Here is a 57,671-nt window from a genome sequence, read left to right as displayed (position 1 = left end):
ATCGACTGCGCGACGATCTGGTCCCCCACGCGGTCGCGCTGCGTCGCGACGCTCTGCTGGCCCTGGACCAGCTCGGCCTCGGCCGCGTCGAGCTGCGCCTCGGCGACGGTGAGCCGCTGCTGCATCTCCGCGTCGTACGCCTGCGCCTCGCCGAGCTGGGCCCGGGCCGTGGTGAGACGGGCCTGGGCGCCGGCCAGCTGCGCCTGGGACTCGCGCAGCGCGGCCGTCGCGGTCGCGAGCTGTTGGCTCGACTCGGCGAGGTCGGCGTTGGCGCCGGAGATCTGCTGCTGGACCTCGCTCTGCTGGTCGCGCAGGTCGTCGTCATCGTCGTCGGCGTAGGCGAGCGGCGACATGGCGGCACCGACGCAGAGCAGCACGGCCGTCGTCGCGGCGGCGAGCCGACGACGCTGGAACGCGGGGAGGAGGCGCATGGGGAAGGGGCCTTCGCTCGTTCGGGGAAGTGAATCGCAGGCGACGCTAGACGACGCGGGTCAGACTTTGAGGTATTTCCGCGTGAGGAGGAGTGTCGGCAGCACGGTGAGCAGCGGACCGAGCAGCGCGATCACCAGCAACGCCACCGCGTAGTCGCTCCCGTCCACCCACGGCATGAACCGCAACGTGTCGGCCGCGCGGTCGTGCACGACGAAGCGCAGCAGCGCCGCGAGGGCGCCGCCGGCGAGCACGACGCCGATCAACGCGGTCACCAGCGCCTCCAGGAGGAACGGCAACGCGATGTAGAGCGTCGAGGCACCCACCAACCGCATGATGCCGATCTCCTTGCGCCGCGCGCGAACGCGGCCAACCGGATCGTGTTGCCGACCAGCAGCAGGGCCGCCAGCACGAGCACCACCGCGGTGCCGAGCGCCGCCCACTGGGCCGCGTCGAGCACGTCGAAGACCGGTTCGAGCAGCTCGCGCTGGTCGGAGATGCGCAGCACGCCGGGCAGGTTCGCCACCGCGCTCACCACGCCCTCGGACTTCTCCGGGTCGTTGAGCGAGATCCAGAGGGACTCGTTGAAGTCGTCCACGGTCACCGCCGCGTCCTCGCCCTCGAGCAGGCGGGTGTCGCCGTTGGACTCGGCCAGCGCCAGCGTCTTGTCGAAGGCGTCCTGCTTGCTCTCCTCGCGGAACCCGGAGGTCTCCGGGCTCTCGTCGACGGCCGCCTCGATCGCGGCCTTCTGCTCCGCCGTGACGGCACCGTCGCAGGGCGCGACGTCCGTCTCGTTGCAGAGGTAGACGGTGATCTCGACCTGGCTGCCGAACTGGCGGTCGGCGATGTCGGCCTGCTGCTTGAGCAGCACGCCGACACCGACGAGGGTCAGCGAGACGAAGAGGGTGAGCACGACGGCCAGGTGCATCGACACGTTGCGACGCAGACCCTGGCCGAGCTCGGTGAAGACGTAACGCAGCTGCATGGGGGAACTCGCTCCTGGTTCGAGGGGGCGCGGGAGGGCGGTCGGCTAGTTCTGGAAGCCGTAGGCGCCCTGCGCCTGGTCGCGCACGAGGTGGCCGTTCTCCAGCTCGATCACGCGCTTGCGCATCTGGTCGACGATGCTGTTGTCGTGGGTGGACATCAGCACCGTCGTGCCCGTGCGGTTGATGCGGTCGAGCAGCTTCATGATGCCGACCGACGTCGACGGGTCGAGGTTGCCGGTCGGCTCGTCCGCGATGAGGATCTGCGGCCGGTTGACGAACGCCCGCGCGATGGCGACGCGCTGCTGCTCACCGCCGGAGAGCTCGTCGGGCATCCGGTCGGCCTTGCCGTCGAGGCCGACGAGGTCGAGGGTCTGCGGGACCAGCTCGGCGATCTGGGCGCGGGGCTTGCCGATCACCTGCAGCGCGAAGGCCACGTTCTCCGCGACCGTCTTGTTCTGCAGCAGCCGGAAGTCCTGGAACACGGTGCCGATCTGGCGGCGGTGGCGGGGGATCTTCCACGAGGCGAGGCGGTTGACCTCGCGGCCCGCGACGTACACGCGGCCCTGGGTCGCGCGCAGCTCCCGCAGCACGAGGTAGAGGAACGTCGACTTGCCGGATCCGGAGGAGCCGACGAGGAAGACGAACTCGCCCTTCTCGATGTCGACGGAGATGTCGTCGAGCGCGGGGCGCCCCTGGCCGGGGTAGGTCACGGAGACCTTCTCGAAGCGGATCACTGGCGAGAGGGTAGTCGAGCACCCTGAGAGCCTCGGCGACCCCGCGGGCGCGTGTCCGTCACCCGGTAGGTTCTCCCGCGTGAGCCCCGAGCCGTCCTCCCGCCAGCGCCGCCGCCCTCGTGCGGGGGCGGCCGCGGCGGTCGCCGCAGCGGTGCTGCTGCTCGGTCTCGGCGCCTGCTCCGGCGACGACGAGCCGGAGGAGGCCGCGCCCACCGCCGCTCCCCCGCCGGTCCTCACCGACCTCGACACCACGGCGCTCGTCGTGGAGCGCGCCTCCTTCTGCGACGACGTGGACCCGGCCGCCGTGGCCGCGGCCCTCGGGACCGGCGAGGACAGCGAGGCGCAGGCCGCGCCGTACTCCTCCGGCGACGCCGTCGACCTCGGCACCGGCGAGGAACGGCTCGTGCACGAGCTCGGCTGCCGCTGGAGCGACGGCGCCGCGTCACCAGCGGGGGCCGCGGCCTGGGTCTTCGTGCCGCCGGTGCCGCCGGCGGACGCGGAGGAGTACGTCGCGGCGACGCCCACCGACGGCTGCAACGTGCTCGAGGGTCCGGCGTTCGGTGCGCCGACGCTCGCCCTGGCGTGCGCGCTGGACGGGGCGACCGAGGTGTCGTTCCGGGGCCTCTTCGGGGACGCGTGGCTGACCTGCACCCTCACGGCGCCGACGGCCACGACCTCCGCGGAGGAGCTCGTCGAGCGTGCCGGGGCGTGGTGCGCCGCGGTGGCGGTCGCCGCCTCCTGATCCGGGCGCGACCACAAGTTGGCTTGCGTCCGTTGATTGCAGAATCGTGAACAGTGGCTCGCACCACGTCAGGCTCGCTCGCGGCCCTGACCACCGCGAGAAACGAGACGCATGCATCCCCCCACGCTCCTGCTCGCCAGCGACGAGCTGCAGCTGTCCTACGACCTGGGGGCCGGCGCCCTGCTCGGCATCGCCGCCGTCGCCGTCGGCGCCCTGCTGGCGCTCATCATCGGCGCGAAGATGCACCCGCTGCTGGCCCTCGTCATCGTCAGCATCGGCACGGCCTTCGCCACCGGCGTCGAGGCCGCCGACGTGCTCGACGTGCTGCTCGACGGGTTCTCCGGGACGCTCGGCGAGGTCGCGCTCCTCATCGGCTTCGGCGCCATGCTGGCCCGGCTCGTCGAGACGAGCGGGGCGGCGGAGGCGCTGTCGGAGGGCCTCGTGCAGCGGCTCGGCGAGAAGCGGGCGCCGCTCGCGCTCGGCATCGCCTCGCTGATCTTCGGCTTCCCCATCTTCTTCGACGCCGCCTTCATGGTGATGCTGCCGATCATCTTCACCGTGGCGCGTCGCGTCGGGGGCGGCGTGCTGCTCTACGCGCTGCCCGCCGGCGCCGCCCTCACCACGATGCACGTGCTGCTGCCGCCCCACCCGGGCGCTGTCGCCGCCACCATCCTGCTCGGCGCCGACGTCGGCCTCGTGATCCTCGTCGGCCTCGTCGTCGCGATCCCCACGTGGTGGGTCGCCGGCTACCTGTACGGCACCTGGATCGGTCGCCGCATCGTGCTCCCCGTGCCCGACGTGCTGATGGGCGGGCCCCGGACCGACGCCGCCGATGCCACCGGCACGGCGCCGCCCCGGGTGCGGACGTTGTTGCTGCTCCTCCTGCTCCCCCTCGTGCTGATCTTCCTCAACACGGCAGTGACGACCGCGGCCCGCACGGGCGCGGTGTCCGAGGACGCCACCTGGGTGCACCTGCTGCAGCTCGTCGGATCGACGCCGATCGCGCTGCTGCTCACGGTGCTCGTCGCCTCCTGGGCACTCGGCACGCGGCGCGGCACCAGCCGTGTCGTCGTCGAGGACCTGCTCGACAACGCCCTCAAGCCCATCGCGCCGGTCCTCCTCATCACGGGCGCCGGCGGCATGTTCGGTGGCGTGCTCATCGCCAGCGGGATCGGCGACGCGCTCTCCGCGACCCTGCAGGACACGGGGCTGCCGCTGATCCTGGCCGTGTTCGTCATCTCGGCGATCATCCGCGTCGCGCTCGGCACGGCGACCGTCGCCATCACCACGGCGGCCGGCCTGCTCTCCAGCTCCGTCGTCGCCGCCGACCTCAACCCGGTGCAGGCCGCGGCCATGGTCATCGTGCTCGCCGGGGGCTCCTCCGTGCTGTCCCACGTGAACGACGCCAGCTTCTGGCTCATCGGCAAGCTGCTCGGCATGAGCGTCACCCAGACCGTCCAGACCTGGACGGTCGTGAAGACGCTCGTCGGCACCGTCGCCGCCTCCCTGGCGACCGTCATCTACGTGGTGGCGTCGTGAACGCCCCCGTGGTGGTGCTGCACGCACCCTCCGAGGCTGGTACGGCGGCGCTGCTCAGCGCCGCCCGCATCGCACGCGGCGCGGACGCACGCCTGGTGGTGGTCGCGACCACATCCGGCGTCGACGACGACCGCTCCGAGGAGGTGGAGCGCGAGGTCGCGGTCGGGCAGGTGACCGCCGTGATCGGCGTACCGGGCGGGGAGGTGCCGTGGACCCTCGACCTCGTGCGCCCCGGGTCCGACGCCGCGGCCATGCTGGTCGGTGCCGTCGAGGCGCACGACCCGCGCCTCCTCGTCCTCGGGTCCCGCCAGCGCAGCCCGCTCGGCAAGATGCTGCTCGGACGCACGCTGCAGCGGCTGCTGCTCGAGGTCAGTGTGCCGGTGCTGGTGGTGAAGGCCGGACGGCCGCTGGACGACGGAAATCCCTGAGACAAGGCCCGCCGACCCTGGCACCATGGGCGACAGACCGGAGGGCCGGGACGAGCGTGCTCGTCCCGGCCCTCACGGCTTGCTGCGTCAGTTCGACTCGGCCTTCTCGGCGCCGCGGCGCCAGCGGATGCCCGCCTCGAGGAAGCCGTCGATCTCGCCGTCGAAGACCGGCGTCGGGTTGCCCGTCTCGTAGCCCGTGCGCAGGTCCTTCACGATCTGGTACGGGTTGAGCACGTAGTTGCGCATCTGGTCGCCCCACGACGCGGCCACGTCGCCCTTCAGGTCCTTCTTGAGCGCGGCCTCCTCGGCCTTCTTCAGGGCGAGGAGCTTGGCCTTGAGGACGACCATGGCGGACGCCTTGTTCTGCAGCTGCGACTTCTCGTTCTGGCAGGACACGACGATGCCGGTCGGGATGTGGGTCAGGCGCACGGCGGAGTCCGTCGTGTTGACCGACTGGCCGCCGGGGCCGCCCGAGCGGAAGACGTCGGTGCGCACCTCGTTCTCGTCGATCTCGATCTCGTCGGTCTGCTCGAGCACCGGCACGACCTCGACCGCCGCGAACGACGTCTGGCGCCGCCCCTGGTTGTCGAACGGGCTGATCCGCACGAGGCGGTGCGTGCCGACCTCGACGGAGAGGGTGCCGTAGCCGTACGGCGCGTGGATCGCGAACTCGGCCGACTTGATGCCCGCCTCCTCCGCGTAGGACACGTCGTAGACCTCGACGGAGTACTTGTTCCGCTCCGCCCAGCGCGTGTACATCCGCATGAGCATCTCCGCGAAGTCCGCGGCGTCGACGCCACCGGCGCCGGCGCGGATCGTGACGATGGCCTCGCGCGCGTCGTACTCCCCGTTGAGGAGCGTGCGCACCTCCAGCGCCTCCGTCGACTTCCGGAGCCGCGCCAGCTCGGCCTCGGCCTCGGCCAGCGAGTCGGGGTCGCCCTCCTCCGTGGCCAGCTCGACGAGCACGCCGAGGTCCTCGACGCGGCCGCTCAGGCTCGTGAAGCGCTCGAGCTCGCCCTGCAGGGCGGAGAGGCGACCGGTGACGCGCTGGGCGTTCGCCTGGTCGTCCCAGAGGTCGGGAGCCGCGACCTGCTCCTGGAGGTCCGCGATCTCGGCCTTCATCTTGTCGACGTCGAGCACCTGCTCGATGGTGCGCAGCGTCGCGCCGAGCGCTTTGATCTCTTGGTCGAAGTCAGGTCCAGCCACGAGGAGCAAGACTACGGCAGGCGGCGGCATCCGCCGTGGTCGCGGCAGCGCAGGGGCGGTACGGCGCGGGGCCGGGCATGCTGCGCCGCCCGGCCACGGGGTGGGGGCGGGCGGCGGGTGGTGCTGGTCCTCAGGTCTCGTCGGGCGGTGTCCAGGGTCGGGTGCCGTCGGGGTCGACGAGGTAGCACAGGCCCATCGGGCTGGTCCAGATGACGGCGTTCGGTGGCTCGTTCTGGGTGGGGTCGGTGGGGCGGTAGGTCCACTTGTTGCCGGTGGTCATCTCGCGGTGGGTCTTCATGCGGTGGTGGCGGCGGCAGAGCGGGAACAGGTTGGCCGTCGAGGTCTGCCCGGGCGGGCCGGTCTCGTCGTAGGCGCGGCAGTGGTCGAGGTCAGCGGTGCGTGAGCTGCGGGTGCAGTACGGGAACACGCATCTGGGCCAGCGGACACGGACGTGGTCGGCGATCCGGTCCGGTGCGGTGTAGCCGTCGACAGCGTCGTGCTGGTTGAGGTCGATGACCGGCTTGATCGTGACGGTGGTGTCGGGGCTGGCGCACCACGCCTGGACCTGCTCGACCGTCACGGCCCCTCGGGGTGCGCCGGGGGTGTCGAGGCGGGCCAGGTCGATCCCGGTCGTTCCGGTGCAGGCGTCGATCCCCGGACCCATGCCGTTGAGCGTGCCAGTGATGGCGGCCTGGTCGAGGTGGACGAACAGCACGACCTCGCGCCGCGCCCGCTGCACCGGTCGGGGCTCGTCGCCAACAGGCCCACTGGCCGCGTCGTACTGGAGCGTCGTGACACCGTCGCAGCGCCGGGCGATCTCGCCCAGGGCGATGGAGCGTCGGACGTCGAGGTCCTGGTCGCAGCCCAGCTCGGTCAGTTGCCGGGCCACGTGCGCGACCGTGCGCTCGAGGTCGAGCGCGTCGGCGAGGTCGAGGGTCCCGTGGACGTCAACGGTCCCGCGTAGGGTCCCGGTCAACGGATCTGCGTAGCCCACGTCGCCCAGCTCGATCGTCAGGTGCCGGCCGCCGTCAGCCTCGGCCCGCTCGGCCTCGGTGGTCTCGGAGTCGAACCGAGCCGCCGCCTCCGCCACCAAACGGTCGACCTCGGGACCGGTGGCCTTGTGCGCGACGTACGCGATGTGGCGGTCCACGAACCCCGCCGCCTCGAAGGTCAACGTCCGTGTGGTCTGGGCGATCCGTCGTCCTCGCCAGACATCGACCTCACCGGCCACGACACGGGCGTGCACACGGGGCAGGCGGTAGCGCAGCTCGATCGCATCCCCCACCAACCGCCGGGCCGCATCGAACGAGCACCCTCGGGCGGCCGCCACCTCGCCGATGCAGAACTCCGCCACCACCGGCGCTCCCGGCCCGCCGAGCTCGAGGAAGTGGTCTCCAGCCAGTTTCTCGGCGTAGGACTCCTCGTGCCACTCGCCCAACGCCGTGATCGGATCCCCCACGACCTCCTCAGAGGTGTGCGCAGAAACCCAGTCACCCACCGCCACGAACGCAGCCGCCTCCGCGACGCGAGCAGCGTGTGTGCGCTCGCGGACCGCATCGATCAACGCAGTCGCTGTGGTGTGGGTCCCCCGATCCATGACCCCACTCTAATCGAACAAACATGCGATCACCACCTCTCGGTGGTGACCTGTGGATGACCGATCCGAGGCGTCGCCGAGTTGTCACGTACACAGCAACGAGCTCCCGCCTGCACCGCGGCGTACATGACAACTCGACGCTCCCGCCGCGCCGTACGACCCAACTCGACGCTCCCGCCGCGCCGCCCGACCCCTCTCGACGCGACCTACAGCAGCCCGCGCGCCCGGAACGCCCGCTCGAAGATGGCGCGCACGACGGGCTCCTTGCGAGCGTTGTAGTCCATGACCACGCCGCCCACGGCGTTCGTCTCCTCGGCGGCACCGACCTTCGCCGCGGCGTACCGCTCCACGTCCTCCGGGTGCTCCCGCAGCCAGTCGCGCAGGATGCGGTGGCGCTCGACCTCCGGGCAGTCCGGTCCCCAGACGTGCACGTTCGATCGCGGCTCGGCACCCCGGAACGCGCGGTGCTCGTGCCAGCGCGGCTCCCGCAGCTGCAGCACGAAGCCGGCGGCCTCGAGCGCCGGCACGTAGGCCGCCTCGTCCGTGGGGTCCGCCACCATCACGTCGACATCGATGACCGGCTTCGCCGCCAGCCCCGGCACCGACGTCGACCCCACGTGCTCCACCGCGACCGCGCCGGGCCCCAGCGCCGCCCCGATCCGCTCGGCGACGACGGCGTACGCCGCGGGCCAGCCCGCGTCGTACGGCACCACCGCGACGTGCTCCACCACCTCGGGCACCACACGGTCGACCTGCGCCGGGTCGTAGGCGTAGTGCTGCGTGATCTCCTCCCGCCGGATCACCGCGCGATCACCGCCGCTCCACCTTCCCGTCGACGACGTGCCAGTGCTGGTCGAGCGTCACGTTCGCCAGCAGCCGGCGGTCGTGGGAGACGAGCAGCAACGCACCCTCGTACGCCGCGAGCGCCGCCTCCAACTGCTCGATCGCGGGCAGGTCGAGGTGGTTGGTGGGCTCGTCGAGCACGAGCAGGTTGACGCCGCGCGCCTGCAGCAGCGCCATGGCGGCCCGGGTGCGCTCCCCCGGCGACAGCCGCCCGACGAGCGACCCCACCTGGTCGGCCTTGAGCCCGAACTTGGCGAGCAGGGTGCGCACGTCCGCGGGCGTCCAGTCCGGCACGGCGAGCTCGAACGCCTCACCGAGCGGCTGCTCCTCCGCCAGCCCGGTGCGCGCCTGGTCGATCTCGCCCACGGCGACGGAGACGCCCTGCGAGGCCCGGCCCGCGTCGGGCGCGATCCGCCCCAGCAGCAGGGCCAGCAACGTGGACTTCCCCGCGCCGTTGGGACCGGTGATGCCGACCCGCTGCCCCGCGTCGACCTGCACCGAGACCGGCCCGAGCGTGAACCCGGACCGCCGGACGACCGCCTCGTCCAACGTCGCCACCACCGACGAGGAGCGCGGCGCGGCGGCGATCGAGAACCGCAGCTCCCACTCCTTGCGCGGCTCCTCGACCTCCGTGAGCCGCGCGATCCGCGACTCCATCTGCCGCACCTTCTGGGCCTGCTTCTCCGACGACTCGCTCTGGGCCCGACGCCGGATCTTGTCGTTGTCGGGGCTCTTCTTCATCGCGTTCCGCACGCCCTGCGAGCTCCACTCGCGCATCGTGCGCGACCGGGAGACGAGGTCGGCGCGCTTCTCCGCGTATTCCTCGTAGGCCTCCCGCGCGTGCCGACGCGCGACGGCGCGGGCGTCGAGGTACGCGTCGTACCCACCGTCGTACACCGCCACCTGGTGCTGAGCGAGGTCGAGCTCGACGATGCGCGTGACGCAGCGCGCGAGGAACTCGCGGTCGTGGGAGACGAGCACGACGCCGGCGCGCAGCCCCCGCACGAAGGTCTCCAGCCGCTCGAGGCCCTCGAGGTCGAGGTCGTTGGTGGGCTCGTCGAGCAGCACGACGTCGAAGCGGCTGAGCAGCAGCGCGGCGAGCGCCGCCCGCGCAGCCTGCCCGCCGGACAGCGACGTCATCAGGGCGTCCGCGCCGACGTCGAGGCCGAGCTCGGCGAGCACGCCCGGCAGACGGTCCTCGAGGTCGGCCGCGCCGCTGGCCATCCACCGGTCGAACGCCACCGCGTAGGCGTCGTCGGCTCCGGGCACGTCCGAGCCCAGGGTCGGCGGCCGTGCGCTCCATCGCCTCCGTCGCGGCCGCGGCGCCGGTGCGGCGGGCGACGTACGCCCCCACCGTCTCCCCCGGCACCCGGTCGTGCTCCTGCGGCAGCCACCCGACGAACGCGTCGGACGGCGCGAGGTGGACCGTGCCGTCCATCGGCTCGTCGACCCCCGCGAGGAGCCGCAGCAGCGTGGACTTGCCGGCGCCGTTGGCGCCGACGACGCCCACGACGTCACCGGGGGCGACGGTGAGGTCGAGGGCGTCGAAGAGCACGCGATGGCCGTGGCCGCCGGCCAGGTCCTTCGCGACGAGGGTCGCGGTCACGGGCGAGAGCCTAGGCGCTCCCGCCGACGGCTCAGCCCGCGTACGCCCGCGCGATCGCCGCGCCCAGGCGCGCGTTCGCGCGCACCAGTGCGATGTTGGCGGTGAGGCTCGCGCCGCCGGTGATCTCGACGATGCGACCGAGCAGGTACGGCGTCGCGTCCTTGCCCGTGATGCCGAGGTCGTCCATGTCGGCGAGCGCCTGGGCGATGATCCCGTCGATCTCGGCCGCCGGGATCTCGTCCTCCACCGGGATGGGCTGCGCGACGACGACGCCACCGGCGATGCCGAGGTCCCACTTGGCCCGCATGACGGCGGCGACCTGCTCCGCGCCGTCGACGCGCATCGGGGCGGCGAACCCGCTGGAGCGCGAGAAGAAGGAGGGGAACTCGTCGCTGCCCTCGACCAGCACGGGCACGCCCAGGGTCTCGAGCTTCTCGAGGGTGAGGCCGATGTCGAGGATGCTCTTCACGCCGGCGCTGACGACGGTCACGTCGGTCTGGCTCAGCTCGGTGAGGTCGGCGCTCACGTCGAACGACTCCGGAGCACCGCGGTGAACGCCGCCGAGGCCGCCGGTGACGAAGACGCGAATCCCGGCGAGCGCGGCCAGTCGCATGGTCGCGGCGACCGTCGTGGCGCCGTGGACACCGCGCGCGACGACGTACGGCAGGTCGCGCACGCTGACCTTCGCCACGCCCCCGTGGCTGGCGAGCAGCTCGAGGTCGTCCGCGTCGAGGCCGATCCGCGGCACGCCGTCGAGCACGGCGATGGTGGCGGGCACAGCGCCGTGCTCGCGCACGATGCCCTCGACCTCCGTGGCCATCGCGACGTTCTGCGGGTAGGGCATCCCGTGGCTGATGATCGTGCTCTCGAGGGCGACGACCGGTCGGCCGTCGCGCAGCGCGGCGGCGACCTCGTCGGTGATCCGGAGCATCGGGTGGGGCGTGGTCATGCGTGTCTCCTGACGAGGCGGTCGGTGAGGTCGCGGCGGACGGTGCGGGTGCTGGCGATGGTGAGCGCGGCGGCGGCGTGGCCGTAGGCGGCCGCCCCCACCTCGTCGTCGCCGGAGAGCAGGGCGTGGCAGAAGGCGGCGAGCGAGGCGTCGCCGGCGCCGGTGACGTCGACGACCTCGTCGGTGCGCGCGGCGGGGAGCTCGTGGCGGCCGGTCGGGCCGCTCAGGAGCGAGCCCTCCGCGCCGAGGCGCACCCAGACCCAGGTCACGCCCCGCGCGTGGAGGGCGTCGACGTCGCCGCCGAGCACGGCGAGCTCGTCGCGGTTGGGGGTGATCGCGAAGACGGGCCGGGTGCCATCGAGCAGCGGGGCGAGCCGCTCCGCCTTCGCGACGCTCACCGGCTCGAGCACGACGCGCACGTCGGAGGCGGCCGCCAGGTCGAGCGCGAAGGCGAGGGTCTCGGTGGGGAGGTTGCCGTCGAGCACGACGAGGCTGGCCGCGGCCACGAGGTCGCGGGCGGCGTCGACGTCGGCCGGCGCGAGCGCGTCGCTCGCCCGCATGTCGGCGACCGCGACGACGAGCTCGCCGTCGGCGTCGAGGACGGCCGTGTAGGTGCCCGTCGCGTGCGGGCTGCGCCGCACGTGCTCGACGCGCACGCCGGCGTCCGAGGTCGCGGCGAGCACCTGGTCGCCGAGCGGGTCGGCGCCGACAGCGGCGACCAGGTGGGTCCGGGTGCCCAGGCGGGCGAGGTTCTCCGCCACGTTGCGGCCCACGCCGCCGGGGGCGAAGGTCGTCGTGCCGGGATTGCTGGTTCCGGCGGTGGCGGGCTGGCCGCTGCGGGCCTTCACGTCCATGTTGGCGCCGCCGACGACGACCACCGACGGGCCCTCGCCGAGCACGTAGCCGCGCCCCAGGATCACGCCCTTCTTGCCCAGGTTGGACAGGTGGACGTTGACGGCGGCCCGGGTCGTGCCCAGCGCGTCGGCGAGGGCCTCCGAGCCGAGCAGCGGGTCACGTCGCAGCATCGCGACGATCTCCCGCTCGCGCTCGGTCAGATTCATGCTTAGAACCCTAAGGCTCCTTTAGTGCAACAAACAACCCCCCGACCGAGAGTCCCCCAGGATCAGAGCCGCGCCGCCAGCCGGTGGTACGCCGCGTTCCACTGCAGCTCGCGCTGGAAGGCCCGCGGGGTGGTGGACGCGTCGATCGTGACCATCTCGACGCCGGTCATCTCGGCGAAGTCGGCGAGCGGCTCGACCCCGATCGCCTTCGACAGCACCGTGTGGTGCGGCGCCCCCGCCATCAGCCACGCCTCCGCCGACGTGGACAGCGACGGCCGGGGCTCCCACACGGCGCACGCGACGGGCAGCAGCGGCAGGTCCTCGTCGGGCTCGACGCAGTCGATCTCGTTCACCGTCAGCCGGAAGCGGTCGCCCAGGTCGGACAGGCCCGCCACCACCGCCGGGCCCGGGTCGGCCGTGAAGCGCAGGCGCACCGGGTCCTCCCGGCCGCCGATGCCGAGCGGGTGGATCTCCAGGCTCGGCTGCTGCGACGTGATGGTCGGGCAGACCTCGAGCATGTGGGCGCCGAGGATCTTCTCGTGGCCCGGCACCAGGTGGTAGGTGTAGTCCTCCATGAAGGACGTGCCGCCCGGCAGCGTGCCGGCCATCGCCTTCATCGCCCGCAGCAGCACCGAGGTCTTCCAGTCGCCCTCGCCGCCGAACCCGTAGCCGTCGGCCATCAACCGCTGCACCGCCAGACCCGGCAGCTGCCGCAGCCCGCCGAGGTCCTCGAAGTTCGTCGTGAACGCGCGGAAGCCCCCGTCCTCGAGGAACGTGCGGAGGCCGAGCTCGACGCGCGCGCCGTACCGCAGGGAGTCGTGGCGGTCGCCGCCGGGCAGCAGCGCCGGGTCGACGCGGTAGGTGTCGGCGTACTCCGTCACCAGCTTCGTGATCGCCTCGTCGTCGATCGCGTCGACGACGGCGACGAGGTCGTTCACGCCGTAGGTGTTGACCGAGACGCCGAAGCGCAGCTGCGCCTCGACCTTGTCGCCCTCCGTGACCGCGACGTCGCGCATGTTGTCGCCGAAGCGCGCCAGCTTGAGGTGGCGCACCTCGTCGCGGCCGACGGCCGCGCGGGCCCAGTCGGCCACGCGGGCGGCGACGCCGGGCGAGTCGACGTGCCCGGCGACGGTCTTGCGCGCCACCCCGAGGCGCGACTGGATGTAGCCGAACTCCCGGTCGCCGTGGGCGGCCTGGTTGAGGTTCATGAAGTCCATGTCGATCGTCGACCACGGCAGCTCCATGCCGGCCTGCGTGTGCAGGTGCAGCAGCGGCTTCTGCAGCGCGTCGAGCCCGGCGATCCACATCTTGGCCGGGGAGAACGTGTGCATCCACGTGATGACGCCGACGCACTCGCGGGCCAGGTTGGCCTCGAGCACCTGCCGGTGGATGGCGCCCGCGTCGAGCAGCACCGGCTTCCAGACCACGTCGACCGGCAGGTCGGCGACGGCGGCGAGCCGCGCGACGATCCCCTGCGACTGGGCCGCGACCTGGTCGAGCGTCTCCGGACCGTAGAGGGACTGGCTGCCGGTCAGGAACCACACCTCGGGCGTGGGGGCGGAGGACTGCTGGGTGGTCATGGGTCTCCTCGAGAGCGATGGGTGCCGGGCCGCGGGGGCTCAGCGCTGGCCGTAGACGTTCTGGTAGCGGTCGAAGAGCGCGTCGACCTGCGCGGGCGCGAGGGGCACGGGGTCGCCCAGCTGGCGGGAGATGTGCACGGTGCGCGCGACGTCCTCGCACATGACGGCCGCCTTGACCGCCGAGCGCGCGTCCTTGCCGATCGCGAACACCCCGTGGTTGCGCATCAGCACCGCCGGCGAGCGGCTGCCGCGGAGGGTCTCGACGATCCCGCGCCCGATGGAGTCGTCGCCGATGACGGCGAACGGCCCGACGGGGATCTCGCCGCCGAACTCGTCGGCCCCCATCGTCAGCACGCACGGCACCGGCTCGCCGCGCGCGGCCCACGCGGTGGCGTACGTCGAGTGCGTGTGCACGACGCCGCCGACGTGGGGCATCTCGCGGTAGACGTAGGCCTGCGCCTCCGTGTCGGAGGACGGCGCGTGCTCGCCCTCGACGACGCGGCCCTCCAGGTCGCAGACGACCATGTTCTCGGGCGTCAGGTCGTCGTAGGAGACCCCGCTCGGCTTGATGACGAGCAGGTCCTGCCCGGGCACCCGGGCCGAGACGTTGCCCGCGGTCCACACCACCAGCTGGTAGCGCGTCAGCTGCTCGTGCAGCGCGCACACCTCGCGGCGCAGCCCCTGGATGGTACTGCGCACGTCGTCGACGACGGTCATCGCTCTCCTCCGCTCTCGCGCGCCAGGCGTGCCGCGACGGCGGCGCGCCGACCGGCCTTGAGGCGCCGCATGACGGGCGCGCTCCGTCCGAAGTGGTCGTGCAGCGCGACGTACTCCGCGAAGAGCGCGTCGTAGCGCTGCGCCCGGGCCTCGTCGGGCACGAACACGTCGCGCCGCACCCGGCCCATGCTCTTGGCCGCCGACGGGACGTCGGCGTAGGCGCCGGCGGCGACCGCCGCGTGGATCGCGGAGCCGAGCGCCGGGCCCTGCTCCGAGTCGAGGACCGACAGCGGGAGGCGCGTGACGTCGGCGTACACCTGCATGAGGAGGTGGTTGCGCGCGAGGCCACCGGCGACGATCAGCTCGTGCACCGGTACGCCGCTGGTGCGGAAGGTCTCGACGATCACCCGGGTGCCGAACGCGGTCGCCTCGAGCAGCGCGCGGTAGACATCCTCCGGGCGGGTCGCCAGCGTCAGGCCCACGACGAGGCCGGACAGCTCGTGGTCGACCAGCACGGAGCGGTTGCCGCTGTGCCAGTCGAGCGCGACGAGGCCGTGCTCGCCCACCTCCTGCGCGGACGCGAGCCGGGTGAGGTGCTCGTGCACCGACTCCCCCGCGGCGGCCGCGGCCTCGGCGTACGCCGCGGGCACGCCCGTGCGGACGAACCAGCCGAAGATGTCGCCGACGCCGCTCTGGCCCGCCTCGTAGCCCCAGCTGCCCGCGACGATGCCGCCGTCGACGACGCCGCACATGCCGGGCACCTCGCGCAGCACGTCGGCGCTCATGACGTGGCACGTGGACGTGCCCATGATCGCGACCATCTGACCGGTGCCGGTGGCCTGCGCGGCCGGCGCGCTGACGTGCGCGTCGACGTTGCCGACCGCGACCGCGATGCCCTCGGGCAGGCCGGTCCAGGCGGCGGCCTCGGCCGTGAGCCCGCCGGCGCGGTCGCCGAGCTGGCCGATCGGGTGATCGAGCTTGTCGGGGACGAACCCCTCGAACCCGGGCGCCAGCGCGGAGAGGAAGGCGGCCGACGGGTAGGCGCCGTCCTGGTAGATGCCCTTGTAGCCGGCCGAGCAGGCATTGCGCACGTATTGCCCCGAGAGCTGCCAGACGATCCAGTCGGCGGCCTCGACCCAGTGCTCCATGCGGTCGTAGACCTCGCGGTCCTCCTCGAAGACCTGCAGCCCCTTCGCGAACTCCCACTCCGAGGAGATCAGCCCGCCGTAGCGCGGCAGCCACGCCTCCCCCCGCTCCTCCGCGAGCCGGTTGATGCGGTCCGCCTGCGGCTGGGCGGCGTGGTGGCGCCACAGCTTCACGTAGGCGTGCGGGCGGTCCTCCAGCCCCGGCACCTCGCACAGCGGCGTGCCGTCGGCCAGCGTCGGCACCATCGTGCAGGCGGTGAAGTCGGTGGCGATGCCGACGACGTCGGCCGGGTCGATCCCGGCCGCGGCCACCGCGGCCGGGACGGCGTGGCGGAGCACCTCGCGGTAGTCCTCCGGCACCTGCAGCGCCCACTCGGGCGGCAGCGGGCCGCCGCCCCCGGGGAGCCGGTCGGTGACGACCGCGTGGGCGTACTCGTGCGTGGCGGTGCCGAGCTCGGCCCCGTCGGAGACGCGGACGACGAGCGCGCGCCCCGACAGGGTGCCGAAGTCGACCCCGACGACGTACGTCGGACGTGGGCTCTCGGACAAGGGGTGTCCTTTCGCTGGGGCTGGGCCTCGGGAGGGGGCGAGGAGGATCAGGAGGGGCGGGCGGCGGTGCTGGACCGCACGACCAGCTCGGGGGCGATGAGGCTCGCCGGGCCGGTCGAGCCGCCGATGGCGGAACGGAGGATCTCGATGGCCCGCCGGCCGACCGCGCCGAAGTCCTGCCGCACCGTGGTGAGCGGCGGGATGAGGTAGGCCGCCTCGGGGATGTCGTCGAAGCCCACGACGCTGACGTCGTCGGGCACGCGGCGGCCGGCCTCGTGGAGCGCGCGGAGCAGGCCGAGGGCCATCTGGTCGTTGGCGCAGAAGACCGCGGTCACCTCGCGCCGGGCGGCGATCGCCTGCCCGGCCTCGTAGCCGCTCCGGGCCGACCAGTCCCCCGCCACCGGTCGCCCGGGGCGCAGGCCCGCGTCGTACATCTCCTGCTGCCACCCCAGGAGGCGGCCCCGGGCCTCCGTCCAGGTGGACGGCCCGGCCAGGTGCACGATCTCGGTGTGCCCCTGCGCGATGAGGTGCCGCGTGCCCAGCCGGGCGCCGCACACCTGGTCGACACCGACCGTCCAGCGGGTCTTGGCGTCGTCGCCCTCGACCACGACGACCGGGACGCCGAGGTCCTCCTGCGCCCGCGCGACCTCGAGGGCCTCGTCGGTCGCGGAGATCAGCACGATGCCCTCGACGCTCTGCGCCCGCAGGTGGTCGATCGCGTCGACCAGCTCCGTGCGCGTGAGGCTCTGGAGGTTGACGGAGCTGACGAAGTAGCCCGCCTCCCGGCCGGCCGCCTGGATGGCGCGGTGCACGGTGCTGGGACCCCAGAAGCCGCTCTTGGAGCCGATGACCCCGATGGTCGCCGAGCGGCGGGTGACGAGGGCGCGGGCCGCGGTGTTGGGCCGGTAGCCGAGCTGGCGGATCGCCTCCTCGACGCGCTGGCGGGTGGCGGGGCGCAGGTTGGTCTGCCCGTTCACGACCCGCGAGACGGTCTGGTGGGAGACCCCGGCGAGGCGGGCGACGTCGGCCATGACCGGCACCCGCGGCTCGGGCCGCAGGGCCGTCACGGCTGGCGCCGGGTCATGAGGCGCTGCACCACGACGAACACGAGCACGAGGAGCCCGATGCTGATGCGGGTCCACCAGGAGCTGAGGGTGCCGTCGAACGAGATGAAGGTCTGGATGACGCCCAGCACGAGCACCCCGAAGAGCGAGCCCACGACGTACCCCCGGCCGCCCGTCAGCAGCGTGCCCCCGATGACGACGGCCGCGATCGCGTCGAGCTCCATGCCGACGGCGTTGAGCGAGTAGCCCGACAGCGTGTAGAGCGCGAAGAGCAGGCCGGCGAACGAGGCGCAGAAGCCGCTGATCGCGTAGACGCCGACCTTGGTCGACGCCACCCGCAGGCCCATGAGGAGCGCCGAGGACTCGTTGCCGCCGATCGCGTAGACCGTGCGCCCGAACCGCGTGCGGGCCAGCACCAGCGCGGCGATCGCGACGGTGGCGAGGGCGACCAGCGACGTGTAGCCCACGTAGTAGCCGCCCGGCAGGTCGACCGTCTTGTAGGCCCACTCCTGGAACGTCGGGTTGGTGATCGGGATCGAGTCGACGCTGATGAGGTAGCAGAGCCCCCGCGCCAGGAACATGCCGGCGAGCGTGGCGATGAAGGGCTGGATGTCGAGGTAGTGGATGAGCAGCCCCATCAGCGTCCCCAGCAGGGTGCCGACGAGCAGCACGGCGACCACGGAGAGGTACGGCGACCAGCCCATCTCCAGCGTCTTGGCGGCGATCACGGTGGAGAGCGCCACGTTGGACCCGACGGAGAGGTCGATGCCCCCCGTGAGGATCACGAACGTCATGCCGACCGCCAGCACGATGAGGAAGCTGTTGTCGAGCAGCAGGCTGAGGAACACCTGCGGGTCGGTGAAGCCCTCGTAGCGCAGCCCGCCGACCCCGAACATGCCGAGGAAGAGGGCGGCCGTGGTGAGCACCGGGAGGTAGCGGCTCGACGGCGCCCAGGTGCGCACGCGCTCCCAGGTGGAGGGGGCGGACGGGCCGCGGGGCGTCGTACCCGGGGCGGGGCCGGTCGGGTCGGCGGAGTGGCGCGCGACGGTGGCGGTGCTCATGCGGAGGCTCCCTTCGCGGAGCGGGGCGTCAGCGCCGACCGCAGCGAGGCGCGGGCCCGGGGCGACTGGAGGAGGCAGACGAGGATGACCACCACGGCCTTGAACAGGTAGTTGGCCTCTGACGGGATCCCGATCGTGGGGATCGTGCGGGCGAGGGTGGCGATGAAGATCGCGCCGACGAGCGTGCCGGCGAGCGAGAACCGGCCGCCCGCGAGCGACGTGCCGCCGATGACGACGGCGAGGATCGCGTCGAGCTCGATCCACAGGCCGAGGCTGTTGGCGTTCACCGAGCTCGTGTTGGCCGCGATGATGAGGCCCGCGATGCCGGCGCACAGGCCGGCGAAGACGTAGACGGTCCAGATGATCGTGCGCGACCGCACGCCGGCGAGCCGGCTCGCCTCGGGGTTGATGCCGACGGCCTCGATGAGCATCCCCAGCGCCGTACGACGCGTGAGCAGCGCCGTCAGGCCCACGACGCCGAGCGCGATCACGAGGGCGATCGGGAGCGTCAGCACGAAGCCGGAGGCCAGGGCCGAGAAGGTGTCGTTGTTGACGGTGGTGATCTGGCCGTCGGTCACGAGCATCGCGAGGCCGCGTCCGGCGACCATGAGCACCAGCGTCGCGATGATCGGCTGGATGCCGACGACGGCGACGAGGAAGCCGTTCCAGAGGCCGAGCAGCACGCAGACCGCGAGCGCCGTCGTGCAGGCGATGATCGCCGCGCCCGCGGCGCCCTGGTCGGCGGCCCCCACGATCTGGGTGCAGGCGATGGCGCCCGCGATGGCGGCGATGGCGCCGACCGAGAGGTCGATGCCGCGGGTCGCGATCACCAGCGTCATGCCGGTCGCGACGAGCATGACCGGGGCGCTGTTGCGGAGGATGTCCACGACGCTGCCGAAGAGGTGGCCGTCCTGCATCCGCACCTCGAGGAAGCCCGGGCTGGCGGCGACGTTGACGGCGAGCAGCACGACGAGCGCGAGCACGGGCCACAGCAGGGGGTGCGCGACGACGCGGGCGGCGAGCGAGGGCCGGGCGGGACCGGCCTCGCCGGCGGGCGGGGACGCCGCGGTCTCCGGCACCGGGGTCAGGGTCTCAGGCACGGGCCGCCTCCTCCTCGGAGCGGGCCTCGCCCGCGATGATCTCCAGCACGTCGCTGACGCTGACGCCGTCGTTGCGGCGCTCGGCGATCTTGCGGCGGTCGCGCATCACGACCAGGCGGTCGGAGAGGCGCAGCACCTCCTCGAGCTCCGCGGAGATGAAGACGACACCCATGCCCTTCGACGCGAGGTCGGCGACGAGCGCCTGGATCTGCGTCTTGGCGCCGATGTCGATGCCGCGGGTGGGCTCGTCGAGGATGAGCAGGTCGGGCTTCGTGATCAGCCAGCGCGCCAGCAACACCTTCTGCTGGTTGCCGCCGGACAGGTTGCGCATCAGGGCGTGGGGGTCGGCCGGCCGGATGTCGAGGGCCTCGATGTACTCGGCCACCAGCTGCGTGCGCACCGCCTGCGGGATCGGCCGGAGCCAGCCGCGGGAGGCCTGGAGCGCGAGGAGCATGTTGTCGGCGACGCTGAGGTCGGCGATGACGCCCTCGCCCTTGCGGTCCTCGCTGGAGAACGCGATCTTGCGGTCGATGGCGTGCCGCGGGCTGCGCCAGCGCCGGCGCGAGGAGCGGGTCTCCAGCGCGCCCTCGTCGGCGGTGTCGGCGCCGAACAGCAGGCGGGCCAGCTCGGTGCGACCGGAGCCCAGGAGTCCGGCGACGCCGATGACCTCGCCCTCGTAGAGCTCCAGGTCCGTGGCCTCGAGCGAGCCGCGCCGTCCGAGCCCGACGGCGGTGAGCAGCGGCGTACCGCGGTCGGCGTCGCCCGCGGGATCGCGGTCGAGCTCGTCGAGCACGGCGAGGTCGCGGCCGATCATGAGCTGCACGAGCTCGAGCTGGGTGGTGGTGGCGACCATCCGCTCCTCGACCAGGCGGCCGTTGCGCAGCACCGTCATGCGGTCGGCGATCGCGTAGATCTGGTCGAGGAAGTGGGAGACGAAGACGATGGCGACGCCGTCGGCGCGCAGGCGCCGCATCACCTCGAAGAGCTTCTCGACCTCGTCGGCGTCCAGGCTCGAGGTGGGCTCGTCGAGGATGAGCACGCGGGCCTCGACGTCGACCGCACGGGCGATCGCGACGAGCTGCTGCACGGCGATGGGGTGGTCGCCGAGGGTCGACCTGGGGTCGACCTCGAGGCCGAGGCGCTCCAGCGTGGCGCCGGCCTGGCGGTTCATGGCCCGGTGGTCGATCATCCCGAGCCGGCGCGGCTCGCGGCCGAGCATCATGTTCTCGGCGACGGTCAGGTTCGGCACCAGGTTGACCTCTTGGTAGACCGTGCTGATCCCGGCCGCCTGCGCCGCGGCGGGCGAACCGAACTCCTGCGGCTGCCCGCCGACGAGGATGGTGCCGGCGTCGATCGAGTAGACGCCCGTGAGCGCCTTGATGAGCGTGGACTTGCCCGCGCCGTTCTCCCCCATGAGGGCGTGCACCTCACCGGGGTAGAGGCGCACCGCCACGTCGGAGAGCGCCTTCACGGTGCCGAACGTGATCGAGATGTCGCGCATCTCGACCACGGGCTCGACGCCGGGGTCGGATGCGGGGTCGGCCCCGGCACTCGTGGCCGTGCCCGTGCCGGCGCCGGTGTCCGGCGGGGCGTCCGTCTGCGTCATGGTCGTCTCCGAGCGGTGGGGTGCTGCGGGTGCTGGTGGGTGTGCGTGACCGCGGGCACGGCCGGGATCGCCGACCGCGCCCGCGGTGACCGCGGGGTGGGGGTGGTGCTCAGTACTCGCGGGTGGGCAGCGCCTCGGCGGCCTGCTCCTGCGTGAAGGTCGTCTCCTCGGTGACCACGCGGCGCGGCACCTCCTCGCCGTCGATGACCTTCTGCGCGAGGTCCATCAGCTGGGGGCCGAGGAGCGGGTTGCACTCGACGATGTAGTTGATCTTGCCGTCGGCGAGCGCGGTCATGCCGTCCTTGACGGCGTCGATCGTGATGATCTTGATGTCCTCGCCGGGCACGAGACCGGCGGCCTCGATCGCCTCGATGGCACCCAGGCCCATGTCGTCGTTGTGGGCGTAGACGACGTCGATGCCGTCCTCCGACTGCAGGAAGGCCTCCATGACCTGCTTGCCGCCGTCGCGCGTGAAGTCACCGGTCTGCGAGGCGCCGATGGAGATGGTCGGGTCGGACTCGATGACCGACTCGAAGCCCTCCTTGCGGTCGATCGCCGGCGCGGCACCGGTGGTGCCCTGGAGCTCGACGACGTTGATGTCGCCGTCGCCGTCGACGTCCATGTCAGCGGCGTTGTCGACCAGCCACTGGCCGGCCTTCTCGCCCTCGGCGACGAAGTCGGAGCCGAGGAAGCTCACGTAGAGCGACTCGTCCTCGGTGTCGACCGCGCGGTCGGTGAGGATGACGGGGATGCCGGCGCGCTTGGCCTCCTGCAGCACGGCGTCCCACCCGGTCTCGACGACGGGGCTGAAGGAGATCACGTCGACGTCCTGCTGGATGTAGGACCGGATCGCCTTGATCTGGTTCTCCTGCTTCTGCTGGGCATCCGTGAACTTGAGGTCGATGCCCGCCTCCTCGGCGGAGTCCTGGATGCTGGCGGAGTTGGCCGTGCGCCACCCGCTCTCGGCGCCGACCTGGGCGAAGCCCATGGTGATCGTGCCGTCGTCGGCGCTCGCCCCGTCGCCTCCACAGGCGGAGAGCGTGCCGGCGCCGAGGGCGACCACGCTGGCCGCGACCAGAGTCTTCTTGATCATGCTTTCCTCCAGATCCAACGGGCTCCGTCGCCCTGTGACCGGTGTCACTGATGAGGAGTGTGAGCGCTAACATTCTGCGCCGTCAACAGTTCCGGCGAAATCGCTCCGAAGAAATGTGAACGCTCACTTTCGGGGTGCGCCGGACGACGGCGTCCACCGCCCCACCCCGGTACGCCGCGGGGCGCGGTCGCGCCGTACGTGCGGCTCGCGCGCCGCGTCAGTCAGCGGCGCGGAAGACCCACTGGTGGCGCGCCGTGTAGCGCTCGCCGGGCTCGAGGACGGCGCTCGGCCAGGCCGGGTGGTGGGGGCTGTCGGGGAAGAGCTGGGGCTCGAGCGCGATGCCGTCGCCCTGCCGGTAGAGCCCGCCGCCGACCGCGGGGAGGGCGCCGTCGAGGAAGTTGCCGGTATAGACCTGCAGGCCCGGCTGGTCGGAGCGGAGCACCAGCTCGGTGCGGGTGGCGGGGGCGGTGAGGACGGCCATCGTGCGCAGGCCGTCGGCGTCTCCCGGGGCGTCAGCCGGGGGGTCGACGACGAGGTTGTGGTCGATGCCGCGGGCGTCGCGCAGCTGGGGGTGGTCGGTGCGCAGCACGGCGCCGAGGCGCTGCGGCTCGCGCAGGTCGAAGGGGGTGCCGTCGACCGGGGCGTGGTCGCCCGTGGGGATGCCCTCGGCGTCGACGGGGGTGTAGTGCTCGGCTGGCACCCGCAGCAGGTGGCCGTCGATCGTGCCCGCGTCGCGGCCCTCGAGGTTGAGGTAGGCGTGCTGCGTCAGGTTCACGACGGTCGTGCGGTCGGTGGTCGCGGTGAACGCGATGTCGACCGACGTGTCCGTGACCGTGAAGGTGACCTCGACGTCGAGGTTGCCGGGGAAGCCCTGGTCGCCGTCGGGGCTGGTCAGCCCGAAGCGGGCTTCATGACCGTCGTGGTCGAGCAGGTCCCAGAGCCGGCGGTCGAACCCGTCCGGCCCGCCGTGGAGGTGGTGGCCGCGGTCATGGGTGCCGAGCGTGTGGTCGCCATCGGGCAGCGGGAGGTGGCCGTCGCGGATGCGGTTGGCGTAGCGCCCGATAGTGCCGCCGATGTAGTCGCCCGAGGCGAGGTAGGTCGCCGAGCTCCCGTGACCGAGCGCCACGTGGCGGCGGACGCCGTCGCCGCCGGTGATCTCGAGGTCGTGGACGGTAGCGCCGAGGGTGAGGAGTCTCAGCGTCGGACCAGGCGCTTCCCCGAGCTCCACGAGGTGCACGTCGCGGCCGTCGGGGAGCTGGTCGAACACGCGCGCCGTCATGATGTGAACGTTAACATCGGGTGGGACTGGTGGCTGCGTCTCACGCCGGACGTCATGCGTTGCGGTGGCGCCGGGCGGCGGCGATCGGCCAGGGCGAAACTGTGCGCCTGGGGTCGCCCGGATCGAGCGGGACCCGTCCCAGCCGCACATTTCTCGCCGCCCGGCCAGCCCGACCGAGGCCCGCGGCACCCGCCAGCGGAGTCCGCGGCGGGGCGGCGGGCGATCGGCCAGGGCGGCGGGCGATCGGCCAGGGCGAAACTGTGCGCGTGGGGTCGCCCGGATCGAGCGGGACCCGTTCCAGCCGCACAGTTCTCGCCGCCCGGCCAGCCCGACCGAGGCCCGCGGCACCCGCCAGCGTGGTCCGCGGCGCGATCGCCGGTCAGGCGCGGCGCGGCGCGGCCGTCGAGCGTCGCTCGACGAGCGCCGGCACCGTGAGGCTCGACGGGGCCGCACCGGTGCCCTCCAGGGCGTCGAGCGCCTTGGCGACGGCGCGGGCACCGAGGGAGGCGAAGTCCTGCCGGACGGTGGTGAGCGGAGGCCAGAAGTAGGCGGCCTCCGGGATGTCGTCGAAGCCCACGACGCTGACGTCGTCGGGCACGGATCGGCCCGCCTCGTGCAGGCCGGTGAGCACACCGAGCGCCATCCCGTCGTTGGCGGCGAACACGGCGGAGACGCTGGGGTCGCTGCCGATCCGCTGCCCGGCGGCGTGCCCGCTGGGGGGCGTCCAGTCGCCCTCGATCTCGAGGCCGGGCTCCTTCCCCCGCTCGGCGTGGGCGCGGAGCCAGCCCTCGCGGCGCTGGGCCGCCTCGACCCAGCGCAGGGGCCCGCTGACGTGGGCGACCTGCGGGTGGCCGAGGTCGAGGAGGTGGGCGGTGGCCGCGTACCCGCCCTGCTCCTGGTCGATCCCCACCGCGTGGTCCTCCTCCGGGCCGACGCCCTGGGTGAGCACGAGGCGCACGGGGAGGTCGAGGTCACGCGCGGCGGCGACGACGCTCTCGTGGGCGGCGGCCACGACGATGACCTCGACCATCTGCTCGAGGAGGCGGTCGACGGCAGCGCGGAGGGAGGCGCTGGTGGGCTCGGAGAGGCCGACGAGGGCGAGCTCGTAGCCGGCCGCATGCGCCGCGTCCTGCATCGACGAGGCGATCATGCTCGGCCCGTAGAACCCCAGGTGCGCGGCCACCATCCCGATGCGCCGAGACCGGTTCATCGCCAACGATCGCGCCGCGCCGTTGCGGCGGTACCCGAGCTCGGCGATCGCCGCGACCACCCGCTCGCGGGTCGCACCCTTCACCTGGGGCGAGTCGTTGAGCACCCGCGAGACCGTCTGGTGGGAGACCCCCGCGAGGGCCGCGACGTCCGCCATGCTCGGGGCGCGGCCCGCCCGGGGCCGCGCGGACCCGCCCTGCTCCGTCATGGCCGGATCCTAGTGCTGCGCTTCCCCGTCGCCCCGCCGGACGTCATGCGCGGCGATGCCCCCGGCCACCGAACCGCATGACGTCCCGAGGGCCGCATCAGCCCAGCTGCAGCGCGGCGCTCCCCGACGCGGTGACCGGGGTGTCACCCGGGCCGCCCGGCAGCTGCAGCGGGAGGTCGAGCGGCGCGGAGACGAGCACCTCGACACTGCCGTCGGCGACCCGGGTCGTGAAGGTGAGCCCCGGGTAGCGGCGGTGGGCGTCGACGTCGGCGAGGTACGCCGCCACCGCAGCCTCCGCCGCCTCGGTGCCCTGCCGGGCCCGGCCGTCGTCGGCGAACCCGCCCTCGTAGACCTCCTCCCCCGTCGCCCCGGCATCCGCGCCGGCCAGGGCCGCACCGTCGGCGATGGTCGCGAGGCCCTGGCGCTGCAGGTACGCCGCGGAGGCGTCCACCACGACCGCCAGGAGCATGAAGAGGACGCCGGCGAAGCCGACGATCATCAGCGTCGTCTGGCCGCGCTGGTCGCGGCGGCCCGCCGAGCGGCGGATCACGGCCCCGCCTCCCGGAACTGCCCGTACGGCACCGCGTGCGTCGACTCCAGCGCGAACGTCGGCGTACCCCCGCCCAGCACCTCCGGCATGAACGGCAGCTCCGTGCTGGTCCCGACGACCACCGTGATGACCGCGCCGGGCTCGCGGCACACGGCGACCCCCGTGCGCCGTGCGTCACCGGCCCCACCCGGCGCGGAGCACCGGACGTCCACCGTCAACGGGCGATCGACCCCCTGGTCGGCCAGCGCCAGCTCGGCGGCGGTCTCCGCCGCACGCAGCCCCTCCTCGTGGGTCGGCGCCAGCGCGTAGGCCCGCGCCGCGACCCGGGAGGCGGACGTGACCCCGAACGCCCCGCGCTGCACCTCGAAGACCGCGAGCACGATGTAGACCACCGGGACCAGCAGGAGGATCCCCAACCAGGTCAGCTCGATGACAGCACTGCCGCGCTGGTCGCGCCGGGCGGACCGGCGCTGATGTGCGCGCGTCATCCACCACTCCCGTCGACCACTTCCTCGACGGCGTGGCCCCGCACCCGGATGCTCACCGCGGGGCCGCCCAGGCCGAACGCCGGGACCGTCGCCTCGACGGTCACCCGCACGCCGGGCTGTCCCTCCACGACGTGCTCCTCGATCCGCACCTCGTCCGCAAACCGTGCCGCCAGCGCACGCGCGATCTCCTCACGCGTGCGCTGCTCGCCGTCGGCGAGGTCGTGGTCGTACGTCGCCGCGTGCCGCGCCCCCTCCGACGCCGCGGACGTCAACGTGTTGCGGACGTGCAGGACGAGCGCGACCTGCACGATGCCGGCGAACAACGGGAGGAGCACGGCGAGCACCAGCACGAAGTCGACGATCGCCGACCCGCGCTGGTCGCGGCGGCGTCGCCTAGCCGAGCCCACTGACGCTGCCGAGAGCCCGCGCCAACATGGCGTTGAGCTCCGGCCCGGCGAAGGTCCAGATCGCGTAGACCAACCCGGCGGTCATGACGGTCACCATGACCCACCCGGGGACGTCGCCGCGCTGCGTGCGCCGACGCACCCCGACCTGGTCGGGCAGCGCCAGTCGGGCGAGCCACGCCCCGAGGACGACGACGGACCGGACGACGGGGGTGAGGAGTCCCGAGACGGACATTGCCCCTCCTTCTCTCTGCTTCCTTGCTGGTGGTGGCTGGTGGTGGCTGGTGGTGGCTGGTGGTGGCTGGTGGTGGCTGGCGACGGATCAGGGCGCGACGAGCCGGAGCCCGACCACGCCCGGGTAGAAGACGAACAGCACGGTGACGGGCAGCACGAGGAAGACGACCGGCACCATCATGACGACCTCGCGACGGGCGGCGGACTCGATGAGCTCCCGCCGACCCGCGTCCCGCACCTCGGCGGCCTGGGCGTGGAGGACGTCGGCCAGCGGCGTACCGCGCTCGACGGCCACGGCGATGCCCGAGGCGAAGCGGGCGACGAGCGGGAGGCCGGTCGTCGCGGCCATCCGGTCGAAGGCTTCGGCGACCGGCTCGCCGGTGCGGATCGCGGCGAGCACGGCGGCCAGGTCGCGGGAGAGGTCGCCCCCGCTGCGCGCGACGACGCGCTCCAGGGCGGCAACCGGGCCCTCGCCCGCAGCGACCGCGAGCGCGAGCAGCTCGGCCACGGTGGGGAACTCCTCGACGATGCGGCGCTCGCGGCGCCGTACCTGCGCCGTCAGGCGCTGCTCCCGCGCCAGCACCCCGCACACGAACGCGAGGAGGCAGAGCACCACCGAACCGACAGCCGCTCCGGGGTCGGCGAGGGTGCGCACCGCACCCCACACGGCAGCGGCGCCGAAGGCGGCGAGCCCCCAGACCACCTGCTCGACGCGGAAGTCGTGCACCGACCGGTCGAGTCCGGCGCGGGCGAGACGGCGGCGTACGGACGCACTGCCGCCCAGCACCTTCTCGACGGCATCGGCCGCGCGCCGCACGCTGGGGCCGAACACACCGACCACCGCGGCTGTCGTGCCACCGCGTCCCGGGGCCGTCGTCGGACGCGTCGGGCCCTCGACGGGCGTGACGGCGCGGACGTACGGCAGCACCCGCAGCTCCAGCGAGGGCCGCCGGATCGCCCGGACGCGCGCGAGGACGAGCACGAGGCCACCCCCGGCGACGAGGCCGAGCAACGCACCCCACCAGGCCGGGCTCACTGGAGGATCCGCCGCTCGACGGGGAGACGACCGATCCAGGTCATCAAGCGGTAGGACGCCACGCACACCAGCGCGCCCACGACGAGGACGACGGTGCCGGTCGGTGTCGCGTAGCGCCGGATCACCTCGCCCTGGAACGCCATCATCAGCAGCACCAGCCACGGCGCGGCGACCGCGAGGCGTGCCCCGTTGACCGTCCACGCCTGACGGGCCGCCAGCTCGGAGCGGAGTCGTGCGTCGTCGCGCAGGTAGCCCGACAGGTTGCGGAGGAGCCGCCCGAGGTCACCCCCGCCTACCTCGCGCGCGACGCGCAGCCCCTCGACGACGCGGTCGCCGACGGGGTCCGCCAGCCGTTCCTTCAACCGGTCGAGGCAGTCGGAGAAGCGGCCCGTCACCTGGTAGTCGAGCGCGAAGGCGGCGAACGCCGGCCGCAGCGGCTCCGGCCCCCGCTCACCGAGGGCGACGAGGGCGTCGGGCAGCGACAGCCCGGCGCGCACGGCCGAGGCGAGGTTGTCGACCGCGTCGGGCCAGACGTCCGCGAACTCCGCCCGTCGCCGACGGGCGCGGGCACCGACGAGCGCCACGGGCAGGTACGCCGCGAGCAACCCCATCACGACCGCGACCGGCGCCGTGCGGGTCAGCACCTGGAGGAGGAACGCCACCGCGACGCCGAGGACCCCGCAGAGGACCAGCAGCGACGACGCGGACACGTGGCCGAGTCCCGCCGCGAGCAGGCGCGTGGTCAGGGGCCCGGGTGTGCGCGGAGCCGAGCGCGGTCGGCGCGGCACGACGAACGCGGACCAGACGAGGAGCAGGCCGATGCCCACCCCGAGCCCGACGACCGCCCCCACGTCAGGCCGCCAGGATCCGGTGCACGTCGATGCCGGCGCGCTCGAAGGCCGCGAGGCGCGGCGCATGACCGTTGGCGCGTCGCAGCTCGCCGGCGGACCGCACGAAGAGGGGCTCGACCTCGATGACGTCGTTCTCCACCCGGCCGGGCACGCCGACGATCTCGTTCACGCGGCGTACGCCGCCGGCGTCGATGCCGAGGTGGACGACGAGGTCGACCGAGCTGGCCACGGTGGGCACGACGAAGCGCGAGGAGATGTTCTCGCCGGCGAGCAACGGGAGCGTGCACATCTTGACCAGGGCCTCGCGTGCGCTGTTGGCGTGGAGCGTGCACATGCCGGGGAGTCCCGAGTTGAGGGCGAGGAGCAGGTCGAGGCACTCCTCGGCGCGCACCTCGCCGACGACGACCCGGGAGGGCCGCATCCGCAGCGCCTCCTTCACCAGCGCGCGCAGCGGCACCTCGCCCGTGCCCTCGAGTCCCGCCTGGCGGGTCTGGAGGGCGACCCAGTCGGGGTGCGGGAACCGCAATTCGAAGACTTCCTCCGCACTGATCACCCGGTCGCCCCCGGGGATCGCGGCCGCGAGGCAGTTGAGCATCGTGGTCTTGCCCGACTGCGTTCCTCCAGCCACCAGGACGTTCAGACCCGCCCGCACCGCCGCCGTCAGGAACGCCGCGGCCTGCGGGGTCAGCGACCGCAGCTCGACCAGGTCATCCAGCCGCGCCGCCCGGAGCACGAACTTGCGGATGTTCACCGCGGTGAAGCCGCGGCTGATGCCCTCGAGCACCACGTGCAGCCGGTGCCCGTCGGGCAGCATGGCGTCGACGAACGGGCTCGAGACGTCGAGCCGCCGACCGCTGCTCTTGAGCATGCGCTCGACGAGCTCGGCCACCTGCGCGGGCGTCAGCATGAGGTTCGTCAGCTCGTGGCGGCCGTTGCGAGCGACCCAGATGCGGGACGGGTCGTTGATCCAGACCTCCTCGATCGTCGGGTCGTCGAGCAGCGGCTGCAGCGGACCGAACCCCGCGATCCGCGCCACCACCTCGGCCACGACCGCCGACGGGTCCGCCAACCGCTGCACCGCACCGGTCAGGCTCCGCTCGTCGTGCTCGCGCACCGCGGCCTCCGCCAGACGGCGCACCGCCGCGGTGTCGCGCTGCGGGTCGATGCCCTGGCCGCGGACGGCCTCGCGCACCATCGAGTCCAGCGCATCCACGACAGCCGCAGGAGCCGCCGGCGCCACCGGCGCCACCGGCGCAGGACGCGCAGAAGAGCTGGCAGCGCCGTCAGAGCGCGCCGGAGCGTCGGCGATCGACATGAGTTCCTCGTCCCGAGTAGAGGTCCATCACGAAGCGAGAACATTGGACGACGCTGCGCACAGCCAACGCAACCGCTTGTCCACAATTTCACCAAGCGAGAGACCCAGTCGAGCTGTGGACAACCCGTTGCGCCATTCCGACGTGCCCATCTATGTTGGGCGCGGCGCTCGGGTTCGCCCCGGGGGGAAGCGCCACAGCTCGACACCTCCTCCCCCTCGGGGCACAGGAGGAGGTGCGATGACGCTCGCGACACTGGCCTCTCCTCTCGCGCTCGGCGTCGGCGCGGTCATCGGGGTGGTTCGTGCCGCGCGACCGGGATGGCCGATGGTGGCCGCCGGCCTGGCGCTCTGCGCGGGGCTGTGGCTGTTGACCGATCCCCTGGCCAGCAACGACGGCGCGCTCGTGTTCTCGACGTCCGCGATGCTCTACGCGGCGACCAGCACGGGGGTCCGCCAGCTCAGACCGTCCCCGTAGAAGTTCCCTGACCCCACCGGGCGCGGCGACCCGAGCAGCTGCGCCCGGTGGTCCCTCCGACCGCCCCGCGCGATCACCCGACGACCACCCGGAGAACTACTCATTTGTAGTTCAACCTCTTTCGTCCCACACGTCTCTCCAGCCCCATAGATTGCCCTGCGTGCTGGTCGACCTCCCCCCTCGATGGCGCGCGCCCTCCCCCGTGCGGCGCGTCGTCACCCTCGCCGTCGGCCTGCTGCTGCTCGCCAGCGCGCTCGCTGCCGTCACGCTCACGACGACCTCCGCCCCGGCGGACGCGGCCGTCGGCGGGACCCGCGTCGTGGTCTACATGCCGTTCGACGGCGGTGGCCGGACCGGCATCGTCGCGCCCAAGGACCACACGCCCCGCCTGCTCGGCGGGTTCTCCTGGGACATCCACAAGGGCCCCGGCGCCGCCGTGAAGCCCAACATGCGCTCCTTCGACGGCGACGTGACCCTCAAGGTCTCCAGGGTCGCGAACAACAACAACGGCGCCGGCACGATGGTGACCCTCGACGTCATGGTCAACGGCGGCTTCGTCTCCCAGATCCGCTACGGCCACCTGCGCGACGTGCAGGTCTCGACCAGCACCCCGGCGTTCCCGCCCGGCACCACGATCGGCTACCTCGCGACCGGCACGGCCCCCAACAGCGCCTGCGCCGACGGCACCTCCGACGGCTGGCCCTACTCCTCGTCCTGGCGCGTCTGCACCACCAGCGGCATCCACACCCACACGGACTTCCAGAAGGCCTGCTGGGTCAAGTACGACAACTACGCGGTCATCGGCGCCGACGCCCCCATCGCGATGCTCTCCACCGCGCTCCCCACCGCCAACAACGCCGCCTGCGACAGCACCGAGGTCGCCTACGCCGGGGTCGACCGCGCCGACGAGGGCGACTTCGTGCGCTACGCGGGCAGCATCTACCGCATCGTGGGCGGAGCGCCGACGTACGTCAGCAGCTGGGCCGCCGTCGGCGGCCAGAAGCCCGAGCACGTCTACACCGCCGCCCACTGGGCGACCCTCAAGACCGCGATCCCCGACAACACCTACCTGCGGGGCTACGGCTCGAAGCGCCTCTTCCGGGTGGCCGGCGGCGCGCCCGTCTACATGCCCGACATCACCGCGCCCGCGGGGGTCGTCGACGTCGACGACAAGGTCGTCGACGCGATCGGCACCGACGCGCGCTACGACGTGCTCCGCCAGATCCCCGCCGAGGGCACGATGCTGCGCGCCGCCTACTCGGGGCGCATGTTCGTCGTCGCCGGCGGCGCACCGCTCCGGGTCGACGACGTCGCCGCGTTCGGCAGCCCCCGCGTCGTCTGGGTCGGCGAGGAGACCGTCGACAAGGCCGGCCAGACCGGCGCCGGCGGGGCCTTCACCCACCTCCGCTCGCGGCCCCCCGAGGGCACCTACCTCAAGGGCCGCACCAGCAACGACGTCTTCGTCGTCGCCGGTGGCTCCCCGCAGTGGATCGACTCCTGGGACGGCTTCGGGGCCCGCCCGACCACCAGCTGGGTCGACGACGCGGCCATCGACCGCGCCGGCACCGGGGGCGACTGGGACCGGCTTGCGGCGTACCCCGCCGAGGGCACCCTGCTCCGCGTCCCCGCCGGCAGCGGCGGGAGCGCGAGCGAGCGGTTCTACCGCGTCGCGGGCCGCGCGCCGATCGCCGCCACCTCCGTCGCCGCCATCGGTGGCGAGGTCCCGCCCGCGGTCAGCGTCGCTGCGACCGCCGTCGACGGTGCCGTCGACACCCCCGACGTGGCCGTCGACCGCCGCCACGCCCACCTCCGTGCCACCCCGCTCGACGGCACCTTCGTCAGCGCGGTCCTCAGCAGCGGCGCGCGGGCGACCGTGCACGTCTTCGCCGGTGGCGCCGCCTTCACCGTCGATTCGTGGGACCCCTACGGCGGCACCCAGCCCGTCGTCCGCGTCGACGCCGCCGCGCTCCGCAACGCCGGCTCGACCGCGGCGCCGTGGGGCGGCCACGTGCGCCGTACCGCCACCGACGGCACCCTCGTGCGCTCCACCGTCACCGACCCCGTCAGCGGGGCCGTCACCCCCGTGACCGCCCGGGCCGCCGGCGGCGCGCTCATCCCCCTCGCCGACTGCGCGGCGGTCGCCACCGGCGACGCGTGCGGCTCGCCGACGACGCTGACACCCGCGACGTACGACAAGCAGCGCACCGCCACCCCGCGCCCCGCCGACGGCACCGTCATCCGCTTCGTGCCCTCCGGCGAGACCGTCGTCATCGCCGGCACCACCTGCACCCCCGCCCGCACCGAGGCCGAGCGCGCCCGCGCCGTCGCCCTCGGCGACGAGGACCTCCGCTGCGACGCGACCGTGCCCAGCGCGCCCACCGGCGCGAGCGCCGTGCGCGGCGACCGGTCGGCGACCGTCACCTGGGTCGGCGCGGCGGACGACGGGGGCAGCCCGGTGACGGGGTACGTCGTGCGCGGCACCGCCGTCGACCAGCCGCCCGTGAGCGTCAGCGTGCCCGCGGACGCGACCACCGCGACCCTCACCGGGCTGCGCAACGGCGCCGGCTACAGCTTCCGCGTCGTGGCCGTCAACGCCGTCGGCGAGTCCGAGGCCTCCACGCCCACCGCCGTCGTCACGCCCGCCGGGGTGCCCGCGACCATCGCGCAGCCCTACGCGAAGGCGACGGTGAACGACATGTACCTCGCCTGGTATCCGCCCGACCCCAACGGCGAGCCGATCAGCCACTACGTCGTGCGCCGCAACGGCGAGACCTTCACCGTGCCCGCCGACCGCACCCGCATCGACTTCACCGACCTGCCGCGCGGCACCTACGACTTCACCGTCACCGCCGTCAACGTGATCGGCGAGTCCGTCGCGAGCCCGACGCGACGGGTCACCATCACCGTCGCCGCCCCGGCCGCCCCCGCGCCCCCGAAGGTGACCGTGAGCGGCCGCAACGTCACCGTCTCCTGGCGCCCGCCGCCGTCGGACAACGGGGCGCGCGTGCTGCAGTACACCGTCCAGCACAACAGCACCTTCACCACCGTGCCGGCCAGCCAGGGCACGCTGACGTTCCGCAACCTGCCGGCGCGCAACCACTACTTCGTCGTCTACGCGACGAACGTCGCGGGGCAGAGCCCGCCGAGCCAGCCGCCGGTGAAGATCACGCTGAAGTGAGGCCGGCTCCGGGACGTCATGCGCACCGCCGCCCCCGGGCACCGCACCGCATGACGTCCGGGGGGCGCGGCCGACCGACCACCAGAGGCTCCGAAATGTGCGGCTCGGACGTGTCTCGCCCCCATCCCGACTGCCCCAGCCGCACAGTTCCGTACCCCGCCAGCCGGCGAACCGGCTCGCCGAGAACACCGCCGCTCCCACTGCGGGACGTCATGCGCACCGCCGCCCCCGGGCACCGCACCGCATGACGTCCAGGGGTCGGGCGCGGAACCGACCCGAGCTAGATCCGCCCCTCCGCCACCAGCGGCACGACGTCGGCGATCGACTCCGCGATGCGCGTCGGCTGGTAGGGGAAGTTCCCCACGTGCGCCCGCGGCGTCGAGCCGGTCAGCACGAGGATCGTCCGCAGGCCCGCCTCGAGCCCCGACACGACATCGGTGTCCATCCGGTCGCCGATCATCACCGTCGTCGCCGAGTGCGCCTCGAGCCGGTCGAGCGCGCTGCGCATCATGAGCGCGTTCGGCTTCCCCACGAAGTACGGCGCGCGTCCCGTCGCCGCCGTGATGAGGGCCGCGACGGCACCGGTGGCCGGGAGCTTGCCCTGCTGGCTCGGGCCGCTCGGGTCGGGGTTGGTCGCGATGAACCGCGCCCCGCCCTCGACGAGGCGGATGGCACGGGTGATGGCCTCGAACGAGTACGTCCTGGTCTCGCCCAGCACGACGTAGTCCGGGTCGCGGTCGGTCTGCACGTAGCCCACGTCGTGGAGCGCGGTGGTCAGCCCGGCCTCCCCCACGACGTACGCGGTGCCGTGCGGCCGCTGGTCGGCGAGGAACTGGGCGGTGGCGAGCGCGGAGGTCCAGATGCGGTCCTCGGGGATGTCGATCCCGCTGCCCAGGAGGCGGGCGCGGAGGTCGCGGGGCGTGTAGATCGAGTTGTTGGTCAGCACGAGGAACTCGAGGCCGGACGCCTGCAACGTCTCCACGAACTCGGCGGCGCCGGGGATCGGCTCCTCCTCGTGGACCAGCACGCCGTCCATGTCGGTCAGCCAGGTGCGCACCGGCGCTCGTTCGCTCATGCGCCCATCGTGCCCCAGCACCCGCGCGGTGGGCGCCCTAACGGCGCCGCAGCGACCGCTGGATGACCTCGTTGGCCGCCCGCTGGAAGCCGACGACGACCGCCTCGAGGGTGACGCGGCGCAGGGACGAGACCGTGCGCTCCATGCGGACCGCCTCCTCCGGCGTGTGCTGCTCGGCCCGGAAGGGCCGCACGACCTGGGTGCGCAGGATCTCGGTGAGCTCGTCGGCGAGCGACCGCATGTGGCGGTCGATCGCCGCGGTCGCCTGCACCATCGACTCGAGCGGCAGGTCGAGGTCGAACATCTCGAGCGCCTGGGGCAGGCCGGCGTGCACCAGGTAGCGGGCGCCGTCGTCGTCGAGCTCCAGCGCCTGCAGCTCGACGAGCACCGCGAGCTGGTCGTCGGAGAGCACGCGTCCGGCGCGCTTGTCGAGCTGCCGGCGGGTCAGGCGCTCGGGCGGCTGCGTCGTCCAGGAGGTGAGCATCGTCCGCTGCAGGGCGAGCTCCTCGGTCGTGGCCTCGGGCGAGAGCGACGTCAGGTAGCGCTCGATCGCCTGCAGCGTGAAGCCGTGGTCCTGCAGCGCCCGGACCATCTCGAGGCGGGCGAGGTGGACGTCGCCGTAGTAGGCCACCCGGCCCCGGCGCTCGGGCGGCGGGATGAGGCCGAGGCTCGCGTAGTAGCGCGTCGTGCGCACCGTCGTGCCCGCCTGTGCCGACAGCTCGTCGATCGTGAGGAGGCCGGTGTCGCCGAGCGCGGACGGATCGGTGGTGTCGGACGGCTCGGGGGACGGGCTCACGACCGTGACAGTAGGTCTGTCACGACCGCGAGGCAATCCGCCGCGCGGTTCGGGCCCCCTGCCCGCTTGCACCATGACAGTTTCGCTGTAACAGTTGCGATGTCACATCGACGTACCTGAGGAGCCAGCATGTCCCTTGCCAGTGCCGCCGAGATCCTCGAGACCGAGCACGAGGACTTCCGCGCGACCGTCCGCGCGTTCCTCGAGAAGGAGGTCGCGCCGTACCACGAGCAGTGGGAGGCCGACGGGATCGTCGACCGCGAGGTCTGGCGCAAGGCGGGGGCGACGGGGCTGCTCAGCTTCGACGTGCCGGAGGAGTTCGGGGGCCTCGGGCTCGACGACTTCCGCTACAACATGGTGGTCGTCGAGGAGATCAGCAAGATCGGCGCGAGCGGCCTGGGCTTCCCGCTCCACAACGACATCATCGTCCCCTACATCCTCGAGCTCGGCACGCAGGAGCAGAAGGAGCGCTGGCTGCCCGGCTGCGTCTCCGGCGACATCGTCACCGCCATCGCGATGACCGAGCCCGGGGCGGGATCCGACCTGCAGGGCATCCGCACGAGCGCCGTCGACAAGGGCGACCACTACGTGCTCAACGGCTCCAAGACCTTCATCTCCAACGGGATCATGGCCGACATCGTCATCGTCGTCGCGCGCACCAACCCCGACGCGGGCCACAACGGCATCAGCCTGCTCGTCGTCGAGAGCGGCATGGAGGGCTTCAGCCGCGGCCGCAACCTCGACAAGGTCGGCATGAAGGCGCAGGACACGGCCGAGCTGTTCTTCGACAACGTGATCGTGCCCAAGGAGAACCTGCTCGGCGAGGAGGGCTCCGGCTTCATCTCGCTGATGAACAACCTCCCCCGCGAGCGCGTCTCGATCGCCGCGATCGCCGTCGCCGCGTGCGAGCACATCCTCAAGCTGAGCCTCGACTACGTGAAGGAGCGGGAGGCCTTCGGCCGCCCCATCTCCAAGTTCCAGAACACGCGCTTCACGCTCGCGGAGATGGCGACCGAGGTCCACATCGCCCGCGTCTTCGTCAACGACACGGTGATGAAGCTGAACCGCGGTGAGGTCGACACGACGCTGGCGTCGATGGCGAAGTGGTGGACCACCGAGCTGCAGACCAAGCTCGTGGACCGGGGCGTGCAGCTGCACGGCGGCTACGGCTACATGATGGAGTACCCCATCGCCAAGGCCTTCGTCGACAGCCGCATCCAGACGATCTACGGCGGCACGACGGAGATCCAGAAGGAGATCATCGGGCGGATGCTCGGCCTGTGATCCTCCCGCGCCACCCCGGACTAGGCTCGCACGGTGACTGCTGACCCCACCGCTCCCACCCCCCAGCAGGTACGCCGCGCCCTCGCCCGCGCGGAGCGGGGCGCCAGCCTCGACGTCGCGGAGGCCGCGGCCCTGCTGGGGGCCACGGGTGAGGAGCTCGACCGCCTGACCGCCGTCGCGGCGCGCGTGCGCGACGCCGGGCTCGTCGCGGCGGGGCGCCCGGGCGTGGTCACCTACTCCCCCAAGGTGTTCATCCCGATCACGCGGTTGTGCCGGGACCGGTGCCACTACTGCACCTTCGTCGAGACGCCGGGGCAGGCGGCGCGGGCCGGGCGCGCGCCGTACCTCTCCCCCGACGAGATCCTCGACATCGCCCGCGAGGGCGCGGCGCTGGGGTGCCTGGAGGCGCTGTTCACCCTCGGCGACCGGCCGGAGGACCGCTGGCCGGAGGCGCGGGCGTGGCTCGACGAGCAGGGCTACGACTCGACGCTGGCCTACGTGCGCGCGATGGCCGTGCACGTGCTCGAGGAGACCGGGCTGCTGCCCCACCTCAACCCCGGCGTCATGTCGTGGGAGGAGATGAACCGGCTCAAGCCGGTCGCCCCGTCGATGGGGATGATGCTCGAGACGACCTCGACGCGGCTCTTCACCACCAAGGGCCTGGCCCACTTCGGCTCCCCCGACAAGGACCCGGCGGTGCGCCTGCGCACGCTCGAGGACGCCGGGCGCCTGTCGATCCCGTTCACCACCGGGCTGCTGGTCGGCATCGGCGAGGACCTCACCGAGCGGGCCGAGACGATCTTCGCGCTGCGGCGGATCGCGCGGACCTACGGCCACGTGCAGGAGGTGATCGTGCAGAACTTCCGCGCCAAGCCCGACACCGCCATGCGGCACGCGGGGGACCTCGGCCTCGACGAGTACCGCGCCGCCATCGCCGTCACCCGCGTCCTGCTCGGCCCCAAGGCCCGCGTGCAGGCCCCGCCCAACCTCGTCGACCACGCGGAGGGCTCGGCGGAGTGCCGCGCCCTGCTCGACGCCGGCGTGGACGACTGGGGTGGCGTCTCGCCCCTGACCCCCGACCACGTGAACCCCGAGCGGCCCTGGCCCTCGCTGGAGCGGCTGCGTGCGGTCACCGCCGAGTGCGGCTTCACCCTCGAGCCGCGCCTGACCGTGCACCCCGAGTACGTCGTGGGCTCGCTCACCCGGGAGGAGCCCTGGCTCGACCCCCGCGTCGCGGGCCACGTGGCCGCGCTCGCGCAGGACGACGGGCTGGCGGTCCCCGGGATCCGACCGGTCGGGGCGCCCTGGCAGGAGCCGGACCCCTCCCTCGAGGCCAGCTCCTTCGGGCGGGTGGACCTGCACGCCGAGGTCGACACCTCCGGCCGCACCGAGGACCGGCGCAGCGACTTCGACACGGTGTACGGCGACTGGTCGGAGATCGACGGAGCCGCGCGCGCCATCGGCGCCGAGCCCTCCGCACCCTCCGCGCCGTCCGCGCCCTCGGTCAACCTCGCCGCGGGCCGCGAGGCGCTCGCGGCGGCCCACCGCGATCCCGGGAACCTCGCCGACGAGCACGCGCTGACGCTCATCACCGCCGAGGGCGACCTGCTGCGCGCGGTCACCGAGCTCGCCGACGACCTGCGCCGCGAGACGGTGGGCGACGACGTCACCTACGTGGTGAACCGGAACATCAACTTCACCAACGTCTGCTACGTCGGGTGCCGCTTCTGCGCGTTCGCCCAGCGCCGCACCGACGCCGACGCCTACTCGCTGTCCCTCGACCAGGTCGCCGACCGGGCCGCGGAGGCGTGGGACCTCGGCGCGACCGAGGTGTGCATGCAGGGCGGCATCGACCCGCAGCTGCCGGGCACGGCGTACTTCGACATCGCCGCCGCGGTCAAGGCGCGGGTGCCCCAGATGCACGTGCACGCCTACTCGCCGATGGAGATCCTCAACGGCTCCACCCGCACCGGGCTCTCCTTCGAGGACTTCCTCATCAAGGCCCGCGAGGCCGGTCTCGACTCCATCCCCGGCACCGCCGCGGAGATCCTCGACGACGAGGTCCGCTGGATCCTCACGAAGGGCAAGCTCCCCACGGCCACCTGGGTCGACATCATCTCCACCGCGCACCGCGTCGGGATCCCGACGACCTCCACGATGATGTACGGCCACGTCGACAACCCCCGCCACTGGGTGGGACACCTCAACGTGCTCAAGGGCGTCCAGGACCTCTCCCTGGCCGAGGGACGTCGCGGCTTCACCGAGTTCGTGCCCCTGCCCTTCGTGCACGCCTCGGCGCCGATCTACCTCGCCGGCGTCGCCCGCCCCGGCCCGTCGCTGCGCGACAACCTCGCCGTGCACGCCCTCGCGCGGATCCTGCTCCACGGCCGGATCTCGAACATCCAGACCAGCTGGGTCAAGCTCGGCATCGACGGCACCCGCCTCATGCTGCGCGCCGGCGCCAACGACCTCGGCGGCACCCTCATGGAGGAGACCATCTCCCGCATGGCGGGCTCCGAGCACGGCTCCGCGAAGACCGTGGCCGAGCTCGAGGAGATCGGTGCCGGCATCGGGCGGCCGGTCGTGCAGCGGCGCACGACCTACTGACGCGCCGCGTACTCCCCCGGCGTCGTCCCGAAGTGGGCCTTGAACACCCGGCGGAACGCGCTGAGGTCGGTGTAGCCCACCCGGTGCGCGACCGCCGCCGTGGTCGTCCGCGACCGGAGGAGCACCGCGGCCGCCTCCATGCGGTTGCGGATCCGCCACTGCCGCAACGAGAGCCCGGTCTCCGCACGGAACCGTCGCTCGAGGGTGCGCACCGACGCGTGGACCGCGGTCGCCAGCTCCTCGACGCTCCGGTCGTCGCCGGGGGTTGAACAGCAGCGCCTCCGCGACGGCCCGGGCCGCCGCGCTCGCGGGCAGGGGCAGCGCCGTGGGCAGCGCCGGCCGCTCCTCCAGCAGCGCGAGGATCTGCCGCGCGATGTTCACCGGGGGCCGGATGATGCTGTAGCTCGTCTGCACGTAGGCGAGGAACAGCGTGCGCAGGTCGGCGTCGACCCCGATGGCCGTGGGCCGCTGCAGGGTGGTCGCGGTCGTGCCCGCTCCGAACAGCATCGGCAGCACGACCGAGTTCACGCGCACCGTGAACTCGTGGCGCACCCCCGCCGGGATCCAGAGGGCCTGACCCGCCACGAGCGTGCGGTCCTCGCCGTCCACCCGGACGTCGGAGGACCCCCGCACCTGCCACAGGAGCACGTGCTCCTCGGCCTCGGCGCGCTCCGCTACGGCGAACGCGGGCACGTGGACCCGGGCGGACGCGATCGTCGTCACGGGGCTCCTCCTCGTCGTACCGCCGGGAACTGCACCCAGGTTGGCGGGAACTGCACCCTAAGGCATGGGTAGGCTCACCTAACCTCGTCGCGCCGCCCGCGACCGTGCGGCACCCCGAGCCGAGGAGTCCCCCATGACCGTCCCCACCCCCCGAGCGCGGAGGCGCGCGCTGACCGGCGTCCTCGCCGCAGCACTCGCCCTCCCCCTGGCCGCCTGCGGCGCGGAGGGCGGGGACGACGGCGACGGCGACGGCGGGAGCGGGTCCTCGGCGGCGCTGCTCCCGGCCGCGGAGGGCACGACGTCCTACCCGCTGACCCTCGAGACCTGGGCCGGCGACACGGTGCTCGAGGAGCGGCCCGAACGGGTCGCCGTCATCGGCTTCTCCTCCAACCTCGACGCGCTCGAGGCCCTCGACGTGACGCCGGTCTACGCGCTCTCCGACGAGGACTGGGAGTGGCGGGACGACGACTACCTGGCCGGGATCGAGACCGTCGACACGGCGACCCGCAGCGACCCCATCAACGTCGAGGGCATCGCCGCGAGCGAGCCCGACCTCATCATCGCGCTCAACTTCCTCTGGGAGGAGGCCGACTTCGAGCGGCTCAGCGCGATCGCACCCGTGCTCGAGAACCCCGAGCTCGTCGACGGGACGCAGATCGACTGGCGGGAGCCCCAGCGCCGGATCGGCGAGGTGCTCGACCTCGCCGCCGCCGCGGACACGGTGGTGGAGGAGGCCGAGGCGGCGATCGCCGCGGTCGCGGACGCCCACCCCGAGTACGCCGGCCGCACCCTCACCATCGCGACCGACTACCCCGAGACGGGGATGGACTACTACACCGTCGCCGGCGGCACGGCCGAGCAGGTCGTGGCCAACCTGGGCTTCGCCCCCCACCCGGCCGCGGACGAGTTCACCGAGGAGACGCACGTGTCCGACGAGCTGCTCGGACGGCTCGACGGCGACGTGCTCGTGGTGGGCTACTTCGACGACGCGACCCGCGAGGCGCGGGAGGCGTCGCCCCTGTTCCAGGCGATCCCGGCGGTCGCCGAGGGCCGGTACGCCGCGGTCGACGGCGAGGACCCGGCCGCCGGCGGCAACGCCATCTGGGTGATGCGCCGCGGGGCCAGCGCCCTCAGCCTCCCGTGGGCGCTCGAGACCATCGCCGACGTGTGGCTGGCGGACGTCGAGCTGGGCTGAGCCGCGTCAGCCCAGCGGTCGGACGAGCATCCGCTCGACGCCGTACACGATCGACGACCTGAAGTAGTCGAGGTCGTCCGTCCCGCGCACGAGCCCGAGGTCGGGGAAACGGCGGGCGAGGGCCGAGTAGGCCTTCCGCAGCTCCATCCGGGCGAGCTCGGCGCCGACGCACCGGTGGATGCCGTGGCCGAAGGCGAGGTGCGACCTCTCCTCCCGCCCGGGGTCGAAGGCGTGGGGGCAGGCGCCGAACGACGGGTCGCGGTCGACGGCCGGCAGGTGCACGAGCACGACGTCGCCCTTGCGCACCTGCTGGCCCGCGACCTCGACGTCCGTGGTCGCGAACCGCGGGAAGGCGACCTGCACGACGGAGAGGTAGCGCAGCAGCTCCTCGACGACGGCGTCGACGTCGGCCTCGCCGGCGGCGAGCTGCTTCCAGGTCTCGCGGTGCTCGAGCAGCACGGCGCTGCCGAGCGCGAGCATCCCGGCCGACGTCTCCATGCCGCCCGTGAACGCACCGTCGGCGAGACCGCCGAGGTCGTAGTCGCTGATCTCGTCGCCGTGGTCGCGCACGATCTGACCGATCAGCCCCGGGCCGGGGTCGTGCCGCTGGCGGGCCGTCTCGGCGAGGAGGAACTCGCGCGAGCCGGAGATGGCCCCGAACGCGCCGATGCCGCCGCTGGAGACGTCGAAGCGGGCCGAGCCGAGCTCCTGGAAGATCGCGCGCCGCTCGTCGGACAGGCCGAGGAGCTCGCAGATGACGAGGAACGGGATGGGGAAGCTGAAGAGCGGCACGAGGTCCACGACGCCGTCCTCGGCCGCCCGGGCCGCCGCCTCGATCTCGTCGAGCTGGCGCTCGATGATGGCGTCGACGAGCGGCTCGAGCCGCTGCAGCCGGCGGCGGGTGAACTCGGGCGTCAGGTACTTCCGCAGCCGCGTGTGGTCCGGCGGGTCCGTGAACCCGAGCCCGCCGATGTCGCCCCCGTCGGCGCCGGCCTTGCCCACGTAGGGCCGGATGTCGGTGGAGTACGCACCACCGCGGTCGACGAGCACCTCGTGGCCCGCGTCGTACCCCGTCACCAACCACACCTTGATGCCCAGGAACGTGGTCAGCAGGCTCACCGGGTGCTCCGCCCGCATCTCCTCGAGCCGCCCGGGCGGGTCGACGCCCTCCCGCTCCAGCGGCCAGCCGAGGCTGGCGGGCACGCGGTCGATCTTCGACAGGTCGACGCGGCCGCCCACCTGCTTCAGCACGAACCCGCGCACCCCGGTCTGCACGCCCGCCAGCACGCGCGCGGGCGCCTGGCGGAGTCCCCCGAACAGTTTGCTCACGGGAGCAGTGTGCCGAACGCGGACCGGGGGCGTCCCTCCGGCACGCCTATGGCCGTGCCCGGAGACGCCCCCGGCTCCACCCCTGCTCGACGCCGGGGAGGGGTACGACGCGCTAGCCGCGCCCGCTCGCCGACCGCGCCCGACGGGCGACGGAGTCGATGGCGACCGCCAGCAGCAGCACGCCGCCGGTGACCATGAAGCGGACGGAGGAGTCGACACCGACGATGTTGAGGCCCGACTGGATGGCCTGCAGGACGATGATGCCGAGCATCGCGGCGTACGCCGACCCGCGCCCGCCGAAGAGGCTGGTGCCGCCGATGACGGCCGCGGCGATCGCGGTCAGGTTGGTGTCGGTCGTGCCCGTGGCCTGCGAGACCGAGGTCTGCTGGCCGGCGGCCAGCAGGCCGCCGAGCGCGGCGAGGGTGGACGTCAGCACGAAGACGGACACGTAGATCCGCGTGACCTTCACGCCCGAGCGGCGGGCCGCCTCCTCGTTGCCGCCGACGGCGAAGACGTGGCGTCCCCATCGCGTGCGGCGCAGCGCCAGGTCCACGACGACCACGAGCGCCGCGAAGAGCAGGAAGCTGTAGCTCCAGCCGCGGTCGACGCCGAGGTACCACGTCAGCCAGCCCAGGCCGGCCGCCAGAGCGAGGGCCTTGAGCCCGATGCCGAGGAGCGAGGGGGCCGACAGGTCGGCCGCGCGCCGCTGGCGGATCGTCCAGAGGCGGGACGCGACGTAGAGGGCGACGACGATCGCCACGCCGACGTACGCCGCGGCCCCGCTGACGAAGCTGAACCGGGCGAACTCGGTGAGCCCCGAGCCGTCGGGCAGGTTGATGGTGCCGTCGGAGCCGAGGACGTAGAGCAGCACGCCCTGGAAGCCGAGCAGGCCGCCGAGGGAGAACACGAAGCTCGGGATGCCGAGCACGGTGTAGAGGAACGCGTAGGCGATGCCGACGACCGCGCCGACGGCGACGCCGGCGAGCAGGCCGACGAGCGCCGGCTGGCCCTCCTTCACCACGAGCACGGCCATGATGGCGGCCGCCATGCCCGAGACCGAGCCGACGGACAGGTCGATCTCGCCGAGCAGCAGCACCAGCACGATGCCGAGCGCGATGATCCCGACCGGCGCCGCGTAGGTCAGGATGTTGACCATCGAGAACGACGACAGGAAGCGCGGGTCCAGGCTGTAGAAGACCGTGCAGATCACGATCAGGCCGACGACCACCGGCAGGCTGCCGAGGTCGCCGCCCCGCAGGCGGTTCCAGACGACGTCGAGGGCGCCACGGGCGCCGCGACTGCGGACGAGCCGCTCGTCGGCGAGGTCGGCGGCGACGGTCATGGGCGGGCTCCTGCGGGCGAGTCGGAGGGATGGGCCGGGCGCTCCCCGGCACCGGTGATCGCGGCGACGAGCTGCTCGGTGGTCACGTCGGCGGCGTCGAAGCGCGCCGCGTTGCGGCCGAGGCGGAGCACCTCGATGCGGTCGGCCACGGCCAGCACGTCGGCCATGTTGTGGCTGACGAGGATGACGCCGAGGCCGGTCTCGCGCAGGCGCCCCACGAGGGAGAGCACCTCCGCGGTCTGGGCGACGCCGAGCGCGGCGGTCGGCTCGTCGAGGATGACGATGCCGGGGTCGCCCACCAGGCTGCGGGCGATGGCGACGGTCTGCCGCTGGCCGCCCGAGAGCGCCGCGATGGGGATGCGGACCGACGGGATCTTGGCGGAGAGGCGGCGCAGCAGCCGCCACGCCTCCTGCTCCATGTGGACCTCGTCGAGGAGCAGACCGCCCGCGGTGCGCTCGCGACCGAGGAACAGGTTGGCGACGACGTCGAGGTTGTCGCACAGCGCCAGGTCCTGGAACACGGTCGCGATGCCGAGCTTCTGCGCCTGGCGGGGACCACCCACGACGACCTCGCGGCCGTCGAGGGTGATCGTGCCGCCGTCGGGCTGGTAGACGCCGGAGATGATCTTCACCAGCGTCGACTTGCCGGCGCCGTTGTCGCCGACGAGGGCCACGACCTCGCCCTTGGCGACGTCGAGGTCGATGGCGGAGAGCGCCTGGACGGCGCCGAACCGCTTGCTGACCCCGCGCAGCGACAGGGCGGACCCCGCCGCTGCGCGGGTCGTCGTGCTGAGCTCCACGGCCGAGCTCACGCCCCGATGCCGGCGGCGGTGCAGGCGTCGGCGTAGTCCGCGGTGCAGATGTCCTCGACCGAGTAGAAGCCGTCGGCGATGACGGTGTCGTTGACGTTGTCCGCCGTGACGACGATCGGGTCGAAGATGAAGGAGTCGACGCCCTCGTAGTCGGTCGTCTCGCCGACGTCCTCGCCCTTCGCGAGCGCCACGGCGACCTCGGCGGCCTTCTCGGCCTCGACCTTGATCGGCTTGTAGATCGTCATGGCCTGCTCACCGGCGACGATGCGCTGGATGGCGGCGAGCTCCGCGTCCTGGCCCGTGATCGGCGGCAGCGCGGTCGGGTCGACGCCCGCGCCGGTCAGCGCGGCGATGACACCGCCGGCCTGGCCGTCGTTCGCGGCGTACACGCCCGCGATGTCGCCGGCGTCGAAGCGCGCCAGCTGGTCGGTGGTCCAGGTGCGGGCGTTGTCGGGGCTCCAGTCGGGGTTGTCGTACTCCGCCAGCACCTCGAGGCCGCTCGCGTCGATCGCCTCGTGGGCACCCGACTTGAACTGCGCGGCGTTGGGGTCACTGGGTGCGCCGTTGAGCATGAGGATGCCGCCCGTGCCACCGGTGGCCTCGACGAGCGCCTCACCCTGCATGCGGCCGACGGTCTCGTTGTCGAAGGAGAGGTAGTAGTCCGCGCCCTCGATGAAGCGGTCGTAGGCGATGACCTCGGCGCCCGACTCCTGCGCGGTGCGGACCATGCCGCCCGCGCCGGCACCGTTGACCGGGTCGAGCACGATGACGTCGGCGTTCTGGGAGATGGCCGAGTCGACCTGCTGGGTCTGCTTCGCCTCGTCCTGGTCGGCGTTGAAGTAGACGACCTCGCACTCGTCGCCGCAGACGTCCTGCACCTTGGCCTCGAAGAGCGGCTTGTCGAAGGCCTCGTAGCGCGTGGTGCTCGACTCCGGCAGCAGGAGCGCGATGACCTTGGTGTCGCTGTCGCCCTCCTGGGCGTCGTTGGCGCCGCAGGCGGCCAGCAGGCCGACCCCCACGACGATCGCGGCCGTGCTGACGACGCCGCGCTTGAGCTTGCTGCTGGACATGGACTCTCCTCGTGGACCGGGTGCGACAGCACCGTCGCGTGGTGACGCTCGGAGTGTTGTGCGCCACAGGCCTTGTCGTCAAGACATGAACGCAAAATCGTTACCGACCAGTTTTCGGGCCCGTTTGACAACATCTCTTGACGGTTCGTGGCGTCACACGTCAGGGTGACGCCCGTGTCCACCCCCGACCTCCGCCCCGCCGCGCCCGGCTCGACCGCCACGCTGCGCACCGCCAACCAACGGCGGGTGCTGGACGTGCTGCGGGCGGCCGGGGCCGAGGTCGACGACGCCCCGCCCCCGACCCAGGCGGAGCTGGCGCGCGTCACCGGGCTGGCACCCGCCACGGTCTCCAACATCATCCGCGACCTGGCCGCGGCCGGCCTCGTGGCGACGGAGCCCGGCAGCGGCCGCCGGGGCACCGTCGTGCGCCTCGCCCCCGGCGCCGGTCTCGTCGCGGGCGTCGACTTCGGCCACAGCCACGTCGCGGTCGCCCTCGGCGACGTGACCGGGCACCTCGTGGCGGAGAGGCGTCAGCGCCTCTCCCCCACCCACTCGCACACCGAGGGCCTCGCGATCGCCACCACCCTCCTCGACGAGCTGCTCGCCGCCGAGGGCCTCGACCGCACCGCCCTGCGCACCGTGGCGACCGGCCTGCCGGCCCCCATCAACCAACGCGTCGTCGCGGCCGCGGCGATCCTCCCCGGCTGGGTCGGGGTGGACGCGCTCGCGGCGTGCGAGGAGGCGTTCGGGGTGCCCGTCACCGTCGAGAACGACGCCAACCTCGGTGCCCTCGCCGAGCACCGGCTCGGCGTCGCCCGGGGCGAGGACAGCTCGTTCTTCGTCAAGATCTCCTCGGGCGTCGGCGCGGGCATCGTCATCGACAACCGGCTCTTCCACGGCTCCGGCGGTGCCGCCGGCGAGATCGGGCACCTGACCCTCGACGAGCGCGGTCCGGTCTGCCGCTGCGGCAGCCGCGGGTGCCTCGAGGCCTACGCCTCCGTCGGCAGCGTGCTCGCGATGATGGCCGACCAGCTGCCCGGCGCCACGCTCGACGACGTCGTCGCCGCGGCGCGGTCCGGCAACGTCTCCGCCCAGCGCTCGCTCGAGGACGCGGGCCGCCACATCGGCTGGGGGCTCGCCAGCGTCGTCAACCTGATGAACCCGGGCGTGCTCGTGGTGGGGGGCGACATGGCGCGGGCGGGCGACCTGCTCCTGGAGTCGGTACGCCGCGAGCTGCGCCGCCACGTGCTCGACGCCGTCGCGACGACGCCCGTGGCGCTGTCCGAGCTGGGGCGAGCGCGCCTCCCTGGTCGGCGCCGTGCTGCTGGCCGCGGAGCTGACGGACCTGCTGCTGCCGTAGGCCCGCCCGGCCCTCACCCCGCCGTCGCCGGGACGGGACGCGGGTCGGGGAGCCCGAGCCGCTCCCGGATGGTGCTGCCGTCGTAGGCCCGTGGCACGGCACCGGCGGCCCGGAGGATCGGGACGACCTCGTCGACGAAGGTCGTCAGGTCCTCGTTGAGGATCGGCAGCTGCAGGTGGAAGCCGTCGGCCAGGCCGCCCTCCCACCACTCGAGGATCCCGACGGCGACGTCCTCCGCCGTCCCGACGACCAGGCGGTGCCCGCCCTCGACCCGCCGGACGAGCCGGCGCAGCGTCAGCTCCTCCTCGGCGACGAGCTCGGCGATGCCCTTGAGGTGGCCGGTGGCGGTGCCCTCGCGCTCCTCGGTGGGGAACCAGGCCGGGTCGAGCACGGTGTCGGGACCGACGTGGCGGGTCACGTCGTTCTCCGGGAGGTGCGCGGCCCGGAACCGGGCGATCAGCTCCTCCTCGTCCCGCGCGCCCCGGACCGCCTCGTGGCGCCGCTCCGCCTGCGCCCGGGTCGGGGCCACGACCACGTGGAGCCCGGGCACGAAGCGGAGGTGGTCGGGGTCCCGACCGTGCGCGGCGGCACGGCGCCGCACGTCGTCGCGGAAGGCCCGCGCGGCAGCCGCGCCCGCGAGCGACGCGTAGACGATCTCGGCGTGACGGGCGGCGAAGTCGAGCCCGGACTCCGACGCGCCGGCCTGGGAGATCACCGGATGGCCCTGGGGCCCGACGGGGACGTTGAGCGGGCCGCGCACGTCGAAGAACTCGCCGTGGTGGTCGAGCACCCGCGCCGACGACGCATCCCAGAGCGGTCCCGCGGGCGCCGGGCCGACCGGCGCGTCCCACGAGAGCCACAGCTCCTTGACGACGCGGAGGAACTCGTCGGCGCGCCGGTAGCGCTCGGGGCGTGGCGGCAGCGGCGCCGCGCCGAAGTTGGCGGCCACGTCGGGGTTGAAGCTGGAGACGGCGTTCCACACCAGTCGGCCGCCGGAGATCGCGTCGAGCGTGGCGAGCCGGCGTGCGAGGTTGTAGGGCGAGTTGTAGGTGGTCGAGGCCGTCAGCACGAAGCCGACGTCCGGCACGCTCGCGGCGAGCGCGGCGAAGAGCGGGATCGGGTCGAGGCTGTGCGGCGGTCCACCCTCGAGCCCGAACGACGACAGGGCCGGATGGTCCGACACGAAGACCGCGTCGAGCACGCCACGACGCGCGATCTCGGCCGCCTCGCGATAGTGCGCGACGTCGTTGAACCGGTTCCATCGCGTGCCGGGCCACCGCGCGGCCGCCCGGGACCACCCGGCGCCGTTGATCGCGGCCGCGAGGAAGACGTGCCGACCGTCGGGACGTGCGCTGCTCACGTGATGCCCTCCCACCCCATGTCGAGTAACTCGATCGACATTAGGGGTGGCATCGGTCCCCGCGGGGTCACGCCCACCCTTCGGACACGCCGCCCCTCCGGGCCGCTCCCTCCGGTTCCGCCGCCGACGCGGCTAGATTCGACGGCATGACCGTCCCCCAGGCGTCCCCCGCCGGCGACCCCGCCGTTCCCCCGAGCACTCCGCCGCCCCCGAAGGACGCCGAGCGTCCCCACGACGACCCCCTGCGGGCCTCCCGCACGAGCGGTCTCTGGGTCGGTGCCGTCGCGCTCGGCGTGCTCCTGCTCCTGCTCGTCGTGTTCATCGCGCAGAACACGGAGCAGACCACGGTGCAGTTCTTCGGCTTCGAGGGCCGGGCCCCGCTCGCCGTCTCGCTGCTGATCGCCACCGCCGCGGGCATCCTGCTCACCGCGATCGCCGGCTCGTTGCGGATCTGGCAGCTCCGGCGCCGCACGCGCAAGGAGGTCGGCCGCGAGCCGCGCCGGGCCCGCGGCCGCCACTGAGCTACGCCCGAGGGGCCGCGGTCACTCCCACTCGATCGTGCCCGGCGGCTTGCTCGTCACGTCGAGCACGACGCGGTTGACCTCGGCCACCTCGTTGGTGATGCGGGTCGAGATGCGCTCGAGCACGTCGTACGGCAGCCGGGTCCAGTCGGCCGTCATGGCGTCCTCGCTGGAGACGGGGCGCAGCACGACGGGGTGACCGTAGGTGCGGCCGTCGCCCTGCACGCCGACCGAGCGCACGTCGGCGAGGAGCACGACGGGGAACTGCCAGATCTCGCCGTCGAGGCCGGCGGCCGTCGTCTCCTGCCGCACGATGGCGTCGGCCGCGCGGAGGATCGCGAGGCGCTCCTCGTCGACCGCGCCGATGATGCGGATCGCCAGACCCGGCCCGGGGAACGGGTGGCGGGCGACGATGGCCTCGGGGATGCCGAGCTGGCGCCCCACCTCGCGCACCTCGTCCTTGAACAGGGTGCGCAGCGGCTCGATGAGGGAGAACTCGAGGTCCTCCGGCAGCCCGCCCACGTTGTGGTGGCTCTTGATGTTGGACGTGCCGGCGCCGCCGCCCGACTCGACGACGTCGGGGTAGAGCGTGCCCTGCACGAGGAACTTGACCGGCGGGCCCGGCGTCGCCAGCACCTCGCGCTCGGCGGCCTCGAAGACGCGGATGAACTCGCGCCCGATGATCTTGCGCTTCGTCTCCGGGTCGGTGACCCCGGCGAGGTGGCCGAGGAACTGCTCGCGGGCGTCGACGACCTTGAGGTCGACGCCGGTCGCGGCCACGTAGTCCTGCTTGACCTGCTCGGCCTCACCTTCGCGGAGCAGGCCGTGGTCGACGAAGACGGCGGTGAGCTGGTCGCCGATGGCGCGCTGCACGAGTGCCGTCGAGACCGCGGAGTCGACGCCGCCCGAGAGCGCCGAGATGACGCGGGCGTCGCCGACCTCGGCGCGGATGCGCTCCACCTGCTCCTCGACGATGTTGACCATCGTCCAGGTCTGGCGGCAGCCGGCGATGTCGACGAGGAAGCGCTCGAGCACCTCCTGGCCGTGCTCGGAGTGCAGGACCTCGGGGTGCCACTGCACGCCGGCGAGCCGCCGGTCCGTGTTCTCGAACGCGGCGACCGGTGTCACGTCGGTCGACGCCAGCACGGCGAAGCCCTCGGGGGCGGCGGTGACGGAGTCGCCGTGCGACATCCACACGCGGTGCTCGCCCGGCAGGTCCGCGAGCAGCGTGCCCGGCTCCCCCACGGTCACCGGGGTGCGGCCGTACTCCCGCGCGCCGGTCGGCGACACCGTGCCGCCGAGGTTCTGCGCCATCAGCTGGAAGCCGTAGCACATGCCGAACACGGGCGTGCCCGCCGCGAAGAGGTCCGCGTCGATGCGGGGCGCTCCCTCGGCGTACACGCTCGAGGGGCCGCCCGACAGGATGATCGCCGCCGGCTGCTTCGCCAGCATCTCCGCGACCGGCATCGTGTGCGGGACGATCTCGGAGTAGACCCGCGCCTCGCGCACGCGGCGCGCGATGAGCTGGGCGTACTGGGCGCCGAAGTCGACCACCAGGACGAGGTCGTGGTCGGGGGCAGACGACATCGAGGGCCTTTCACTTGCCTGCGGGGACCCGCGGAGTCTAGCCCGCAAACGCGTCAGGGCCCGGCCGGGGAGGGAGGGTGGCCGGGCCCTGACGGTCCTGTCGACTGCGTGCAGCCCAGGACGACCGGGCCCGGGCTGGGAGGGAGCTAACGTGCCGGACCCGTCCAGCACAACGAGTCGGTCCGGCGTGGGTTACGTCACCCGTCCATCTCTTTCTAGCTGACGCCGACGATGGGCAGCCGGAGCGCCGCCGGCGCCTCGGCGGGGACCGCCGGACGACGGGGCGCGACCGCCCCGACGCGCTCGTACGCCGCGCCCAGCGGCGGCCGCGCGTCCGCCTCGCCCTTGTTCGGCCAGAAGGCCATCGCGCGCTCGGCCTGGGCGGTGATCGTCAGCGACGGGTTCACGCCGAGGTTGGCCGAGATGGCGGAGCCGTCCACGACGTGGAGCCCGGGGTGGCCGAACATTCGCTGGTAGGGGTCCACCACACCGGTCTCCGGAGACTCCCCGATCGTGCAGCCGCCGATGAAGTGCGCCGTCAGCGGCCGGTTGAAGGGCTCGCCCACGGTGCCGCCCGGCTTGCCGCCGATCATGGCCGCGATGCGCCGGGTCGCCTCGTTGGCGATCGGGATCCACGTCGGGTTCGGGGCACCGTGGCCCTGCTTCGACGACAGCCGCCAGCCGAACGGGGTGCGCTTCGGAAACGTCGTGATCGAGTTGTCGAGCGTCTGCATGACGAGCGCGATCACCGTGCGCTCCGACCAGTGCTTCATGTCGTAGAGGTCGAGCACGTTGCGGCGCTCCCGCCACAGCTCCTTGAGCCACGTCTGCCAACGCGGGCCGGGGCCGCCGCCGTCCGTGAGCACCGTCTGCATGAGCGCCATCGCGTTGGAGCCCTTGCCGTAGCGCACCGGCTCGATGTGGGTCACCGGGTCGGGGTGCCACGACGAGGTGATCGCGACGCCCTTGCTGTAGTCGGTCGACAGGTCCGGGGCGAGCGCCCCGAGGATCGACTCCGAGTTGGTGCGCGTCAGCACGCCCAGCCGGTCGGAGACCCCGGGCAGGTCGCCCGTCGCCTTCAGCCGGTGGAGCAGCTTCTGCGTGCCCAGCGCGGCCGCGGAGAAGACGACCTGCTCGGCCGTGTAGCTGCGCACCGCCGAGCGGCGCGACAGCTTCGCCTTCGTCCAGCGCACGTCCACCCGGTAGCCGCCGCCGGCCAGCGGGCGCACCCGCGTCACCGTCGTCAGCGGGTGGACCGTCGCGCCCAGCCGCTCCGCGAGGTAGAGGTAGTTCTTCACGAGCGTGTTCTTGGCGTTGTGGCGGCAGCCCGTCATGCACTCGCCGCAGTTGCGGCAGGTCGTACGGCGCGGCCCCGCCCCGCCGAAGAACGGGTCCTCGACGTCGACGCCCCCCTGCTCGGCCCCGCCGTGCTCGGGCCCGCCGAAGAAGACGCCCACAGGGGTCGGGTGGAAGGTGTCACCCACCCCCATCTCCTCGGCGACCTTGAGCATGACGTCGTCGCTGGCCGTGCGCACGGGGTTCTCGACCACGCCGAGCATCCGCTTGGCCTGGTCGTAGTAGGGCGCGAGCTCCGACTTCCAGTCGGTGATGTGGGACCAGGACGGGTCGGCGTAGAACGCGTCGAGCGGCTCGTAGAGCGTGTTCGCGTAGACCAGCGAGCCCCCGCCGACGCCGGCGCCCGCCAGGATCATGCAGTCCTTGATGACGTCGATCCGCTGGATGCCGTAGCACCCGGCCTGCGGCGCGAAGAGGTACTTCTTCATGTCGAACGACGTCGACGCGAAGTCGGCGTCCTCGAAGCGGGCGCCCGCCTCGAGCACCCCGACCTTGTAGCCCTTCTCCGTCAGGCGCAGCGCGGAGACCGACCCGCCGAACCCGGAGCCGACGACGAGGACGTCGTAGTCGAACCCGCTCACGCGCGACCCGCCTTCTTCAGCAGCCGGAGGCTGAGGTTCATCGCCTTCGCGTAGGACTCGTCGGAGAGACCGAAGGACGGCGCGATGGGCATCACCCGCTGCGTCGCCACCGCCTGGGTCTCGGTGAAGCGCAGGAGGCCCTCGGCGCCCTGGCGACGACCCATGCCCGACGACCGCATGCCGCCCATGGGGGCCCCGAGCGACGCGAACGTCGCCGCGAACGCCTCGTTGACGTTGACCGTGCCGCACGCGATGCGACGCGCCAGCGCGCGGGCGCGCTCGCCGTCACGGCTGTAGATCGACGCGTTGAGGCCGTACTCCCCGTCGTTGGCCCGGGCCACCGCCTCGGTCTCGTCGTTGAAGCGGTAGAGCGCCACCACGGGCCCGAAGGTCTCGCTGCCGAAGCAGGCCATCTCGGGCGTGACGCCCTCGAGGATCGTCGGCTCGAACATGAACGGACCGAGGTCGGGGCGTGCCCGGCCGCCGGCGAGCACCGTCGCGCCCTTGGCCACGGCGTCCTCGACGTGCTTCGTCACGGTCTCGAGCTGGTCGGCACTGATGAGCGAGCCCATGTCGTTGCCCCAGTCGAGGGTCGCCCCCAGGGTCAGCGCCTGGGTGCGCGCGACGAAGCGCTCGACGAACCGGTCGTAGACCTGGTCGGCGACGAACATCCGCTCGATGGAGACGCAGAGCTGGCCCGCGTTGGAGAACGCGGCCCGCACGGCGCCCTCGGCGGCCTTCTCCACGTCGGCGTCGCGCAGCACGAGCAGCGGGTTCTTGCCGCCCAGCTCCAACGAGGCGCCGATGAGACGCTCGGCCGCGCGGGTGGCGACCCGCCGCCCGGTGGCCGTCGAGCCGGTGAAGCAGACGTAGTCGGCGCGGTCGATGATGGCGCCGCCGATCTGCGCGCCGGGCCCGGACACGACCTGCCACAGGTCGCGCGGGAAGCCCGCCTCGTCGAGCAGCTGCGCGGCGAGCAGCGCGCTCAGCATCGTCTGCGAGTCCGGCTTCGACACGACCGCGTTGCCGGCCGCGATCGCCGCGATGCCGTCGCACAGCGCCATGGTGAACGGGTAGTTCCACGGCGAGATAACGCCCACGACACCCTTGGCGATGCGGTTGACCTCGACGCGGGTGAGGCCCGGGATCACGCCCGGCACGCGGCGCGTGTCCAGGTGACGGCGCAGCGTGCGGCCGTAGTACCGCGCCGTCAGCGCGATGTGCAGCGGCTCGTCGAACGCGTGCTTGCGGGCCTTGCCCGACTCCCACACGATCAGGTCGAGGATCTCCTCCTGGCGGTCCAGCACCAGGTCGTGCAGCCGCAGGAGCAGCTCCTGGCGGTGGGCCAGCGACGTGCGCGCCCACGCCTCCTGGGCCCGGCGGGCCCGGGCGAACGCCTCGGCGACGTCGGCCTCGGAGGACTGCGGCACCTGCGCGAGCGGCGCGCCCGTGAGCGGGGTGCGCGTGAGGACCGTCTCGCCGGTCGTGGCGAGCAGGCGTGCGGTGAGGGCGGCGACCTGGTCCGGCTCCAGCGCGTACGCCGCGGTGGGGTCGTGCTCGGGATCGCCCGGCCCCGTCACGAGGGGACCGCCGGCCGGGATGGAGTTGCTCATGTACCGAGAGTATGTCCGCGACGGCGTGTGTTCTACCTCTCGGTAACAATTGGCCGCTCTTGACAATCTCGCCGTCGATGTCAAGCGTCGGCCGGCGCCAGGTCAGACCAGGTCGCGCACCTGCACCCGGGCCTCGTCGGCCTCCTGGTCGGTCGACTTCTGCTGGCTCTGCCGTTCCGCCTCGACGCGGCGCAGGTAGTGGTCGACCTCCTCGTCGGTGCGGCCCGGGCTCCACCCCAGCTCGGCGGCCATCAGCTCGGCGACCGGTCGCGCGGCCGTCGTGCCCCGGTCGAAGGTCTCCACGGAGATCCGCGTGCGGCGGGCGAGCACGTCGTCGAGGTGCCGGGCGCCCTCGTGGGTCACGGCGTACACCGCCTCGGCGGCGAGGTAGTCGTCCGCCCCCGGCAGCGGCTCGGCGAGCTCCGGCCGGGCGGCCACGAGGGCCAGGAGGTCGTCCACCAGCGCGCCGTACCGGCCGAGCAGGTGGTCGATCCGGGCGACGTGCAGGCCCGAGCGGCGGGCGAGCATGACGCGCTGGTTGGAGCGGGTCTCGAAGCCGTCGGCCCCCAGGAGCGGCACCCGGTCGGTGATGGACCCGCGCACCCCGCCGGTGTCCGCGAGCGACGGCGCGGCCGCGTCGACGGCGTCCCTCGCCATGACCCGGTACGTCGTCAGCTTGCCCCCGGCGATCATCACGAGGCCCGGCACGGGGGCGACGACCGTGTGCTCGCGGCTGATCTTCGACGTCGGCTCCGACTCCCCGCTCAGCAGCGGACGCAGGCCGGCGTAGACACCCTCGACGTCGTCGTGGTCGAGCGGCTCGCGCAGGAGGGTGTTGACGTGCGCCAGCACGTAGTCGATGTCGGCCTTCGAGGCGGCCGGGTGCGCCTTGTCGAGGTCCCAGGCGGTGTCGGTCGTGCCGATGATCCAGTGCCGTCCCCACGGGATCACGAAGAGCACCGACTTCTCCGTCTTGGTGATGAAGCCGGCCTCGGACCGGATCCGGTCGCGCGGCACCACGAGGTGGATGCCCTTCGACGCCCGGACGTGCAGGGCGCCGCGGCCGCCGACCATCTCCTGGATCTCGTCGGTCCAGACTCCGGCGGCGTTGACCACCACCCGGGCGCGCACCTCCAGGTCGGTGCCGGTCTCGAGGTCGCGGGCCCGCACCCCGACCACCCGCTCCCCCTCGCGGAGGAAGCCCGTGACCTTCGTGCGGGTCGCGACGTGGGCGCCGTGCCGGGCCGTGGTGCGGGCGATCGTCGTGACCAGACGGGCGTCGTCGACCTGCGCGTCGTGGTAGCGGATCGCACCGGTCAGGTCGTCGGTGCGCAGGTCGGGCGCGATGCGCGCGACCTGCCGCCGGAAGAGGTGCCGGTGCCGCGGCACGCCCATGTCGTGCCGCCCCAGCGCGGCCATGGAGTCGTAGAGCGCGAGCCCCGCCCCGACGTACGGCCGCTCCCACGTGCGCGTCAGCGGGTAGAGGAACGGCACCGGCCGCACCAGGTGCGGCGCCAGGCGCGTCAGCAGCAGCCCCCGCTCCTCGAGGGCCTCCCGCACGAGCCCGAAGTCGAGCATCTCGAGGTAGCGGAGCCCGCCGTGCACCAGCTTGCTGGAGCGGCTCGACGTGCCCGACGCGAGGTCGCGCTGCTCGACCAGGGCTGTCGTGAGGCCGCGGGTGACGGCGTCGAGGGCGACCCCCGCCCCGACGACGCCACCACCGACCACCAGCACGTCGAGGTCGCCGGCGCCGGGTTCCGCCGTGCCGGCCAGCGCCGCGAGGGCCGCGTCGCGCGCGGCAGGACCGAGGACTCCGGGAGGCGGCGCCGTCATGTCCCCATCCTGCCTCAGACCCGGCGGCGGGGACCCAGGCTCGTGCGGTGGTCGGCGACCATCGTGTGCGTACGGCGCGTGCTCGCCACCAGCGCCAGGTCGAGGTCGGCCACGACGACGCCCTCCTCCCGGCCCAGCCGGTCGAGCACGCGACCCTCCGGGTCGTAGATCGCCGAGCCGCCGCTGAGCTCGCGACCGCCGCAGCGCCCCGTGAGGCCGGCGAACGCGACGTACATGCCGTTCTCGAGCGCGCGGGCGGCGTAGTAGAGGTCGCGGCGGTGCTCGCCCCCGACGAAGTACGCCGCGGAGGCGAGGTAGCCGACCGCACCGTCGCGGGCGGCCGCGGCGGCGTGCTCGGGGAAGCAGCCGTCGTAGCAGATGCTCAGCCCCAGCTCGGCGTCGCCGACGCGCACCGAGGCGCCGTGGTCGCCGACGACGAAGTGCTGCTTCTCGGGGCCGTCGAGGTGCTGCTTGTCGTAGGGCACCGTCACGTCGCCGTCGGGCGCGACCAGGGCGAGCGAGAGCGTCGCCACGCGACCGCGGGCGAGCGGCGTGCCGACGAGGGCGGCGATGCCGCCGGCGCGGGCGGCCTCGCGGAGCGGGTCGAGCAGCGGCCCGGCGAGGTCGGCGGGCGTGGGCAGCGGGCCGGCGAAGACCTCCTCGGCGTACCCGGTGAGGAAGGCCTCGGGGAACACCACGACGGCGGCACCCTCGTCGGCCGCGCGTGCCACGAGGCAGGCCGCCGTGCGGACGTTGGCGCGCAGGTCGCCCGCGACCGCCTCCGCCTGGGCGGCCGCGATCCGGGTCATCGCGGGCTCACGGCCGGGTCACTGCACGACGACCTCGACGCGCTGGAACTCCTTGAGCTCCGTGTAGCCCGTCGTGGCCATCGCCCGGCGCAGCGCGCCGACCAGGTTCATCGTGCCGTCGGCGACCCGCGAGGGGCCGAAGAGGATCTCCTCGAGGGAGCCCACCGTGTCGAACCCGACCCGCTGGCCGCGCGGCAGCTCCGCGTGCCACGCCTCGGCGCCCCAGTGGAAGCCGTGGCCCGGCGCCTCGGAGGCGCGGGCGAAGGGCGAGCCGACCATCACGGCGTCGGCGCCGCAGGCGATCGCCTTGGCGAGGTCGCCCGACGTGCCGATCGAGCCGTCGGCGATGACGTGGACGTAGCGGCCACCGGACTCGTCGAGGTAGTCGCGGCGGGCCGCGGCGACGTCCGCCACCGCGCTCGCCATCGGCACCGCGAGGCCGAGGACGGTGCGGGTCGTGTGGGCCGCGCCGCCGCCGAAGCCGACGAGCACGCCCGCCGCGCCGGTGCGCATGAGGTGGAGCGCCGCCTGGTAGGTCGCGCAGCCGCCCACGATGACCGGGACGTCGAGCTCGTAGATGAACTCCTTGAGGTTGAGCGGCTCCGCCTGGCTCGAGACGTGCTCGGCGCTCACCGTCGTGCCGCGGATGACGAACATGTCGACGCCCGCGTCGACCACGGTCTTCGCGTGCTCCCGCGTGCGCTGCGGCGACAGCGAGCCGGCCACCGTCACGCCGGCGTCGCGCATCTGGCGCAGCCGCTGGGTGATGAGCTCCGCCTTCACGGGCTCCGTGTAGATCTCCTGCAGGCGGGCCGTCGCGGCCACGCCCTGCAGACGCGCCACCTCGGCGAGCAGCGAGGTCGGGTCCTCGTACCGGGTCCAGAGGCCCTCGAGGTCGAGAACGCCGAGACCGCCCGCGCGACCGAGGGCGATCGCCGTCTCCGGGCTCATCACCGAGTCCATCGGGGCGGCCACCACGGGGATCTCGAAGCGGTAGGCGTCGATCTGCCAGGCGACGCTGACCTCCTCGGGGTCGCGCGTGCGGCGTGACGGCACGATGGCGATGTCGTCGAAGGAGTAGGCCCGGCGGGCGCGCTTGGCGCGGCCGATCTCGATCTCGGTCACGAGGAGGAGTCTCCCACCTCAGCGGGACTGG

General features: G+C 73.1%; 51 protein-coding genes and 2 pseudogenes (2 of these 53 only partly in view). 10 read left to right on the top strand and 43 right to left on the bottom strand.

Annotation, left to right across the window (positions count from 1 at the left end):
- The 4 genes in view from QE405_RS00530 to ftsE are tightly spaced (at most 60 nt apart) and all read right to left on the bottom strand, a layout consistent with a single transcriptional unit that may run on beyond the window.
- Nucleotides 1-431: the 5' portion of a M23 family metallopeptidase gene (locus tag QE405_RS00530; RefSeq protein WP_307198278.1), read on the bottom strand. It extends 943 nt beyond the left edge of the window; the window shows 431 of its 1,374 coding nt (coding positions 1-431); the start codon lies at nt 429-431; the stop codon falls past the left edge of the window.
- Between the two features lie 60 nt (nt 432-491).
- Complete coding sequence (locus QE405_RS00525) at nt 492-755, bottom strand: FtsX-like permease family protein (protein WP_307198277.1); 264 nt, start codon at nt 753-755, stop codon at nt 492-494.
- On the bottom strand, nt 701-1,414 hold the full coding sequence (locus tag QE405_RS00520) for a permease-like cell division protein FtsX (RefSeq protein ID WP_307198276.1): 714 nt from the start codon (nt 1,412-1,414) through the stop codon (nt 701-703). Before QE405_RS00520 ends, QE405_RS00525 begins: the two co-directional genes overlap by 55 nt.
- Before the next feature lie 45 nt (nt 1,415-1,459).
- Entirely contained in the window at nt 1,460-2,149 is a 690-nt protein-coding gene (ftsE, locus tag QE405_RS00515) for a cell division ATP-binding protein FtsE (RefSeq protein WP_163772206.1), read from the bottom strand.
- Nucleotides 2,150-2,228: 79 nt separating this feature from the next.
- Here ftsE and QE405_RS00510 point away from each other — a divergent pair, with 79 nt between their 5' ends.
- The 3 genes from QE405_RS00510 (at nt 2,229) to QE405_RS00500 (ending at nt 4,858) form a co-directional block, all read left to right on the top strand.
- On the top strand, nt 2,229-2,891 hold the full coding sequence (locus QE405_RS00510; protein ID WP_307198275.1) for a hypothetical protein: 663 nt from the start codon (nt 2,229-2,231) through the stop codon (nt 2,889-2,891).
- A gap of 111 nt (nt 2,892-3,002) precedes the next feature.
- Nucleotides 3,003-4,430, top strand: a complete 1,428-nt coding sequence (locus QE405_RS00505) for a GntP family permease (protein ID WP_307198274.1) — start codon at nt 3,003-3,005, stop codon at nt 4,428-4,430.
- On the top strand, nt 4,427-4,858 hold the full coding sequence (locus tag QE405_RS00500) for a universal stress protein (protein WP_307198273.1): 432 nt from the start codon (nt 4,427-4,429) through the stop codon (nt 4,856-4,858). The genes QE405_RS00505 and QE405_RS00500 overlap by 4 nt, the downstream gene beginning before the upstream one ends.
- Before the next feature lie 87 nt (nt 4,859-4,945).
- On the opposite strand, the gene prfB is transcribed toward QE405_RS00500, so the two are convergent.
- From prfB to QE405_RS00380, 24 genes and pseudogenes are all read right to left on the bottom strand, one after another.
- Complete coding sequence (gene prfB / locus QE405_RS00495) at nt 4,946-6,064, bottom strand: peptide chain release factor 2 (protein WP_307198272.1); 1,119 nt, start codon at nt 6,062-6,064, stop codon at nt 4,946-4,948.
- A 130-nt stretch (nt 6,065-6,194) separates the two neighbouring features.
- The gene (locus QE405_RS00490; RefSeq protein ID WP_307198271.1) at nt 6,195-7,523 is read right to left on the bottom strand and encodes an HNH endonuclease signature motif containing protein; all 1,329 of its coding nucleotides are present in this window, start codon (nt 7,521-7,523) and stop codon (nt 6,195-6,197) included.
- A gap of 344 nt (nt 7,524-7,867) precedes the next feature.
- On the bottom strand, nt 7,868-8,464 hold the full coding sequence (locus QE405_RS00485) for a GrpB family protein (protein ID WP_307198270.1): 597 nt from the start codon (nt 8,462-8,464) through the stop codon (nt 7,868-7,870).
- A 7-nt stretch (nt 8,465-8,471) separates the two neighbouring features.
- On the bottom strand, nt 8,472-9,773 hold the full coding sequence (locus tag QE405_RS00480; RefSeq protein ID WP_307198269.1) for an ABC-F family ATP-binding cassette domain-containing protein: 1,302 nt from the start codon (nt 9,771-9,773) through the stop codon (nt 8,472-8,474).
- 133 nt (nt 9,774-9,906) lie between these two features.
- A pseudogene (locus QE405_RS00475) lies at nt 9,907-10,014 on the bottom strand (ATP-binding cassette domain-containing protein); the annotation flags it as partial.
- Between the two features lie 127 nt (nt 10,015-10,141).
- A complete protein-coding gene (locus QE405_RS00470) occupies nt 10,142-11,059 on the bottom strand; it encodes a pseudouridine-5'-phosphate glycosidase (RefSeq protein WP_307198268.1) in 918 nt (305 codons plus the stop codon).
- The gene (locus tag QE405_RS00465) at nt 11,056-12,120 is read right to left on the bottom strand and encodes a carbohydrate kinase (protein ID WP_307198267.1); all 1,065 of its coding nucleotides are present in this window, start codon (nt 12,118-12,120) and stop codon (nt 11,056-11,058) included. Before QE405_RS00465 ends, QE405_RS00470 begins: the two co-directional genes overlap by 4 nt.
- A 62-nt stretch (nt 12,121-12,182) precedes the next feature.
- Nucleotides 12,183-13,700 carry an L-arabinose isomerase gene (gene araA, locus QE405_RS00460; RefSeq protein WP_307198266.1) on the bottom strand — a complete coding sequence of 506 codons (1,518 nt, stop codon included), beginning with the start codon at nt 13,698-13,700 and terminating at the stop codon, nt 12,183-12,185.
- A gap of 39 nt (nt 13,701-13,739) precedes the next feature.
- Nucleotides 13,740-14,417 carry an L-ribulose-5-phosphate 4-epimerase gene (locus QE405_RS00455; protein ID WP_307198265.1) on the bottom strand — a complete coding sequence of 226 codons (678 nt, stop codon included), beginning with the start codon at nt 14,415-14,417 and terminating at the stop codon, nt 13,740-13,742.
- The gene (gene araB / locus QE405_RS00450; RefSeq protein WP_307198264.1) at nt 14,414-16,111 is read right to left on the bottom strand and encodes a ribulokinase; all 1,698 of its coding nucleotides are present in this window, start codon (nt 16,109-16,111) and stop codon (nt 14,414-14,416) included. Before araB ends, QE405_RS00455 begins: the two co-directional genes overlap by 4 nt.
- Before the next feature lie 47 nt (nt 16,112-16,158).
- On the bottom strand, nt 16,159-17,178 hold the full coding sequence (locus tag QE405_RS00445) for a LacI family DNA-binding transcriptional regulator (protein WP_307198263.1): 1,020 nt from the start codon (nt 17,176-17,178) through the stop codon (nt 16,159-16,161).
- The gene (yjfF, locus tag QE405_RS00440) at nt 17,175-18,236 is read right to left on the bottom strand and encodes a galactofuranose ABC transporter, permease protein YjfF (RefSeq protein WP_307198262.1); all 1,062 of its coding nucleotides are present in this window, start codon (nt 18,234-18,236) and stop codon (nt 17,175-17,177) included. The genes QE405_RS00445 and yjfF overlap by 4 nt, the downstream gene beginning before the upstream one ends.
- Nucleotides 18,233-19,336 (bottom strand): ABC transporter permease, encoded by a 1,104-nt coding sequence (locus tag QE405_RS00435; protein WP_307198261.1) that lies wholly within the window; start codon nt 19,334-19,336, stop codon nt 18,233-18,235. The genes yjfF and QE405_RS00435 overlap by 4 nt, the downstream gene beginning before the upstream one ends.
- Nucleotides 19,329-20,942 carry a sugar ABC transporter ATP-binding protein gene (locus QE405_RS00430; protein ID WP_307198260.1) on the bottom strand — a complete coding sequence of 538 codons (1,614 nt, stop codon included), beginning with the start codon at nt 20,940-20,942 and terminating at the stop codon, nt 19,329-19,331. The genes QE405_RS00435 and QE405_RS00430 overlap by 8 nt, the downstream gene beginning before the upstream one ends.
- 109 nt (nt 20,943-21,051) lie before the next feature.
- Entirely contained in the window at nt 21,052-22,035 is a 984-nt protein-coding gene (locus QE405_RS00425; protein WP_307198259.1) for an ABC transporter substrate-binding protein, read from the bottom strand.
- Between the two features lie 217 nt (nt 22,036-22,252).
- Nucleotides 22,253-23,314 (bottom strand): aldose epimerase family protein, encoded by a 1,062-nt coding sequence (locus QE405_RS00420; protein ID WP_307198258.1) that lies wholly within the window; start codon nt 23,312-23,314, stop codon nt 22,253-22,255.
- A gap of 379 nt (nt 23,315-23,693) precedes the next feature.
- A complete protein-coding gene (locus QE405_RS00415; protein WP_307198257.1) occupies nt 23,694-24,731 on the bottom strand; it encodes a LacI family DNA-binding transcriptional regulator in 1,038 nt (345 codons plus the stop codon).
- Between the two features lie 97 nt (nt 24,732-24,828).
- A complete protein-coding gene (locus QE405_RS00410) occupies nt 24,829-25,281 on the bottom strand; it encodes a pilus assembly protein TadG-related protein (RefSeq protein ID WP_307198256.1) in 453 nt (150 codons plus the stop codon).
- The gene (locus tag QE405_RS00405; RefSeq protein ID WP_307198255.1) at nt 25,278-25,769 is read right to left on the bottom strand and encodes a hypothetical protein; all 492 of its coding nucleotides are present in this window, start codon (nt 25,767-25,769) and stop codon (nt 25,278-25,280) included. Before QE405_RS00405 ends, QE405_RS00410 begins: the two co-directional genes overlap by 4 nt.
- Nucleotides 25,766-26,119: a TadE family protein gene (locus tag QE405_RS00400; protein ID WP_373459431.1), complete on the bottom strand. Its 354-nt coding sequence runs from the start codon at nt 26,117-26,119 to the stop codon at nt 25,766-25,768. Before QE405_RS00400 ends, QE405_RS00405 begins: the two co-directional genes overlap by 4 nt.
- A gap of 43 nt (nt 26,120-26,162) precedes the next feature.
- Complete coding sequence (locus QE405_RS00395; protein ID WP_307198253.1) at nt 26,163-26,408, bottom strand: hypothetical protein; 246 nt, start codon at nt 26,406-26,408, stop codon at nt 26,163-26,165.
- Between the two features lie 87 nt (nt 26,409-26,495).
- Nucleotides 26,496-27,443 carry a type II secretion system F family protein gene (locus QE405_RS00390; RefSeq protein ID WP_307198252.1) on the bottom strand — a complete coding sequence of 316 codons (948 nt, stop codon included), beginning with the start codon at nt 27,441-27,443 and terminating at the stop codon, nt 26,496-26,498.
- Complete coding sequence (locus QE405_RS00385; RefSeq protein WP_307198251.1) at nt 27,440-28,294, bottom strand: type II secretion system F family protein; 855 nt, start codon at nt 28,292-28,294, stop codon at nt 27,440-27,442. Before QE405_RS00385 ends, QE405_RS00390 begins: the two co-directional genes overlap by 4 nt.
- A 1-nt stretch (nt 28,295) precedes the next feature.
- The gene (locus QE405_RS00380; RefSeq protein WP_307198250.1) at nt 28,296-29,609 is read right to left on the bottom strand and encodes a CpaF family protein; all 1,314 of its coding nucleotides are present in this window, start codon (nt 29,607-29,609) and stop codon (nt 28,296-28,298) included.
- A gap of 238 nt (nt 29,610-29,847) precedes the next feature.
- Between QE405_RS00380 and QE405_RS00375 the strand changes: the two genes are divergently transcribed.
- Nucleotides 29,848-30,084: a hypothetical protein gene (locus tag QE405_RS00375; protein ID WP_307198249.1), complete on the top strand. Its 237-nt coding sequence runs from the start codon at nt 29,848-29,850 to the stop codon at nt 30,082-30,084.
- A gap of 160 nt (nt 30,085-30,244) precedes the next feature.
- Complete coding sequence (locus QE405_RS00370) at nt 30,245-33,262, top strand: fibronectin type III domain-containing protein (RefSeq protein ID WP_307198248.1); 3,018 nt, start codon at nt 30,245-30,247, stop codon at nt 33,260-33,262.
- A gap of 280 nt (nt 33,263-33,542) precedes the next feature.
- Here the strand turns inward: QE405_RS00370 and QE405_RS00365 are convergent, their stop codons facing one another.
- Nucleotides 33,543-34,337, bottom strand: a complete 795-nt coding sequence (locus QE405_RS00365; RefSeq protein ID WP_307198247.1) for an HAD-IIA family hydrolase — start codon at nt 34,335-34,337, stop codon at nt 33,543-33,545.
- Nucleotides 34,338-34,374: 37 nt separating this feature from the next.
- On the bottom strand, nt 34,375-35,133 hold the full coding sequence (locus tag QE405_RS00360; protein ID WP_307198246.1) for a MerR family transcriptional regulator: 759 nt from the start codon (nt 35,131-35,133) through the stop codon (nt 34,375-34,377).
- A gap of 129 nt (nt 35,134-35,262) precedes the next feature.
- On the opposite strand from QE405_RS00360, the gene QE405_RS00355 reads away from it, so the two are divergent.
- Together QE405_RS00355 and QE405_RS00350 are read left to right on the top strand one after the other, a co-directional pair.
- Nucleotides 35,263-36,417 (top strand): acyl-CoA dehydrogenase family protein, encoded by a 1,155-nt coding sequence (locus QE405_RS00355; RefSeq protein ID WP_307198245.1) that lies wholly within the window; start codon nt 35,263-35,265, stop codon nt 36,415-36,417.
- Between the two features lie 33 nt (nt 36,418-36,450).
- Nucleotides 36,451-39,024: a bifunctional FO biosynthesis protein CofGH gene (locus QE405_RS00350; RefSeq protein ID WP_307198244.1), complete on the top strand. Its 2,574-nt coding sequence runs from the start codon at nt 36,451-36,453 to the stop codon at nt 39,022-39,024.
- Here the strand turns inward: QE405_RS00350 and QE405_RS00345 are convergent.
- A pseudogene (locus QE405_RS00345) lies at nt 39,018-39,266 on the bottom strand (helix-turn-helix transcriptional regulator); the annotation flags it as partial. The gene QE405_RS00350 and the pseudogene QE405_RS00345 overlap by 7 nt on opposite strands.
- Nucleotides 39,267-39,880: 614 nt before the next feature.
- On the opposite strand from QE405_RS00345, the gene QE405_RS00340 reads away from it, so the two are divergent.
- The gene (locus tag QE405_RS00340; protein ID WP_307198243.1) at nt 39,881-40,942 is read left to right on the top strand and encodes an ABC transporter substrate-binding protein; all 1,062 of its coding nucleotides are present in this window, start codon (nt 39,881-39,883) and stop codon (nt 40,940-40,942) included.
- A 6-nt stretch (nt 40,943-40,948) separates the two neighbouring features.
- Here the strand turns inward: QE405_RS00340 and QE405_RS00335 are convergent, their stop codons facing one another.
- The 4 genes from QE405_RS00335 to QE405_RS00320 all read right to left on the bottom strand — a co-directional run bounded on the left by QE405_RS00335 (nt 40,949) and on the right by QE405_RS00320 (nt 45,495).
- Complete coding sequence (locus tag QE405_RS00335) at nt 40,949-42,271, bottom strand: cytochrome P450 (protein ID WP_307198242.1); 1,323 nt, start codon at nt 42,269-42,271, stop codon at nt 40,949-40,951.
- Between the two features lie 112 nt (nt 42,272-42,383).
- Entirely contained in the window at nt 42,384-43,613 is a 1,230-nt protein-coding gene (locus tag QE405_RS00330) for a sugar ABC transporter permease (protein ID WP_307198241.1), read from the bottom strand.
- Nucleotides 43,610-44,425 carry an ATP-binding cassette domain-containing protein gene (locus QE405_RS00325; protein WP_373459430.1) on the bottom strand — a complete coding sequence of 272 codons (816 nt, stop codon included), beginning with the start codon at nt 44,423-44,425 and terminating at the stop codon, nt 43,610-43,612. Before QE405_RS00325 ends, QE405_RS00330 begins: the two co-directional genes overlap by 4 nt.
- Nucleotides 44,422-45,495, bottom strand: coding sequence for a substrate-binding domain-containing protein (locus tag QE405_RS00320; RefSeq protein WP_307198240.1), 1,074 nt, complete (start codon nt 45,493-45,495; stop codon nt 44,422-44,424). Before QE405_RS00320 ends, QE405_RS00325 begins: the two co-directional genes overlap by 4 nt.
- A 174-nt stretch (nt 45,496-45,669) precedes the next feature.
- On the opposite strand from QE405_RS00320, the gene QE405_RS00315 reads away from it, so the two are divergent.
- Nucleotides 45,670-46,941: an ROK family transcriptional regulator gene (locus tag QE405_RS00315; RefSeq protein ID WP_307198239.1), complete on the top strand. Its 1,272-nt coding sequence runs from the start codon at nt 45,670-45,672 to the stop codon at nt 46,939-46,941.
- Here the strand turns inward: QE405_RS00315 and QE405_RS00310 are convergent.
- Entirely contained in the window at nt 46,869-48,215 is a 1,347-nt protein-coding gene (locus QE405_RS00310) for an NtaA/DmoA family FMN-dependent monooxygenase (RefSeq protein ID WP_307198238.1), read from the bottom strand. The two genes, QE405_RS00315 and QE405_RS00310, sit on opposite strands and share 73 nt — an antisense overlap.
- Nucleotides 48,216-48,361: 146 nt before the next feature.
- Between QE405_RS00310 and QE405_RS00305 the strand changes: the two genes are divergently transcribed.
- Nucleotides 48,362-48,736, top strand: coding sequence for a LapA family protein (locus QE405_RS00305; RefSeq protein WP_307198237.1), 375 nt, complete (start codon nt 48,362-48,364; stop codon nt 48,734-48,736).
- 21 nt (nt 48,737-48,757) lie between these two features.
- Here QE405_RS00305 and guaA read toward each other — a convergent pair whose 3' ends face one another.
- From guaA to guaB, 7 genes are all read right to left on the bottom strand, one after another.
- The gene (gene guaA / locus QE405_RS00300) at nt 48,758-50,323 is read right to left on the bottom strand and encodes a glutamine-hydrolyzing GMP synthase (RefSeq protein ID WP_307198236.1); all 1,566 of its coding nucleotides are present in this window, start codon (nt 50,321-50,323) and stop codon (nt 48,758-48,760) included.
- A 215-nt stretch (nt 50,324-50,538) separates the two neighbouring features.
- Nucleotides 50,539-52,260, bottom strand: coding sequence for a GMC oxidoreductase (locus QE405_RS00295; protein WP_307198235.1), 1,722 nt, complete (start codon nt 52,258-52,260; stop codon nt 50,539-50,541).
- Entirely contained in the window at nt 52,257-53,873 is a 1,617-nt protein-coding gene (locus QE405_RS00290; protein WP_307198234.1) for a succinic semialdehyde dehydrogenase, read from the bottom strand. The genes QE405_RS00295 and QE405_RS00290 overlap by 4 nt, the downstream gene beginning before the upstream one ends.
- 102 nt (nt 53,874-53,975) lie before the next feature.
- A complete protein-coding gene (locus QE405_RS00285) occupies nt 53,976-55,706 on the bottom strand; it encodes a glycerol-3-phosphate dehydrogenase/oxidase (protein ID WP_307198233.1) in 1,731 nt (576 codons plus the stop codon).
- Nucleotides 55,707-55,720: 14 nt separating this feature from the next.
- Entirely contained in the window at nt 55,721-56,515 is a 795-nt protein-coding gene (locus QE405_RS00280) for a carbon-nitrogen hydrolase family protein (RefSeq protein ID WP_307198232.1), read from the bottom strand.
- Between the two features lie 18 nt (nt 56,516-56,533).
- A complete protein-coding gene (locus tag QE405_RS00275; protein WP_307198231.1) occupies nt 56,534-57,640 on the bottom strand; it encodes a GuaB3 family IMP dehydrogenase-related protein in 1,107 nt (368 codons plus the stop codon).
- A gap of 18 nt (nt 57,641-57,658) precedes the next feature.
- Nucleotides 57,659-57,671, bottom strand: partial view of an IMP dehydrogenase gene (gene guaB / locus QE405_RS00270; protein ID WP_307198230.1) — the 3' portion only. The gene runs 1,502 nt beyond the window's last position; only the last 13 of its 1,515 coding nucleotides appear in the window; its start codon lies off the right edge, out of view; the stop codon is at nt 57,659-57,661.

This window comes from Nocardioides zeae (genome assembly GCF_030818655.1).
GTDB lineage: Bacteria > Actinomycetota > Actinomycetes > Propionibacteriales > Nocardioidaceae > Nocardioides > Nocardioides zeae_A.
The sequence above is the reverse complement of the archived record's forward strand: the minus strand, read 5'-3'. Positions and strand labels throughout refer to the sequence as shown.

What these genes read in the sequence shown, in the direction of transcription:
- QE405_RS00465 (WP_307198267.1), bottom strand. Translation starts at nt 12,120, where the DNA reads ATGAATCTGACCGAGCGCGAGCGGGAGATCGTCGCGATGCTGCGACGT.
- QE405_RS00280 (WP_307198232.1), bottom strand. Translation starts at nt 56,515, where the DNA reads ATGACCCGGATCGCGGCCGCCCAGGCGGAGGCGGTCGCGGGCGACCTG.
- QE405_RS00380 (WP_307198250.1), bottom strand. Translation starts at nt 29,609, where the DNA reads ATGTCGATCGCCGACGCTCCGGCGCGCTCTGACGGCGCTGCCAGCTCT.
- QE405_RS00290 (WP_307198234.1), bottom strand. Translation starts at nt 53,873, where the DNA reads ATGAGCAACTCCATCCCGGCCGGCGGTCCCCTCGTGACGGGGCCGGGC.
- QE405_RS00470 (WP_307198268.1), bottom strand. Translation starts at nt 11,059, where the DNA reads ATGACCACGCCCCACCCGATGCTCCGGATCACCGACGAGGTCGCCGCC.
- QE405_RS00375 (WP_307198249.1), top strand. Translation starts at nt 29,848, where the DNA reads ATGACGCTCGCGACACTGGCCTCTCCTCTCGCGCTCGGCGTCGGCGCG.
- QE405_RS00430 (WP_307198260.1), bottom strand. Translation starts at nt 20,942, where the DNA reads ATGACGCAGACGGACGCCCCGCCGGACACCGGCGCCGGCACGGGCACG.
- QE405_RS00405 (WP_307198255.1), bottom strand. Translation starts at nt 25,769, where the DNA reads ATGACGCGCGCACATCAGCGCCGGTCCGCCCGGCGCGACCAGCGCGGC.
- QE405_RS00305 (WP_307198237.1), top strand. Translation starts at nt 48,362, where the DNA reads ATGACCGTCCCCCAGGCGTCCCCCGCCGGCGACCCCGCCGTTCCCCCG.
- yjfF (WP_307198262.1), bottom strand. Translation starts at nt 18,236, where the DNA reads ATGAGCACCGCCACCGTCGCGCGCCACTCCGCCGACCCGACCGGCCCC.
- QE405_RS00505 (WP_307198274.1), top strand. Translation starts at nt 3,003, where the DNA reads ATGCATCCCCCCACGCTCCTGCTCGCCAGCGACGAGCTGCAGCTGTCC.
- QE405_RS00455 (WP_307198265.1), bottom strand. Translation starts at nt 14,417, where the DNA reads ATGACCGTCGTCGACGACGTGCGCAGTACCATCCAGGGGCTGCGCCGC.
- araA (WP_307198266.1), bottom strand. Translation starts at nt 13,700, where the DNA reads ATGACCACCCAGCAGTCCTCCGCCCCCACGCCCGAGGTGTGGTTCCTG.
- QE405_RS00355 (WP_307198245.1), top strand. Translation starts at nt 35,263, where the DNA reads ATGTCCCTTGCCAGTGCCGCCGAGATCCTCGAGACCGAGCACGAGGAC.
- QE405_RS00420 (WP_307198258.1), bottom strand. Translation starts at nt 23,314, where the DNA reads ATGACGGCGCGCGTGTTCGACCAGCTCCCCGACGGCCGCGACGTGCAC.
- QE405_RS00330 (WP_307198241.1), bottom strand. Translation starts at nt 43,613, where the DNA reads ATGACCGTCGCCGCCGACCTCGCCGACGAGCGGCTCGTCCGCAGTCGC.
- guaA (WP_307198236.1), bottom strand. Translation starts at nt 50,323, where the DNA reads ATGTCGTCTGCCCCCGACCACGACCTCGTCCTGGTGGTCGACTTCGGC.
- QE405_RS00520 (WP_307198276.1), bottom strand. Translation starts at nt 1,414, where the DNA reads ATGCAGCTGCGTTACGTCTTCACCGAGCTCGGCCAGGGTCTGCGTCGC.
- QE405_RS00425 (WP_307198259.1), bottom strand. Translation starts at nt 22,035, where the DNA reads ATGATCAAGAAGACTCTGGTCGCGGCCAGCGTGGTCGCCCTCGGCGCC.
- QE405_RS00340 (WP_307198243.1), top strand. Translation starts at nt 39,881, where the DNA reads ATGACCGTCCCCACCCCCCGAGCGCGGAGGCGCGCGCTGACCGGCGTC.
- QE405_RS00365 (WP_307198247.1), bottom strand. Translation starts at nt 34,337, where the DNA reads ATGAGCGAACGAGCGCCGGTGCGCACCTGGCTGACCGACATGGACGGC.
- QE405_RS00415 (WP_307198257.1), bottom strand. Translation starts at nt 24,731, where the DNA reads ATGACGGAGCAGGGCGGGTCCGCGCGGCCCCGGGCGGGCCGCGCCCCG.
- QE405_RS00285 (WP_307198233.1), bottom strand. Translation starts at nt 55,706, where the DNA reads ATGACGGCGCCGCCTCCCGGAGTCCTCGGTCCTGCCGCGCGCGACGCG.
- QE405_RS00395 (WP_307198253.1), bottom strand. Translation starts at nt 26,408, where the DNA reads ATGTCCGTCTCGGGACTCCTCACCCCCGTCGTCCGGTCCGTCGTCGTC.
- QE405_RS00320 (WP_307198240.1), bottom strand. Translation starts at nt 45,495, where the DNA reads ATGTCCAGCAGCAAGCTCAAGCGCGGCGTCGTCAGCACGGCCGCGATC.